At 62.8% G+C, this 57,671-nt stretch carries 46 protein-coding genes, 3 tRNA genes and 1 pseudogene (1 of these 50 running past the window's edge); 27 read left to right on the top strand and 23 right to left on the bottom strand.

Annotation, left to right across the window (positions count from 1 at the left end; all coding sequences use genetic code 11):
• Nucleotides 1-1,118, bottom strand: the 5' portion of a protein-coding gene (locus KGJ62_09575) for a glycoside hydrolase family 127 protein (GenBank protein ID MDE2126825.1). 769 nt of this gene lie to the left of the window's left edge; only the first 1,118 of its 1,887 coding nucleotides appear in the window; the start codon lies at nt 1,116-1,118; its stop codon lies off the left edge, out of view.
• Between the two features lie 31 nt (nt 1,119-1,149).
• The gene (gene pdxT / locus KGJ62_09570; GenBank protein ID MDE2126824.1) at nt 1,150-1,773 is read right to left on the bottom strand and encodes a pyridoxal 5'-phosphate synthase glutaminase subunit PdxT; all 624 of its coding nucleotides are present in this window, start codon (nt 1,771-1,773) and stop codon (nt 1,150-1,152) included.
• A gap of 145 nt (nt 1,774-1,918) precedes the next feature.
• Here pdxT and KGJ62_09565 point away from each other — a divergent pair, with 145 nt between their 5' ends.
• The 7 genes and pseudogenes from KGJ62_09565 (at nt 1,919) to KGJ62_09535 (ending at nt 12,420) form a co-directional block, all read left to right on the top strand.
• Entirely contained in the window at nt 1,919-3,145 is a 1,227-nt protein-coding gene (locus KGJ62_09565; protein ID MDE2126823.1) for a hypothetical protein, read from the top strand.
• A 107-nt stretch (nt 3,146-3,252) separates the two neighbouring features.
• The gene (locus KGJ62_09560) at nt 3,253-3,591 is read left to right on the top strand and encodes a hypothetical protein (GenBank protein ID MDE2126822.1); all 339 of its coding nucleotides are present in this window, start codon (nt 3,253-3,255) and stop codon (nt 3,589-3,591) included.
• Nucleotides 3,592-3,837: 246 nt separating this feature from the next.
• On the top strand, nt 3,838-5,460 hold the full coding sequence (gene lpdA, locus KGJ62_09555; protein MDE2126821.1) for a dihydrolipoyl dehydrogenase: 1,623 nt from the start codon (nt 3,838-3,840) through the stop codon (nt 5,458-5,460).
• 13 nt (nt 5,461-5,473) lie between these two features.
• Nucleotides 5,474-6,523, top strand: coding sequence for a BMP family ABC transporter substrate-binding protein (locus KGJ62_09550; protein MDE2126820.1), 1,050 nt, complete (start codon nt 5,474-5,476; stop codon nt 6,521-6,523).
• 23 nt (nt 6,524-6,546) lie between these two features.
• Nucleotides 6,547-8,796: a hypothetical protein gene (locus KGJ62_09545; protein ID MDE2126819.1), complete on the top strand. Its 2,250-nt coding sequence runs from the start codon at nt 6,547-6,549 to the stop codon at nt 8,794-8,796.
• Between the two features lie 3 nt (nt 8,797-8,799).
• A complete protein-coding gene (locus KGJ62_09540) occupies nt 8,800-10,464 on the top strand; it encodes a CRTAC1 family protein (GenBank protein MDE2126818.1) in 1,665 nt (554 codons plus the stop codon).
• Nucleotides 10,465-10,560: 96 nt separating this feature from the next.
• Nucleotides 10,561-12,420, top strand: a pseudogene (locus tag KGJ62_09535) (NAD+ synthase).
• Nucleotides 12,421-12,626: 206 nt separating this feature from the next.
• On the opposite strand, the gene KGJ62_09530 reads toward KGJ62_09535, so the two are convergent.
• A complete protein-coding gene (locus KGJ62_09530) occupies nt 12,627-13,106 on the bottom strand; it encodes a GtrA family protein (protein ID MDE2126817.1) in 480 nt (159 codons plus the stop codon).
• A 494-nt stretch (nt 13,107-13,600) separates the two neighbouring features.
• On the opposite strand from KGJ62_09530, the gene KGJ62_09525 reads away from it, so the two are divergent.
• From KGJ62_09525 to KGJ62_09495, 7 genes are all read left to right on the top strand, one after another.
• A complete protein-coding gene (locus tag KGJ62_09525; GenBank protein ID MDE2126816.1) occupies nt 13,601-14,458 on the top strand; it encodes a hypothetical protein in 858 nt (285 codons plus the stop codon).
• Nucleotides 14,459-14,485: 27 nt separating this feature from the next.
• Complete coding sequence (locus tag KGJ62_09520; protein MDE2126815.1) at nt 14,486-15,334, top strand: hypothetical protein; 849 nt, start codon at nt 14,486-14,488, stop codon at nt 15,332-15,334.
• Nucleotides 15,335-15,945: 611 nt separating this feature from the next.
• A tRNA-Gly gene (locus KGJ62_09515) sits at nt 15,946-16,019 on the top strand.
• Nucleotides 16,020-16,027: 8 nt separating this feature from the next.
• A tRNA-Arg gene (locus tag KGJ62_09510) sits at nt 16,028-16,100 on the top strand.
• A gap of 13 nt (nt 16,101-16,113) precedes the next feature.
• Nucleotides 16,114-16,190, top strand: a tRNA-His gene (locus tag KGJ62_09505).
• Between the two features lie 173 nt (nt 16,191-16,363).
• The gene (locus KGJ62_09500; protein MDE2126814.1) at nt 16,364-17,425 is read left to right on the top strand and encodes a beta-lactamase family protein; all 1,062 of its coding nucleotides are present in this window, start codon (nt 16,364-16,366) and stop codon (nt 17,423-17,425) included.
• A gap of 4 nt (nt 17,426-17,429) precedes the next feature.
• A complete protein-coding gene (locus KGJ62_09495; GenBank protein MDE2126813.1) occupies nt 17,430-19,940 on the top strand; it encodes a M48 family metalloprotease in 2,511 nt (836 codons plus the stop codon).
• A 13-nt stretch (nt 19,941-19,953) separates the two neighbouring features.
• On the opposite strand, the gene KGJ62_09490 is transcribed toward KGJ62_09495, so the two are convergent.
• The 3 genes from KGJ62_09490 to nrdR are packed head-to-tail and all read right to left on the bottom strand — an operon-like array spanning nt 19,954 to nt 23,771.
• Complete coding sequence (locus KGJ62_09490) at nt 19,954-20,370, bottom strand: lamin tail domain-containing protein (GenBank protein MDE2126812.1); 417 nt, start codon at nt 20,368-20,370, stop codon at nt 19,954-19,956.
• Between the two features lie 50 nt (nt 20,371-20,420).
• Nucleotides 20,421-23,261 carry a vitamin B12-dependent ribonucleotide reductase gene (locus tag KGJ62_09485; protein ID MDE2126811.1) on the bottom strand — a complete coding sequence of 947 codons (2,841 nt, stop codon included), beginning with the start codon at nt 23,259-23,261 and terminating at the stop codon, nt 20,421-20,423.
• Nucleotides 23,262-23,294: 33 nt separating this feature from the next.
• Nucleotides 23,295-23,771, bottom strand: a complete 477-nt coding sequence (gene nrdR / locus KGJ62_09480) for a transcriptional regulator NrdR (protein MDE2126810.1) — start codon at nt 23,769-23,771, stop codon at nt 23,295-23,297.
• A gap of 308 nt (nt 23,772-24,079) precedes the next feature.
• Between nrdR and KGJ62_09475 the strand changes: the two genes are divergently transcribed.
• Together KGJ62_09475 and KGJ62_09470 are read left to right on the top strand one after the other, a co-directional pair.
• Complete coding sequence (locus KGJ62_09475; protein MDE2126809.1) at nt 24,080-24,880, top strand: hypothetical protein; 801 nt, start codon at nt 24,080-24,082, stop codon at nt 24,878-24,880.
• A gap of 4 nt (nt 24,881-24,884) precedes the next feature.
• Complete coding sequence (locus KGJ62_09470) at nt 24,885-26,243, top strand: NAD(P)/FAD-dependent oxidoreductase (GenBank protein MDE2126808.1); 1,359 nt, start codon at nt 24,885-24,887, stop codon at nt 26,241-26,243.
• Nucleotides 26,244-26,263: 20 nt separating this feature from the next.
• Here KGJ62_09470 and KGJ62_09465 read toward each other — a convergent pair whose 3' ends face one another.
• The 7 genes from KGJ62_09465 to KGJ62_09435 all read right to left on the bottom strand — a co-directional run bounded on the left by KGJ62_09465 (nt 26,264) and on the right by KGJ62_09435 (nt 32,954).
• Nucleotides 26,264-27,409, bottom strand: a complete 1,146-nt coding sequence (locus KGJ62_09465; GenBank protein MDE2126807.1) for a cellulase family glycosylhydrolase — start codon at nt 27,407-27,409, stop codon at nt 26,264-26,266.
• 138 nt (nt 27,410-27,547) lie between these two features.
• On the bottom strand, nt 27,548-30,289 hold the full coding sequence (gene ccsA, locus KGJ62_09460; GenBank protein MDE2126806.1) for a cytochrome c biogenesis protein CcsA: 2,742 nt from the start codon (nt 30,287-30,289) through the stop codon (nt 27,548-27,550).
• Complete coding sequence (locus tag KGJ62_09455) at nt 30,289-30,741, bottom strand: cytochrome c maturation protein CcmE (protein MDE2126805.1); 453 nt, start codon at nt 30,739-30,741, stop codon at nt 30,289-30,291. The genes ccsA (KGJ62_09460) and KGJ62_09455 overlap by 1 nt, the downstream gene beginning before the upstream one ends.
• A complete protein-coding gene (locus KGJ62_09450; protein MDE2126804.1) occupies nt 30,741-30,878 on the bottom strand; it encodes a CcmD family protein in 138 nt (45 codons plus the stop codon). The genes KGJ62_09455 and KGJ62_09450 overlap by 1 nt, the downstream gene beginning before the upstream one ends.
• Nucleotides 30,875-31,582, bottom strand: a complete 708-nt coding sequence (gene ccsA, locus KGJ62_09445) for a cytochrome c biogenesis protein CcsA (GenBank protein MDE2126803.1) — start codon at nt 31,580-31,582, stop codon at nt 30,875-30,877. Before ccsA (KGJ62_09445) ends, KGJ62_09450 begins: the two co-directional genes overlap by 4 nt.
• Complete coding sequence (locus tag KGJ62_09440) at nt 31,579-32,328, bottom strand: hypothetical protein (GenBank protein MDE2126802.1); 750 nt, start codon at nt 32,326-32,328, stop codon at nt 31,579-31,581. The genes ccsA (KGJ62_09445) and KGJ62_09440 overlap by 4 nt, the downstream gene beginning before the upstream one ends.
• Nucleotides 32,328-32,954: an ABC transporter ATP-binding protein gene (locus KGJ62_09435; GenBank protein ID MDE2126801.1), complete on the bottom strand. Its 627-nt coding sequence runs from the start codon at nt 32,952-32,954 to the stop codon at nt 32,328-32,330. The genes KGJ62_09440 and KGJ62_09435 overlap by 1 nt, the downstream gene beginning before the upstream one ends.
• Nucleotides 32,955-33,335: 381 nt before the next feature.
• Here KGJ62_09435 and nusA point away from each other — a divergent pair, with 381 nt between their 5' ends.
• From nusA to KGJ62_09380, 11 genes are all read left to right on the top strand, one after another.
• Complete coding sequence (gene nusA, locus KGJ62_09430; protein MDE2126800.1) at nt 33,336-34,499, top strand: transcription termination/antitermination protein NusA; 1,164 nt, start codon at nt 33,336-33,338, stop codon at nt 34,497-34,499.
• A gap of 265 nt (nt 34,500-34,764) precedes the next feature.
• Nucleotides 34,765-35,055 (top strand): YlxR family protein, encoded by a 291-nt coding sequence (locus KGJ62_09425; GenBank protein MDE2126799.1) that lies wholly within the window; start codon nt 34,765-34,767, stop codon nt 35,053-35,055.
• Nucleotides 35,052-36,998, top strand: coding sequence for a translation initiation factor IF-2 (gene infB, locus KGJ62_09420; GenBank protein ID MDE2126798.1), 1,947 nt, complete (start codon nt 35,052-35,054; stop codon nt 36,996-36,998). Before KGJ62_09425 ends, infB begins: the two co-directional genes overlap by 4 nt.
• 54 nt (nt 36,999-37,052) lie before the next feature.
• Nucleotides 37,053-37,295 carry a DUF503 domain-containing protein gene (locus KGJ62_09415; protein ID MDE2126797.1) on the top strand — a complete coding sequence of 81 codons (243 nt, stop codon included), beginning with the start codon at nt 37,053-37,055 and terminating at the stop codon, nt 37,293-37,295.
• 55 nt (nt 37,296-37,350) lie between these two features.
• On the top strand, nt 37,351-37,737 hold the full coding sequence (gene rbfA / locus KGJ62_09410; protein ID MDE2126796.1) for a 30S ribosome-binding factor RbfA: 387 nt from the start codon (nt 37,351-37,353) through the stop codon (nt 37,735-37,737).
• On the top strand, nt 37,737-38,732 hold the full coding sequence (locus KGJ62_09405) for a DHH family phosphoesterase (GenBank protein MDE2126795.1): 996 nt from the start codon (nt 37,737-37,739) through the stop codon (nt 38,730-38,732). Before rbfA ends, KGJ62_09405 begins: the two co-directional genes overlap by 1 nt.
• Nucleotides 38,729-39,706: a tRNA pseudouridine(55) synthase TruB gene (truB, locus tag KGJ62_09400; GenBank protein ID MDE2126794.1), complete on the top strand. Its 978-nt coding sequence runs from the start codon at nt 38,729-38,731 to the stop codon at nt 39,704-39,706. The genes KGJ62_09405 and truB overlap by 4 nt, the downstream gene beginning before the upstream one ends.
• Nucleotides 39,703-40,680, top strand: coding sequence for a bifunctional riboflavin kinase/FAD synthetase (locus tag KGJ62_09395; GenBank protein ID MDE2126793.1), 978 nt, complete (start codon nt 39,703-39,705; stop codon nt 40,678-40,680). Before truB ends, KGJ62_09395 begins: the two co-directional genes overlap by 4 nt.
• Entirely contained in the window at nt 40,677-41,327 is a 651-nt protein-coding gene (locus KGJ62_09390; GenBank protein MDE2126792.1) for an MBL fold metallo-hydrolase, read from the top strand. The genes KGJ62_09395 and KGJ62_09390 overlap by 4 nt, the downstream gene beginning before the upstream one ends.
• 255 nt (nt 41,328-41,582) lie before the next feature.
• The gene (gene glgP / locus KGJ62_09385) at nt 41,583-44,093 is read left to right on the top strand and encodes an alpha-glucan family phosphorylase (protein ID MDE2126791.1); all 2,511 of its coding nucleotides are present in this window, start codon (nt 41,583-41,585) and stop codon (nt 44,091-44,093) included.
• Between the two features lie 34 nt (nt 44,094-44,127).
• The gene (locus KGJ62_09380; GenBank protein MDE2126790.1) at nt 44,128-45,054 is read left to right on the top strand and encodes a slipin family protein; all 927 of its coding nucleotides are present in this window, start codon (nt 44,128-44,130) and stop codon (nt 45,052-45,054) included.
• Here the strand turns inward: KGJ62_09380 and KGJ62_09375 are convergent.
• From KGJ62_09375 to KGJ62_09330, 10 genes are all read right to left on the bottom strand, one after another.
• Nucleotides 45,046-46,599 (bottom strand): DUF4445 domain-containing protein, encoded by a 1,554-nt coding sequence (locus tag KGJ62_09375; protein MDE2126789.1) that lies wholly within the window; start codon nt 46,597-46,599, stop codon nt 45,046-45,048. The two genes, KGJ62_09380 and KGJ62_09375, sit on opposite strands and share 9 nt — an antisense overlap.
• Before the next feature lie 12 nt (nt 46,600-46,611).
• Nucleotides 46,612-47,634 carry a uroporphyrinogen decarboxylase family protein gene (locus tag KGJ62_09370; GenBank protein ID MDE2126788.1) on the bottom strand — a complete coding sequence of 341 codons (1,023 nt, stop codon included), beginning with the start codon at nt 47,632-47,634 and terminating at the stop codon, nt 46,612-46,614.
• A 45-nt stretch (nt 47,635-47,679) separates the two neighbouring features.
• Entirely contained in the window at nt 47,680-48,768 is a 1,089-nt protein-coding gene (locus KGJ62_09365) for a hypothetical protein (protein ID MDE2126787.1), read from the bottom strand.
• A gap of 6 nt (nt 48,769-48,774) precedes the next feature.
• Entirely contained in the window at nt 48,775-49,638 is an 864-nt protein-coding gene (locus KGJ62_09360) for a DUF1638 domain-containing protein (protein ID MDE2126786.1), read from the bottom strand.
• On the bottom strand, nt 49,616-50,785 hold the full coding sequence (locus tag KGJ62_09355; protein ID MDE2126785.1) for a hypothetical protein: 1,170 nt from the start codon (nt 50,783-50,785) through the stop codon (nt 49,616-49,618). The genes KGJ62_09360 and KGJ62_09355 overlap by 23 nt, the downstream gene beginning before the upstream one ends.
• Nucleotides 50,786-50,805: 20 nt before the next feature.
• Complete coding sequence (locus KGJ62_09350; protein MDE2126784.1) at nt 50,806-51,693, bottom strand: homocysteine S-methyltransferase family protein; 888 nt, start codon at nt 51,691-51,693, stop codon at nt 50,806-50,808.
• A 292-nt stretch (nt 51,694-51,985) separates the two neighbouring features.
• Nucleotides 51,986-52,621 carry a corrinoid protein gene (locus tag KGJ62_09345; protein ID MDE2126783.1) on the bottom strand — a complete coding sequence of 212 codons (636 nt, stop codon included), beginning with the start codon at nt 52,619-52,621 and terminating at the stop codon, nt 51,986-51,988.
• A 226-nt stretch (nt 52,622-52,847) separates the two neighbouring features.
• Entirely contained in the window at nt 52,848-55,196 is a 2,349-nt protein-coding gene (locus KGJ62_09340) for a hypothetical protein (protein ID MDE2126782.1), read from the bottom strand.
• A gap of 752 nt (nt 55,197-55,948) precedes the next feature.
• Complete coding sequence (locus tag KGJ62_09335; GenBank protein ID MDE2126781.1) at nt 55,949-56,590, bottom strand: hypothetical protein; 642 nt, start codon at nt 56,588-56,590, stop codon at nt 55,949-55,951.
• Nucleotides 56,591-56,989: 399 nt separating this feature from the next.
• A partial coding sequence (locus KGJ62_09330; protein MDE2126780.1) for a tetratricopeptide repeat protein occupies nt 56,990-57,671 on the bottom strand: 682 nt, incomplete at its 5' end.

Genomic DNA, 57,671 nt, shown 5'->3' with positions numbered 1-57,671 from the left:
GACAGCGGATTCTCGTAGAAGTAGGTGTCGCCTGTCAGTGATATGCCGGGAAGCACGGCGTTGAAGAGCGTCTCCTCCATGAGGTCGGCGAATCGCGACTCTCCGGTGAGGTGCAGCATCCTGAAGTTCCACTGAACGCTGGCGATCGCCGCGCACGTCTCCGCATAGGCACGGTCGTTGGGCAGCTCCCAGTCGGCGCCGAAGGCTTCGCCTTCATACCGCGCGCCGGCGCCGCCCGTGATGTACATGCGTCTTTCGGTGAAGTTTTGCCACAGGCGCTCCAGCGCCGCGCGATACTCCTCACGCCCATTCTCCAGCGCAACGTCGGCTCCGCCACTGCACAGGTACAGCTGCCGAACAGCATGTCCGGCTACATCCTGGGCCTCGGCGAAGCGCACGTGATCCTGCAGATACGACCGGTTGTCGAAGACCCTGGGTTCCGCGCCTCGCGCTTCGATGAAGCGCTCCGCCAACGCCAGGTAGCGAGTTTCTCCCGTTTCGCGGGCCAGCTCAACCAGGGCCATCTCCGCCTCAGGGTGCCCGCACGCGCCGACTCTTCCGTTGGGGCCGAACTCCCTGTCCAACAGATCGGCGTACCTGCGCGCCACGTTAAGCAGTGACGGCTCGCCCGTCGCCCTGTGGTGGGCAACCGCGGCCTGAAACAGGTGGCCAGCACAGTAGATTTCGTGCATGTCGCGCAAATTGGTGAAGCGCTCACCGGCCTTCTCTCCGGAGTAGTAGCTGTTCAGGTAGCCGTCCGGCTGCTGGGCGGCCTCAATCACATCGGCTGCCTCCGCCACCAAACACTCCAGCGATGTGTCGCGTTGCGAAATGAGGCTCCAACAAGCTCCCTCCAGCCATTTGAACACGTCGGAATCGTTGAAGTAGATGCCCTTGAACCTGCCCTCGCCCGTAGCGGCGAACCGCAGATTGTCGAGCCGGCCGGTCTCCACAAGGCTGCGGTACTGATCCGGCAGCGTCTTTTCGCGGTTCCGCTGCATCCAGGGCAGCCAGAATCCGTCGTTGATATCCACACGCGCAAGCGGCGCAGGGCGCAGGCGGGCATGTTTGCTTGCGCCCAGTTCAATCACAGCGGTGTTGTGCGGGTCATAACTCATCGAAATGCTCCTCCCGGCAGCTTACGTCCCATCAGACCGTTTGGCCCGCAGCGTGGCGCGCCATTGCGACGAACTCCTCGTGCACCCGTATGACGCTCGTCAACTCCGGGTGGAACGCGGTTGCCAGCATCCTGCCGGCACGCACCCCCACAACTCGGCCCCGGTACGTGGAGGTTACCTCCACCCCCTCGCCGGTTCGTGTCACCCACGGCGCGCGGATGAAGACACCGTGGACATGGCTCGGTTCACCGGCTGCGTTCGTCCAGGGCAGTTCCGCTTCGAAGCTCTCCAACTGCCGCCCAAACGCGTTGCGCGCCACATCGATATCCAGCAGATTCAGCGTCGGCTGCTCCGGCGCGCCCTCAATGGCGCGCGCCATCAGGATCATTCCGGCGCAGGTTCCATACAACGGCATGCCGCGCTGTGCCCGTTCCGTAATCGCGCAGTCAAGGCCGATGCGGTTCATCAGCATGCCGAGCGTCGTGCTCTCGCCACCGGGAATTACCAGCGCGGCCACCTGGTTCAACTCTCCGGGAGTCCGCACCTCCGCGGCGCTCACACCGGGCAACCGGTGCAGCATTGCGATATGCAGCGTATAATCTCCCTGGAGCGCAAGCACCCCCACGCGCAGCGAGCTGGCTTCGTGCTGGGACATAAGGCCATTATACAGCAAGCCGCCGTGGGCGAACGCCGTTGACATGAGCGCGATTGGGTCCTATAATTCAAAGGTAAGCCGCTGTGCGCCGCCCCCGCAACCGGATTGGCGTGAGGTACGTAACGGATAGAGTGAGGGGAACGTCATGACACAGAGAATAACAGCCTGGATTCTGGTCGGGTTCGTGCTCTCCGCTGCAGTTGCTGTACAGCCCGCGTCGGCCCAGCGAGGACCCGGACGTGATCGACAGCGCACCGGTCTCGGCATCCGCGAGCGCATTGTGCCTCGCGCCGGCGGTTCCTTTGGCGCGCGCCCACTGTTGCCGCCATACTCTGCCCCCTCCGGCGGATGGAACCAGGGCTTCTGGAACGGCAGCGGAATGGTGGGTGGCGCGTTTCCGTTGGATCCATTCAATCCGGTCCACAACCTTACCGATCTGAACAGCCCCACGCTGCCAATCTACAAACTCAACCGGCCCGGAGATGGTCTTTTCGGTGGCACCATGCCCGGCAGCCTTCCACCGCCGCCACTGGCGCCAAACTCCATCCTTCCCGGTGCCGTGGGACCACTGCCGTTCATGCCGGGCAATGCGTTCCCAGGCGGCTATCGCAGCGCTAACGATAGGCCAGGCTCCTACCTTTATATCAACGGGGTACGCGGGCGGTCTGGATTCCACACCTATGCGGGCTGGGGAAATATCTACTTCTCGAACGGCGCCGGGTACTACCCGTACTACTGCAACAGCTACCTGCAGGGCGTCACTGTGCTGTCGCCGTACTACTACTCGGCCGATTTCCCGCCGTACCTTTCCGGTCAATATGTTCTTGCCGAACCGCCTCCGTACGGTTACATTCCCGTGCCGGATTACTCCGCAAATGGCTCGTGGCAGGGTTATCAGCAGCCGGATGTGAACAGCTACTACCTGAACCGGCCACAGCAGGCGGAACCGCAGCAGGCAGCGCCCGAGGAGGCATTCATCCGCAGCGTGGCTGCGGATATTGAGAAGGCGTGGGAAAGCGGCGACATTCAATATTTGGCGAAGTATGTGCGGAACGACGGCAAGATTGCGGTCTATCTGCGCGGCCAGTACCAGTACTCGCTCCCCGCAAGCGACTACCTCGATATGACGCGCGACGCGCTGCGCTCCACCACCACGGTCAGCTTTACGTTCAATGGATACCAGCGAGATCAGAATGGGGTGTGGACGCTCACGGGCTCACATGTCTACCGCGATCATGCGGGCACGGAGCACACCGTGCGGGTTACGTACGTACTGCAGCGAATTGGTCAGGGATACTACGTAACGCAGGTCGGCTCGGCGCCCGACACCATTCCGGTCGATCCGGCCTCTTCCTCGCCGTCAGGCGGCTGATCGAATCGCTGGAGGCGACGTTGCGCCGAACGGCTGCAATCACGGTACGTAACTTGACGTACTGAACGGGTGCGTGGTACCCTGCGTTTTGGCAGGGGGTAAGTCCGATGTTTGCAGAGACCGATCGCGACGCGATGGTTGAAACTATAGAGGCGGCGCTCGCCGGAGCGTTGGCGGCCGTACGGGCGCTGAAGCGCTCCGGTGGCCCGGTTACGAGCGCGCGCCGGATGTCTCAGGTGGAAATCGCCACCCGGATTCTGGAGGCTGCCGGCGGCCCTTTGCATATCAACAGAATCGTGGAAGAAGCGCGAGCGAGCTACCACCGTGAGCTCGATCGCGACTCACTGAGTTCAGCGCTGGCCAAGCAGATCAAACCTGACGGTAGCATTTGCCGTCCCGAACCGAACACCTTCGCTGTCACCATACCGAAATCGCGCGAGGAGTGAGCGCCGGGGCGCCACATACCGCTTGAGCAACACGCTCCGTAACGGTTCTGCCACCGGCCCCGCCCACTAACTGCTGCGGCGTTTCGCCGAGCAAACGGCCACCACCCGCTCCGCCATTCGCGAGCCCGCGCCCCGGTTTGACCCACGCCGGAGCGCTATGCTATAATCCGATCGCGCTCGGCAGCTTGATATCTCACGACCGCTGCCGGGCTTTTTTTTCGTTATCCCATTGGTTTGGAGGCCCGCTTGAGCAGTAAGGCGCGCAAGCTCCGTACCGGCGGCAAAACCCCGACGTTGAGCCCGGTCGCGACCCTCGCCGTCGCCGACCCGCCAACCGGCGCCTCCACTTCAATGAACGCGGAACAGCAGGCCGTGGTCGAACGGCTGCTCGGAACCACTCCACAGGAGCATGAACTCATGGCTGCCAGCGGCGATTATGATGCCGATATTGTCGTCATCGGGTCCGGCCCGGCCGGATACGTCTGCGCGATCCGGGCGGCGCAACTCGGCGCCCGTACCGTTTGCATAGAGCGCGAAGCGGCAGAGTGGGGCGGCACCTGCCTCAACTGGGGATGTATACCAACCAAGGCCATGATCGCCAGCGTTGAGCGTCTCCATCATGTGAAAACGGCCGGCCCAATGGGCGTGACCATTTCTGGCGAGATCGGCTTCGATTTTGCCGCGATGATGGCGCGCAAGGCCAAGATCGTGACCACTTTGCGCGGCGGCGTGCAGTCACTTCTGAAAAGTAACCATGTCCGCTGCATCGTCGGTACCGCGGAGATGAAGGACGCGCACACGGTGGTAACGGCGCTTTCCGCTGGCGGCTCGGAAACGGTCCGGACGCGCTGTACGATTATTGCGACCGGCTCGGTGCCGGTGATGCCGCCCGTCCCGGGCCTGGAGCGCAAACCGTCCGACGCGCGCGGCGTGAGCAGCAACGGCATCTGGACCAGCGACGAGGCCGTTTGCGCCACGGAACCGCCAACCAGGTTCGTCGTCATCGGCGGTGGCGCGGTTGGCCTGGAGTTTGCCTATACCTTCCGCAACCTCGGTTCTGAGGTCAACCTCATCGAGATGGCGCCTGAGATCCTGCCCCTGGCGGATGCGGAGATCGCGTCGGGGCTGCGAAAGTCGCTGGAACGCCAGGGCATCAAGTTTCATCTCGGCAGCCAGGTCAGCCGCGTGGAGCACAAGCGGACCGGCCGTATTGTTCACGTCACCACACCAACCGGAGAGGTGACGCTGGAAGCCGACGCGGTGCTGGTTGGCGCAGGCCGGCGCGCCTGGCACGACGGTCTGGGACTTTCCGAGCTTGGAGTGGTGACCGACCGCCGAGGCATTGTGGTGGACGAGTACCTGCAGACCAACGTGCCCGGCATCTATGCTATCGGTGATGTTGTCGGCAAGCAGCTGCTGGCGCACCTGGGTTCCCATATGGGAATCGTCGCAGCAGAGAATGCAATGGGCCATCCGGTGAAAATGGATTATCGCGCCGTACCGGCGCCCATCTACACCGTTCCGGAGGTTGCAACCGTTGGCCTTTCCGAGGAGCAGGCGCGCGCCGAGGGGTACGACGTGATGACTGGCCGCTTCGCCTTTCGACCGCTCGGCCGCGCCATGGCGCTGGGCGAGCAGGAGGGCCTGGTAAAGGTGGTTTCCGAGCGCAAGTATGGAGAACTGCTGGGTGTGCATATCTTTGGGCCCTATGCCACCGAACTGATTCATGAGGGCGTTATGGCGATCAAACTGGAATCGACCATCGATGAGCTGATGACCAACATCCACGCCCATCCAACCCTCTCCGAAGCGATCGGCGAGGCCGCGCTCGATGTGAAGGGCGAGGCCATTCACAAGCCGCGCAAGTAGGTCCGGCGCCGAGATGCGTACCGAATCCATTACGAGAAGGCGGGTGCTGGTGGAAGCGGCGGGCCTCGCGCTTTTGGCAGCCGGCTGCGCTCCGCGCCGTACGCGCGCTGCAGGCTACAGCGCGGCCCTCGTGCTGGATACCGGCGGGGTTGACGACCGGTCGTTCAACGCCGCCGCCTGGGCAGGAATGCAGCGGGCGATGAAGGAGCTTCATGTTCACGGCGCCTACATCGAGTCAAAATCTCCTGCCGACTACCAGGTGAACCTCACCGAGTACGCCAACATGGGCGTCAACCTGGTATTCGCCATAGGCTATAAAATGGCCGATGCCTTGAAGCCGGTGGCCGTGCAGTTTCCGCATGTCGATTTTGCGATTGTCGATACCGACGCGCCGGATCTTCCCAACTGCGCTGGATTGAAGTTCCGGGAAGAGGAGGGCACGTTCTTGGTCGGTTACCTTGCCGCCTCCGTCACCAAAACCAAAAAAATCGGGTTTGTCGGTGGCGAGGATATACCCCTCATCGAGAAGTTCGAAGCGGGATACCGAGCCGGGGCCAAAACCGCGGACCCGGCCGTTGCCGTTATCTCGGCCTACACCGGCGACTGGAACGATTTGAACAAGGGAAAGAGCCAGGCGATGCAGGAGTTCGGCAATGGCGCCGACATCATCTTCCAGGCGGCGGGCAAGGCCGGCCTCGGCGTGATTGAGGCTGCGCGCGAGCGGGGACCGGGTTTCTACGCCATCGGCGTGGATCAGGATCAAGACGATATCGCGCCGGGGCGCGTTCTCACCAGCATGATCAAACATACCGACACCGCCGTCTACGACATGGTGGAGGAGGGCCTGCGCGGCAAGTTTCGGCCCGGCCCGCACATCTACGGACTGAAGGAAGACGGCGTAGGTCTCAGCCCCATGAAGTACACACGTCAGGATGTACCGCCGAGTGTGCGACACCACCTGACCACGCTTGTAGATATGATCCTCGAAGGCAAAATCAACATTCCGGTAACGCTGGCGGCCGTGCCGTCGTTTGTGCCTCCTCATCTTCCAGCCGGCGGCTGAAGCGTACCTTCCGCGGCTGCACCATGCTACTCGCCCTGCTCACCGTCGTAGCGAAGCCACCGTTGGCGGCTCCAGCCATCCCACGAATAACGGATCGTCCGTTTCGACAGGAGTACTCACGCTTCTATCCGCTGCCGACCAGCGCGCAAAACGATGTGCGATCGGTGGTGATCGACCGGCATAATCGCGTTTGGGTCGCAACCGGTGCGGGCGTGTTCTACCTGACAGATGGCGCCTGGCAGAGCCCTCCAGGTGCGGCCGCGCTGGGCGCGTGCTTCGCCGTGGAACGCGCACCGGGTGGCGGCGTATTCGCCGGCTCGTACAAGGGCCTCTACAGGGTAACGCTTCGTGACACGCGGCCGGCCGGCATCAGCGGTGTGCCGATCTCCGCGCTGGGATCCATGCACTCCGGCCCCGACGAGCGAATCTTCGCAGCGGGCCCCGACGGGATCTGGATGTCGACCGGGCGCACCTGGCTTAGGTTTCCGCAGCGATATCCTACCGGCGCCACTGCCATTCAGCCCGAGCCCGACGGAAAGCTGTGGCTGGGAACCATCAGCGGCCTCTACCTGCACAACTGGCGCCACCCGGATCGTGCGGGCATCCGGTTTTCGCATCCCAATCTGCTGGGCAGCAGCAACATCCTTTCAATTGCGCTCCACAATGGCCTCCTCTATGTGGGAACAACCGGCGGAATCGACGTGTACCGCAGCGGCCGGCGCGTTGATAGCTGGAGCATCCGGAATGGAATGCCGAACCGCAGCATACGGTCGATCTGTTTCGGTGTTGCTGGTCGGCTGTGGGCAGCTTCGTCGCTGGGCGTGCTCCACCACGGCGCACACCGGTGGGCTGTGCGGCACAGCCTGCGGTGGGTGCCGAGCGACGACGCGCGGTCGGTAGCGGCTGCATCCGACGGCTCAATCTGGGTCGGCACAGCCGAGGGCGTGGGGGTGATCCGCCGGCAGTGGATGACCCTCTACGACAAGGCCCGGCTGTACGAACGGATACTGCGGGCACGGCATATCCGCCCGCCCGGCCTCGTTGGCCCGTCGCCGCTGGCAAAGCCCGGCGATCTTGCCACATTTCATGTTGAGGACGACGATAACGACGGCCAGCACACCGGCATGTACTGCGCGGCAGAATCGTTCCGGTACGCGGTTACGCACAATCCTGCCGCACGGAGTAACGCCCGTGAGGCGTTCCTGGCGCTGGAGCAGTTGCAGCGGATAACCGGCACGAAGTGGTTCATCGCGCGCAGCATGGTGCCGAGCAGTCGCCAGCCGGAGAACGACCGGAACCACACCGAGACCACGGAGCAGGTGACCATCGATCGCATCGGCGAACCTCGAGCCAAATACGTTCCGAACCACTGGATGTTGAGCGCCGATGGAGCGTGGTGGTGGAAGCGCGACACCAGCAGTGATGAGGTGGACGGCCACATGTTTGGCTATGCCTCGTTCTATCAGCTGGCCGCCACTCCTGCGGATCGTCGTCGAGTACGCGCGGAGGTTGACCGCCTGGTTGGCGGCATCCTGGACCACGGATACGACCTGGTGGATGTAGACGGCAAGCCGACGCGGTGGGGCGTTTGGGATCCGGCGCACCTCAACGACGACCCGAACTGGTACGAAGAGCGTCCGGGCAACTCGGTGGAGATGCTTGCCTATCTGGCTGCGGCGAAGATGATGACCGGCGAGCCCAGGTACCGGACCGCAGCCAACAGCCTGCTCGAACGCTATGGGTACGCCCGGAACACACTGCTTACCAATTACGATACGCCCGCAGAGGCCACCCATATTGAGGATGAGCTGTTGTCGCTCGTCTACCCATTACTACTCGGTAACACGCACAACCCCGCGCTGCTCGCAAACTATCGTAAAAGCATGGTTACCTGGCACAAATCATGCGTCTCGGTAGGCGTGCCACTGTACGATTTTGTTTACAATCGCTGGTCCGGCAGCCGTGTTCCGCTGACGGGCGCCTCCGCCGTACTCCGGGATTGGCCGCTAAGCTGGGTGGAGTGGACGGTAGACAATCGGCGCCGCGACGACCTTACCGAAGACAGGCGCGGCGGCGTGGATGAAGGCGCTACCAGCCAGGTGCTGCCGCGCAGCGAAATCGCGATCACCATGTGGGACGGCGACCCCACTCAGGCGATTGGCGGCAAGAATGGCTTGCGCGAGGAAGCGCCAACCGGTTGGCTCCTTGCATACTGGATGGGCCGCTACTATGGATTCATCACGGCGCCTGCCGCGGGCGCGACCCGTGGGTAAAGCGTGAAGGCTTCACATACCGATCGTCGCATCACCCGCCGCAGTATACTGGCCGCCGGCGCGGCCGCGGTGGCCGGGTGCGCTCGCACTAAAGCCCGCAATACCGGGAGCGCCGCGGCCACGGACGCGGTTTTCCACGACGTTACCGCAAGGGCAGGCATCGACTATCGCTGGCAGGTTACCGGGCCACGGCCGTTGACCATTCTCGAGACCATCGGCAATGGCTGTGCGTTTCTCGACTTTGATGGAGATGGGCTGCTCGATATTCTGCTCGTTGGTCCGGAGCCGGCACTCTACCGCAATCTTGGAGGCGGGCGGTTTGCCGACGTCTCCCACGAGACGGGTATCGCCGCGCTCCGCGGCCGGTTCCTGGGCTGCGCAGTTGGCGATTACGATAACGACGGCTACCCGGACATCTACCTGACCGGATATCGCGATGGCGTACTGCTCCATAACGAGGGCGGAAAGCGCTTCGCCGACGTCAGCCGCGCCGCCGGGATTCCACCGCAGCCATGGGGATCCAGCGCAATCTTTGTCGACGTTACCGGTAACGGCAGCCTGGACCTCTACGTCGGCAACTACTGCAGGTTTGGTCCGAATACGATGCCGCAATTATGCCGCCAGCAGGGTTCCATGACGGCGTGTGGTCCGCGGTACTACCAACCCGAAAAGGGCAGGCTCTACATCAACCGTGGCGGCGGTCGGTTCGCCGATGCCACGGCCGCTTGGGGGGCGATGGCGGTGAGCGGCAAGGCGCTGGGAATTGCGGCGGCAGATTATAGCGGCGCCGGCCGTCAGAGCCTTGCAATCGCCAACGATGAAATGCCAGGCGACCTGCTGAGGAACATCGGCGGTGCGTTTCGGAATGACGGCGCGGCTTCCGGCACCGCTTACGATACGCTGGGTCAGGTTCATGCCGGTATGGGAATCGACTGGGGCGATTACGATAACGATGGTCGGCTGGACCTTCTCGTCACCACGTTTCAGCATGAACCCAAGAACCTGTACCACAACGATGGCGACGGCGTGTTTACCGATCGTTCGGCGCCGCTCGGCATCGCCGCCGCGACGGCGCCCTGGGTATCGTTTGGCTGCAAACTGTTTGATTACGATAACGACGGTTGGCTGGATATGGTTATCTGCAGCGGCCATATCTCCGACAATATCGCAGAAATTGATCCATCTACCACCTACCGGCAGAGGTCGCAACTGTTCCATAACGAGGGCGGTACAGCCTTTCGCGAGGTCAGGGACCAATCCGGCGATGGTCTAGAGCGGCCGATTGTTGGCCGCGGACTGGCGGTTGGTGACTACGACAACGACGGTCGTCTCGATTTGCTGATTGTAGACAGCGAGGGTGCGCCCCTGCTGCTTCATAACGATCTGCCCACCGCGGGAAACTGGCTGCTGCTTCACCTGGAGGGCAGGCGCAGCAACCGTGATGGGCAGGGAGCTCTGGTAACCTTTACAACCAAATCCGGCCGATTTCTTCGCAATGCCACCACCGGCGGTTCGTACATGTCGGCATCCGATCCACGCGTCCATTGCGGTTTGGGTCGCGAAACAACCGCCGATATCGCCATTATCTGGCCGAGTGGCGTCCGCCAGAAGCTGGCTGGAGTAAAGGCCAACCAGATTCTGCGCGTGCAGGAAGCGGCAGAATCGTGAGCACCCTGCCGGTTGGCGCGCCTACCAGCGCCGGCGTGCCCACCTGCTGTGATGGGCCTGAGGATGCCTGTGCTGCCAAGGTAAACTAAGCTCTACATGGTTTCTGTAACGGCAAACGTGGCTGCGGCCCAGATCAAGCCGCGAAAGGGCGACTATGTCGCCAACCTGGCGCGGATCGGCGAACTGTTTACGCAGTTGGAGGGCGACGCACCGCCGCCCGACGTGCTGGTTCTTCCGGAAACTGCGTTGACCGGTTACTTTCTGGAGGGCGGTGTGCGCGACGTGGCGCGGACGGCCGCAGAGGTTTTTCGCGATCTCCAGAGTGCCTACCAGAGCAGCGTGGTGCGGCCGGATGCAATGCTGGATGTGGTGATCGGCTTCTATGAAGTCGACGCGGGCATCTACTACAACAGCGCGATCTCAGCGACTCTCGCTGCCGACCCAACATCTGCACGCGTCAACCATCTTCACCGCAAGTTCTTCCTGCCTACGTACGGTGTGTTCGACGAGAAGCGATTTGTGGCGCGCGGGCATCAACTCGACGCGTTTTCAACGCGATTTGGCCCGGCGGCCGTGCTTATTTGTGAGGATGTTTGGCATTCGGTCACCCCGGCAGTCATTGCGTTGAAGGGCGCCGAAGCGCTCTACGTCATAAGCGCCTCACCGGCGCGTGACTTTTCCGGCGACGGCATCGGAAGCGTTTCGCGCTGGACCAACACGATCCTTCCCGGCATCGCCATGGAGCACGGAATCTGGGTAGTCCATTGCGGCCTCGTTGGCTTCGAAGGCGGCAAAGGGTTCGGTGGCAGTTCGCAGATCATCGATCCGTGGGGCAAGACCGTGGTTGTCGGGCCGCTGGATGAGGAGTGCATCATCCGTGCGTCGATCAACTTCGATGACGTCGCCATCGCCCGCGCTGCCTCACCTCTGCTGCCGGATCTGCGCGAGGCCATCGGCGACCTGACCGCCGAATTGACGGCCGCCGCACGATGCGGCCTGCCTGAAAGCGGTTAGGGGCTGATGATCCGTTCCGCCACAACTGCCGGTTCATCCCTGGAACGCCTGCATCCGATAGGCCCAGAACTGCCCATCTACCGTGCAGTTCCATTCGATCCCACTTCGGATGCTCCGTTGCAATTGAACGCCCCGTTAGTAACCCGCTGGCTCACCGCCTTTCTCTCCGATGAGATCGTGAGGCGGCGGGGCATGACCACCGCCGTCGTTGGCCTCTCCGGCGGTGTCGACTCCGCTCTCGTCACCTTCTTGCTGGCGATGGCGCTCGGCCCGCGGAACGTCACCGCGATCCGAATGCCGTACCGGTCGAGCTCGGCAGAAAGCCTGGAACATGCCGCCCTGGTGGCGGCCGCCACCGGTGTCAACTTGATGACGCTGGAGATCACGGACGCAGTGGACGGATATCTGGCGCACTGCCCGGATGCTGACGCGCGCCGGCGGGGAAACGTAATGGCGCGCATGCGGATGATTGTGCTCTTTGATCAGAGCCAGAGGTTGGGCACACTTCCTGTTGGAACCGGCAACAAGACGGAGCGGTTGTTTGGCTACTTCACCTGGCATGCCGACGACTCGCCGCCGGTGAACCCAATCGGTGATCTGTTCAAAACGCAGGTCTGGCAGCTGGCCCGGCACGTGGGCGTACCGCCGGAGATTGTAAACAAGCCGGCCACGGCCGACCTGGTTGCCGGCCAAACGGATGAAGGCGACTTTGGCATCTCGTACCCGCGAGCGGACCGGGTACTCACGTTTCTGGTCCGCGGATACACGGCAGAACGGCTGGTTGAGATGGGCTTCGCGGAGGCGGATGTCGCGCTGGTGAAACGGCGGCTCGACTCCACGCACTGGAAACGCCACCTGCCAACAACGGCAATGCTCTCTTCAACTGCCATCAACGAGTACTACCTGCGGCCCGTGGATTATCAAGCCGTAACGGGCAAGTAGGCGCGGTGACCGCTCCGCCAGCGTAATACGCGGGCCTCACTGCCGCCATTCTGGGTACGCGGCGGTGCTGCAGCAACCTGTACCTCTGCCCGATGAGATCAATGCGGTCTGTGGCGCCTGTGGGCGGAGGATCCGTCGCTGCCGGTTACTGTCAGCCGGCCGATGAGGCGCAAGCTCTCCGACCAGCTGTTGCGCGATCTACGTTTCTACCGGAATGTCCACTTGCGGCTGCCGGCGAAGTTCCAAACCGAAACAACGATGACGGCTACCGCCTTGGCAGTGAGCAGAGGCACACGCGGAGGGTTGCCGTTTTGATGCCAGCTGCCGGTGAGCACCGCGACGCCCGCCTTGATCAGGGCCAGGTTGAGCGCCAGTCCGACGGCGTTGACCGCCACGAACCTCAGGTACTGACGGTGCCGCGGCGCGCTGCCGATCCCGTTGAATGTCCAGACGCTGTTCCATATAAAGCCGTTGGTAACCGCCAGGCTGAAGCTAATGACCTGGGCAATAACCCAGTAAAGCCCTACCCACTGCGCCAGCAGGTAGAAAACGCCAAAATCGATGACGGTGCTGAAGGCGCCGACGACGCAGAATTTCAGAAACTGGTGCACCATGCTGCGCCGGTGGCCCGCGGAGCGCCGCCTGTGCACGGTCACATCGGATTCTGAGGTCTTGGTTTCAATCATACGTGCAGCAACGATCGGCGGCGCTCAACCGGGAAGTATACCTGTGCCGCGCGATAGGCCTGCCGCCCGCAATCGTCGGCGGCCGCGCTCGATCCCTGTAATGCGATCCGCGTCCTCTTCGAGAGCGGCGTGGGGCTTCGCAACCCGCTGCCATGGAAGAAAGAGTGACGCTTACGGAGTCGAAGCGCAGCCCTCTCATCTTCTATTAGCCAACCCGGTAAGTCTGCGTTCGGATGATGAACGGCGGCTGGAAGTCTCCGTCCGGATCGTAATTGCCGCAGCTGGCGGTTCCGGTTCCGGGTTGTCAGCCGCATTGACGATTACCACCGCCCTGGCGGGTATACCGTCTACAACCTTATCGTCGATGGCGTCCACGACTATTTCGGCGGGCAAGTCGGCGGTGGGGTTGAGGTTCGTTATGCGACCTTCTACCGGCTGCCGCCGTATGTGCCGTGAGGGCTGGCGCCGCCTTCAACTGCTGTGAGGAGGGAATCTTGACCGTTTACTCGTCCGACCGCGAGAAGTCTTGTTGCCCGAGCAATCCTCCCGCCGGGACATACGACCGCGAACTGCTGACCGGCAGCGTCATATCCCGCCACGAATTCTTCATCGCGGTTTCAACGACATTTGGGATTCCGCGTGAAATACTCACTGGCGCTCTTGCGAGTGACACGGAGTTGGACGCCTGGCGCGAATTCGCGTTCTGGTTCGCCGCGTGGGCGGGCGTCGAGAACATTGCCCACGCACAGTGTCGTTGGCGTGGATGTTGGCGCCTGATCACGAATTCGCCGAGGACTGCGGCCTACGCCATCGCGTCGCTTGGTCTGGCGGAGACATGGTTCGACGTGGCCGCACAGTCGGCCAAAGGCGATCCGATGCCGGTTAAAGCGACGCGCCGGACCGAGCGGGATTCCACCGGCTGCCCGGCTGATTCTCTGCTTAAGAGGTTGAATGAGCCGAGTCATTTGCGCCTGGTCTGCTGCGAAACGGTCGTGTACGACGAGCTCCGCACCGCGATGGGAGGCACCGCACGCTGGCTGGAGCTTGACGGCGCTTCCATTGAGACGACAGCTGCCTTCAAGGTGGCCTCGATGCGCGCCTGGCCATCTGGATACGCCGCGGCCGAAACCGATGAGCGTCTTGCCCGGGAGGTCTGGACCGGGGTATGGGACGCATGGACAGAAACCGTGTGGGACCACAGCGATATGCCGCTCGTACTCGGCTGGCGGAGTCCGGAGACCCTTGCCGCCAGGAACCCGGCAGCTTTCATCCACGCCATCGCTTTGCTGCAGGCAGCCCTTTCATCGGACCGGCGCTTTCAGTCGACCGCCGTTCTGGGCGGCGACTGGTAGCAGGCTCTGCGGCTCAATTTCAACGCTATGGCAATCACCCTTCTGGCGCCGCACGCCGCCCTCCCGAAGCCCGTACCGCCCTTCCGGCTCCGGATCGACACGATGGGCGTCGTCACCCGCACCGAATTCTTGAGTTCGGTACGCGTCGGCTGGGACACTTCGGCCCTCCCGATGCCGAGGCTGCCGGCCGGGCTATCCGACCAGGAAGAGTGGCAGGCCGCCGCCGCCGCGACCGCCGCCCGCGCCGGCAGTTCCGTCCGCGGATTCGTTGAGATCGCGTGGTATGGCCTGGCCCGGACCATCAACCACAGCCCGCGGGTCGCCACGGACGCCGTCGCTGTGCTTGAGATGCTTTGGAAACCCGTTCTCATCGTCGATGATGGTGAGCCCCAGTCGTGTGCCGTCGAAGCCCGGGACGCTAGCAGCGGTCAGGATGTTGAGGCCTCCTCGCGCTGGCCGGAGGTTCTGCTGAAACCGTCCGCATTTCTGCGCGTCGCGTACTATCACAGTGGCGCGTACGCGGGCCTCCGGAAGCGCGCGGAGGCATCGCACATCCAGTGGATGGAGCTCGACGGCGGCGCCGCGGCCGCGAGCTGCGACTTCGCCGGGGCGGCGCTTGCAGCATGGACGTCGAACTTTCGATCGCATACAAACTCTCCGGCCGGCGAGGGCGTCAGCTGGGAACTATTTCGGGACGTCCTCGTGGAGGCGCTGCGCGCGAAGGGCAGTCAACCCGTGGCGTTGGTATGGCGCAGTCCGGAGGTTCTGGCTGCCGGCGACTGGCGGACCTTTACCGAGGCTGTTTCCGCGCTTCAGGCGGCGCTCCATCACGCTGCACCGTCGACGGCGGCGGCCCTGTTGGTCGGTGACTTTTAGCCCGGAAACACTTCGGCGCTCGGCACTTCCATCGTCACCCGCGCCGGGCCAAAGCTGGTCGTCAGCCGCATTGACGTTTTGCACCGGCCCGGCGGGTATACCGTCTACAACCTTATCGTCGAGGGCGTCCACGACTATTTCGTCGGGCAAGTCGGCGGCGGTGTTGAGGTTCATAACGGGCAGCGGGGGCAGCGGGCGAAGTGCAAACGGAACCCCATAAGGCGTAAGGCGGCGGGTTTTGGCGCCCCGGTTCCTGGCGGCAGCCGGTAACCGGTTCCGCGCCGCATTTCAGCGCTTTGACAATGGCGCTTCTCGCACCACCGCACCGCAGAGTCGCTGCATTCACGGGATGCGGACCTATGTCATGCCGTCATCATTGCCCGTGCATGCTGCTGTATGCCCGCCGCATGGAGCGATCCGACCACCGCCCAAAAGCGCTGCGCGATCTCCACGGTAGAGCCAAACTGCCGCATGTTGTAGGCAGAACCTCGGCATTGCGATGACTCCTCCCGAAAGCCTGCAAACCGTCCCGGCCGTTGGTCGGGTTCCGCTGTGAGGCAGTTCGCTGGCTTGACGCGCGAGCCACACCCGTGATACACTAGCCGTTGCGCGCGGGAGTAGCTTAATGGTAAAGCTCCTGCCTTCCAAGCAGGTGACGCGGGTCCGATTCCCGTCTCCCGCTCCAGCAGGCCGGCCTCCGTAGCTCAGTGGATAGAGCATCCGCCTTCTAAGCGGATGGCCGCAAGTTCGATCCTTGCCGGGGGCGCGCGTGTGTTATGGCGACTGTAGCTCAGCTGGTTAGAGTGTCGGGTTGTGGCCCCGAAGGTCGCCGGTTCAAGTCCGGTCAGTCGCCCCATTCTGTTGCGGCGCAACAGCACCATCGATCCGACGGTGCGGATGTCTGTTGTTGGCTGCTATAGCGTTATGCCATACCGTGTTGCATTGTTTGCAGCGGTTTGCACCGCTCTTGCCATAAGTTCGTGCGCGCATTCACGCCGTTGGCAAGCGACAGCGGAAGTCGCGCCTGGCGTGAAAAATCTCGACGCCATCCTCGAGCCAATCTGCCGTCAGAATGACCTACCCGCGCTTGCCGGCGCCATCGTCACGTCACACGGCCTGATTGCCGAGGGCGCCGTAGGCGTTCGCGCGTATGGCGGCGCCGCGGCCGTGACCATCAACGACCAGTTCCATCTCGGCTCGGACACCAAGGCCATGACGGCCACACTCATCGGCATCCTTGTGGACCGCGGCAAGCTGAGGTGGAACGAAACCCTTGCCGAGGCGCTTCCGCAACTGGCGACGGTGATGCAGCCGGCCTACCGCCGCGTGACACTCGACGAATTGATGGCGCATCGGGCTGGTTTTTCAGCGGAGACGTCGCTTGTGGGTAAAAACCTGATGCAGCTGCACAGGTTGGGCGGCACGGGCCAGGATCAACTGGATACCTACGTCCGCCTGCTGCTGCAGGAGCCGCCGGTAAACGTGCCGGGTACCGCCTATCTCTACTCAAACCGCAGCTTTGCCGTTGCCGGCTGCATCGCTGCGTATTGGGCCCACATACCTTACGAGCAGTTGATGCGTCAGTGGTTGTTCAAGCCGCTGGGCATGACGACGGCCGGCTTCGGCGCGATGGGCACACCGGGCCGAGTGGATGAGCCACTGCAGCACATCATCCGGAACGGTAAGCACATTCCGGTGCCGCCCGGTCCATACGCCGACAACCCGGTTTGTATTGCGCCGGCTGGCCTCGTTCACTGCTCCATCGGGGATTGGGCCAAGTTCATCCAGCTGGAGTTACGCGGAGCGGAGGGTAAAAACGGAATCATCAGCTCCGCCTCGGTCCGGCACCTTCAGACGCCGGTGGAGGGCGGTAACTACAGCGGCGGTTGGTTGACAGCTTTCCGGCCCTGGGGTGCAGGAGCCGTGTTGACGCATGCCGGCAGTAACACGATGAATTTCGCCGTAGTCTGGATCGCTCCAAAGAAGGACTTTGCTGTGCTCGCGGCCACGAACCAGGGTGGCGACGCCGCCGCCACTGCGTGCGATCAAACGTCCGCTGCGTTGATCGGTATGACGGAAGGAGCGCATTAGCAGCTTGAAGCGCCTCGCCACTTGCGCTGCCGCAATGGCGGTCGTCTGGCTGGCTGTTGGCGTGCCGTGCCGCGCACAGGTTCGCCGTGGCGCCTTCCTGCGTGTTGGCCTGGACCGGAGCGGCGATATCACCGGCACCCTATACCTACCGCGACAACCGGAGCATCCACGCCAGGTATTGGCAGACTTGAGCGCTGCGGTCGGTGTTCCACTGGCCGGTATCGTTACCTGGCAAAACGAATACTGGGTACTGCAGGGTCGCTGTGTCGACGGCGCGCATCGAAGCGGTCTCGTGAGGCGATGCTTTATCCATCCACGGGCGCTTCTGACGGCCCTCCATGCCACGTCGGCGACCTCGCTGCAGCTCAGCGTGATCTACCGGGGCACGCCGCACATCCGGTTCAGCCTGCCGCCGGATCATGCCGCGCCGCCGCTAGAGGGGTATGCCCGGCTGGTTTGGGCCACCATTCCCGCCGGCGCCCTGCCGGCGGTGATCACCGTGGCTTACGGTTACAACGCAGTCCAGGCGCTCACCGTACTGGCTCCCTATCTGGTCATCCTGCTGCTGATAGCAATAGCCCCCATGGCAGCATTGATTCTCGCGCGCCGGCGCAACACGCCGGAGGCGGCATTCTCTGCTCTTCTGGCTGAAACGTTCGCGGTGTCGGTATTCTCGTTTGTCTGGCTGGCGCTCTGGCTGGCCGGCGGCGGAGGTCCGCTGATCCAATTCGGCACAGAATCGGGCGTTGATCGCGTCGGCATCGGGGCTATCGGATGGTGCATGATCGTGCCCCTCGTGCTGATCTTCACATGGCGAGCGTGGTGCGTCTATCCTCTGGCAAGGCCGCAGTTCCAGCCCAGTTGCTCGCGCCTGCGATTCACTCTGTATACCTTCCTGCGCACAGGGGTATGGTTCACCACGCTGCTGTGCGGCGTGCAAGCAACCCTCGGGCTCTTCGGCGAGTCGCCAACCGTCTTCATTCGATGGCTGGCTGCTGCTGCTCTTGCCAGCCTGTTTGGTGGAATAAGCTTGCACCGGATGCGCCCGGCGGTGGTGTACGATCTGGCTGAAACCGAACTGGGCGCCAGGATCGGCGAACTGGCCGCCGCCGCCGGTACTCCGTTGCGCCGCGCCGTGCTCCTGTGGTCCACGATTTCCCGGATGGCAAACGCCACAGCATCGGAGCGCGGGGTCGTTTCTATCACCGCGCCGCTGCTGACGGCGCTCGATCGTGCACAGGTCGACGCCGTCGTCCAGCATGAACTCGGGCACACGCGGTTCCGCGACGGCAGGTCGCTCAGGGTGTCGATGGCGGTCGCAGCGGCCGTTGTACTTGGCACAGCCGTGCTGGTGAGGAGCTCACTTTCTGCGCTGCCGGTCCTGATGTTGGCGCCGCTGATAGCGATCACCGTCGCATGCCTTCTGCTGCAGCGGGCATTTGCCCGGCAGCTTGAGTACCGCGCCGACAGATCGGCTGCGCTTGATGCGGACGGCGCCCGCGACCTGATCGCGGCGCTGGTGGTGATACATCGATTCAATAGTCTCCCGCTCGAATGGAGCCGGGCAAGTGCACTGCTCACCACGCATCCAACCACAATGGCGCGAATTCGGACGATGGCGGCGCGCAGCGGGATACCCGCGAGCGATGTGGAGGCCCTGGTTGCCGGTGCGGAATCCGGTGGTGACCACTACAGCGGACCTCCGACTACGGCGCCGAATACTTCGCGGGCGAAATTCGCCTGCTCAGACGCTCAAGCATCTGCAGGAATCGTCAGCGCACTGATGGCCGCGCTGCCTGCGGCGCTTCTCGCTCGCTTCGCCGTTGCGTCACCGCCGGGCTACGGGATCGTTGTGGCCGCCTGTGCCGCCACGGTCGCAGTGCTTCTCGTCGCGGAGCTTCGTGTGAGTGCCGCTTGTTACCACGGCCTGCTGCGGTGGTACTGGCGGCGCTGCGGCGCTCAAGCGGTGCTCCTGTGCAGGTCCACTGCCCGCGCTGAGAGCGCGCCCGTCGACATCGGGCGGGCGACCGTGGTCCACGGGGACCTGGCCTTTGCGGGCGTGGATTACGCCTTCACCCTGAAGGGCGAGCAAGTGGACTCGGTGGTGTCGATGGCTGGCTCGTGGTATGGCTGGCCGATAGACGTGTTGGCGGTGGTGTGGCGCGTGCCGGGCGCCGATTCCAACTGCAAGCTTCTCCTCTGCCGCAGTCGCGATGCCGCAGCGAAGACCAGCTCGGCCACATCGTTGGCGGAGTGGTTAGAAGCGGGTGCGACAGCGCCGGACGCATCGACTGCTGAGCCCCCGCGATGGAGCCGCGACCTGACGCGGCCCGGCAATTCATCCCTGCTGCTGCCGGTGGTGGGCTTCACGGCGCTGTTTGGCTTGCTGATGCACACGCCGGTACAGGCCGTCGATCGGATGAGCGCTGTGTCGGCGATTTCGGCATCCGGCGCCGGTGTTCTGATTGCCACGGTGCTGCGCCGGGTGTGGGCCCGGCGTAAAGCGGCCGGCTAAACGAACGCAGCTATCAGGGCGCGACTGCCTGTGTCTGCCCGGCTCCATCCGTCGCGGGCGCCAACGCACCGTCGGTTGGCAGCGGGACTCGGCGCGTTGCCGCAACACGCAGAACGTGCACATGCGTGGCCGCGCGCCACACGCACTCCTTACGCTGCCAGAATGCGCACCAGGCACGCTTGTTATCTACTGTCGGCGCCCATCCATCCTCCCCCTCACCGGTAAAGAGGACAACATTCACATACGGTTTGACAAGCGTCTCACGCGGAAAGACATAGAGCTGATTCTCGCGGTTCTCAGCGCCGGTGAAGAGGCCTTCACTACTCACCATCCACTCGCGTAAATCGATGGTGTTCAAGCCCTCATTCCGCAGAACGAGATACTCGCCTTTTGGCGTCGGCGCCGGGTGTACTTCCACGATCTTCAGCATCGAGACCACCCTCTCTTCAATCCTTGCAGCGCATGGCTGCGCTTATGCGTTTATGAGCAGCCGTATACCGTTCCGCATACCTCGCATTTGAAGCAGGCGCCACTCCGCACCATCAGGTTCCCGCACGTGGGGCAGATTGGGGCATCAGCCTGATTCTGATAGGTCCGGTTTCCATGTGGATGACCGGCCGGCGACGGCGAACCGCCAGCCGAGGCGGCGACCGCGCTGAGCGAGTCCGGCGTCATCGAGAGCTCCGCTTCCACCGGCACAGCCTTGAGATACTTGGCGCCCAGCCAGCGGAAGATGTAGTCCATGATCGAGCGCGCGAACCTTACGTCCGGATTGCTGGTGATGCCGCTTGGTTCGAACCGCGAATAGGCGAACTTGTTGACCAGGGTTTCCAGTGGGACGCCATACTGGAGGGCCAGCGAAATAGCAGTGGCGAACGAATCCATCAGACCTGAGATCGTGGATCCCTCTTTGCTCATCCTCAAGAAAATCTCACCTGGCGTGCCATCATCGTACATACCAACCGTAAGGTAGCCCTCATGGCCGCCGACGCTGAACTTGTGGGTGATGCTGGCGCGCTCATCCGGCAGTTTGTGGCGGAAGACCTGCGGCGCGGGCGGTACCGCAGACGCCGGGTCTTGAGCCGCGCCATCCCGACTCGTCGCGAGTGGCTGCGTCCGCTTTGAGCCATCGCGGTAGATTGCGATGGCCTTCAGGCCGAGCTTCCATCCCTCCATGTAGGTGGATTCGATCTGTTCGGCGGTAGCTTCCGTCGGCATGTTGACGGTTTTGGAGATGGCGCCGCTGATGAACGGCTGAGCGGCCGCCATCATGCGCAAATGGCCCATGTAGTGGATCGACCGCTCGCCGCTGCTCGGCTTGAAGGCGCAATCGAACACCGGCAGATGGTCGGCATTCAGGCCGGGCGCGCCTTCTATCGTATCGTGCTCGTCGATCCATTGCAGAATTACGCCGGCATCCTCCGGCGAGTAGCCCAGGTTCGTCAGCGCTTCGGGCACCGTCTGATTGACGATCTTCATCATTCCGCCGCCAACCAGCGACTTATACTTCACGATTGCAATGTCGGGTTCGATACCGGTGGTATCGCAATCCATGAGGAAGCCGATAGTGCCGGTTGGCGCCAGCACGGTTGCCTGTGCGTTCCGGTAGCCGTACTCTTCGCCCGAGGCGATCGCCCGGTTCCAGCTGTCACGCGCGGCCTTCAACAGGGCAACCGGCGCGTCCGCGGTGGAGATCGCTTCGACGGCGGCGCGGTGCATCCGCATCACGTTCAGGAAGCTCTCGCGGTTTGCGGCGAAGCCGGCGAATGGCCCGCCATGGTCGCGTGCGATGACGCTCGATTGGTAGTACGCCTCTCCGGTCATGATCGCGGTAATCGCGGCGGCGTACGCTCGGCCGGCGTCGCTGTCGTATGGCACGCCGCGTGCCATCAGCAGCGCGCCAAGATTGGCGTAGCCCAGGCCCAGCGGTCGGAACTTGTGGCTGTTTGCCTCAATTCTTGGTGTCGGATAGCTGGCGTTTTCGACGATGATCTCCTGCGCCGTAATCACCACACGGCAGGCATGCTGAAACGCCGCAACGTCAAACTCGCCGTCGTCCGTGCGGTAGCGCATCAGGTTCAGGGATGCGAGGTTGCAGGCGCTGTCGTTGAGGAACATGTACTCGGAGCAGGGATTCGAGGCGTGGATGCGATCGGTGGCTTTGCAGGTGTGCCAGCGGTTGATGGTGGTGTCGTACTGCATACCGGGATCACCACAGATCCACGCAGCTTCTCCGATCATCCGCATCAGCTCACGAGATTTGAATGACGGACCGGGCGTGCCGTTGAGCACCTGCCTGGTGTGCCAGCTGCCGTCGTCCCCAACGCTCTTCATGAACTCATCGGTAACGCGGACGGAGTGATTGGCATTCTGGAACTGCACGCTGTCGTAGGCGCCGCCGGGCACGTTGAATGCTCCGCTGTATCCTGCGTCGATGAGCGCCCACGCCTTGCGCTCCTCCTGAGCCTTGCTGCGGACAAACTCACCGATGTCCGGGTGATCTACGTTCAATATCACCATTTTGGCGGCGCGCCGGGTTTTGCCGCCGCTCTTGATGGCGCCGGCAAACTGATCAAATCCGCGCATGAACGAAACCGGCCCGGAGGCCGTGCCGCCACCCTCCAGGTGCTCTTGGGATCCGCGGATTGGCGAGAAGTTGGTGCCGGTGCCGCTGCCATACTTGAACAGCATGCCTTCCGTTTTGGCCAGCGTCAGAATGGAATCCATCGTGTCATCCACGCTGTTGATGAAGCAGGCGCTGCACTGCGGGCGAGGTAGACCCGGCAGGCCGACGTTGAACCAGACAGGCGAGTTGAATGCCGCCTTCTGATGCAGCAGCAGATGGGTGAGCTCGTCACGAAATGCAGATGCCGATTCTGGCGATGCAAAGTAGCCCTGCTCGCGCCCCCAGCGCGAAACGGTATCGGCGACACGAGAGAGCAACTGGCGCACGCTGTATTCGCGCTCCGGCGTGCCGAGCTGACCGCGGAAGTACTTCGATACCACCACGTTGGTTGCGAGCTGCGACCATGATGTTGGTATCTCGCAGCCGGTCTGCTCAAACACCTTCTCGCCGCGCTCGTTGGAGATCACGGCATCGCGCAGCTCCCACTCCACGGTGTTGTACACATCCTCGCCGGCGCGGGTATACCGCCGCTCGAACGTAACGCCCGGGGCAGTCCGGCTGCGAACGGCAGCCGTCGTCGTAACGGCCGGCCGCGGGCCTGCGGTTGACGGCGCATGGCCATTCACCTCGGGCTGCGTTTCATTCGCCTGCTCGTCGGTATCAAACGTTGATGGATGGCGGGTATCGTCCTGCATTCTCTCGTTTCCTTCCCGTGGCCCGATCGGCGTTCAGCACCGGGCGCTGCGCTCGCGGCGCTCTCGCAGTTTATCGGCGATGTCTCGAAACTCAGCCGCATCTTCAAATTGTAGATAGACCGATGCGAAACGCACGTAGGCTACGTGGTCCACCTTGCGCAATCGTTCCATCACCAGCGTCCCGATCTCCTGGGAGCCCGCTTCGCGCTCCATCCGGTTAGTCAGGACGCGCTGTACATCTTCGGCCATCTCCTCAAGGGCTTCGATGCCGATCGGCCGCCCGGTAGCGGCGAGCTTCATTCCGCGCACGATCTTGTTCCGGTCAAACGGCTCCCGTCGCCCGTCCGACTTCACTACGTACAGCTCCAGCTCGGCAACCTCTTCCACAGTGGTAAAGCGCCGCCCGCACCCGTGGCACAGACGTCGCCGTTTGATCGCGGCGCCGTCCAGTGCGGAACGAGTTTCCAAGACCTGGTCGCGGTTGGAATCGCCGCAGTAAGGGCACTTCATCGGATTACGCGAGCGGTTGTGTATCGCTTTGCCAGGTGGCGGCCGAGGCGGAACCTGCCGCTGCCTGAGGGGATACACGAACTAGATGTGGAACCAGTAACAGCATAACAGCCCTACAACTAGTTGTCAAGCATTTCGACGCTATTTTTCGCAACTGCGCCAAAATCGCTCGCTCGCTCTATCACTGCACCGTAAAAGCAGCTCGAACGGCTGCGGCGACGGGGTCGTCTCGCACGCTTAACCGTTCCGGTACACGGCACAGTCGCTGCCGATTTCCTCCGCGCCGCTCGGGCGGGCTATAATCGTCCATGCCACGAATCCAGCTCCCGTTCGCTGCGCCACCCGCCCCCGCGACGCAGCACACTTACCGGTCATCGGCTTTTGGGCACGATCGCGACTACTCTATCGTGATGCCGCCCGAATCCGAGGCTCCTGCGGCCGGATATCCACTGTACCTGCTGTTGGGTGGATTCAGTGATACACATGTCACATGGTTCCAGAACACCTATGCCGTTCGGTGCGCATCCGAGTGGAAAATGGCCATCGTCTGCCCCAACGGGGAGAAGGGCTGGTATACGAATGGCGTGGGTGGTAGCGGGCCATACGAGGATGACCTGATCGGCGATCTGCTGCCGGCGATTTCAGCGCGTCATCCAGTCTCCACGCACCCGAGCTGCCGGGCCGTCGGCGGGCTCTCCATGGGCGGGTACGGCGCGGCCAAATTGGCGCTGAGGTATCCCGAGCTCTTCTCTGTTGGTGTTGTACACAGCGCAGCCCTCGAGGTGACCTCCTCGCCGCAGCAGCACCCGGTGTTCGGCGATCCGGTGCGCGATGCGGCTTTCCGCAAAGCGGAAGATGCCTTTTACCTGGCTGAGCAGGCTGCCACGCGGCTCCCTACCGATCGTCGCGAACTTTGGATCGACTGCGGAAAGCACGATCATCTGATTGAAGGCAACCGCCGGTTTGTAGGCCACTTAAACCTGCTCGGCTATCCACATACCTGGGTCGAACTACCCGGCGAGCACACGTGGCCCTACTGGAACCGGCGAATCCGCCAGATACTCCCGGCTGTTGCTCGCAGAATCCACGCCGAACCGGCCGGCGTTTAGCCCAGTGGAGAAATACGACCTCTTTGTAATTGGTGGTGGATCGGCCGGCTTGAAAACCGCTCGAACGGTAGCCCGCGCCGGCTGGCGTGTCGCCGTGGCTGAGGAGCGCGAACTAGGCGGTGAGTGCTACTGGGCGGGTTGTGTACCCACCAAGGCGATGGTGCGCGCGGCCGAGGTGTGGCGCCTGGTGCAGCACGCCGGCGAATTCGGCGTAAACGTGGCCGAAGCACGGGCCGATTTCGGCGCGGCCATGCGGTACAAGGACCGCGCGGTGGCCGAGTCGGGTGGGGCGCCACCCCGTGATGGCGGCTTGCCTGTGCTGGGCGCGACGTTGTATCGCGAGCATGCCAGATTCGAGTCGCCGCACATTGTCCGGGTCGGCCGCGATGTGGTTTCTGCCGAGCATATTCTGTTGGCGCCCGGCACCGTTCCCGCCGTCCCGGCGATACCGGGCTTAGCGGAGCAGGGTTACATCACAAACCGCGAGGCCGTCGCGCTCAAAACGCTTCCGTCGCGCATTGCAGTCGTGGGTGGTGGGCCAATCGGACTGGAGTTGGGCCAGGTTTTTCATCGATTTGGCGCGCAGGTAACGGTACTGGAGGCTGCCGGCCGGCTCCTTTCCGCGGAGGACGCGGAGATATCGGAGCTGGTGGAGCAGTACCTGACGAACGAGGGGATGCGCGTGATTACGGGAGCGCGTGCGTCTGCTGTGCGACCGGCGGATGGAGCGCGCGCCGTGGAGATACAAACGTCATCCGGGGTCGACGAGGTGCGCTGTGACGCCGTTCTGGTTGCCACAGGTCGGCGCGTGGATGGAGATGCGCTCTGCCTGGCGGCGGCCGGCCTCGGCCTGGAGCACGGGTTCGTGCCGGTGGATGAACAGTTGCGAACAGCCCAGCCGCACATTCTGGCGCCGGGAGATGTGCATGGCGGAGCACTATTCACACACGTGGCCAGCTATGAAGGTGCTGTGGCGGCTGAGACGCTGTTGGGCAAGCCAGCCGCGCCCGACCTCAGCGTGGTGCCCAGATGCACCTTCGTCGATCCTGAAGTCGCAAGCGTTGGTCTCACCGAGGCGCAAGCCGCCGCGAATGGTGAAGTCCGGGTGCTGAGATTTCCATTTGCCACCCTCGACCGCGCCATTCTGTACGGCGACACCCGCGGCCTTGTCAAGTTGATTGTAGAGCAGCGCACCAGCCGGATACTAGGCGGCCATATCGTGGGTCCGCATGCCTCCAGCCTGATTGCGGAAATCTGCGTCTGCATGAAGGCAGGGCTGCCGGTGACCGCCATCAGCAGCGTGATGCACGCGTTTCCGACGTTTCCGGAAGCCGTGGAGGCTGCTGCACTTCAGGCGCCGTAACCGGCTCCACGCACACCGCTCTACGGGCTTCGGGCGCCCGTGCCGGCCGTCGGCGAGTACTCGCCTGCCGGATAGTTACCGGCAAGTGCGTCCTTGACCATCACACCGAACACGGGCGTGGGCGTGTAGTTCCAATCCGACACCAGCGTCGGGCCGGCACTTGGATGCATATCCCAGGCTATCCAGTTCCAATCGTGCTGATGCAGAATCTGCATCACCTGTGTTAGCCATGCAGCGCCGCTGTTGAGCGATCCGGGCCGGCCGCCGGCGCCGAATTCACTCACGATCACCGGCGCCTTCGCCGTTGCCGCCACCATGCGCGCCAGCCACTGCTGCATGGTTTCACCCTTGATGGGGTAGTCGTGGTTGCTGTAGATGATGCCGTATCCAGTGCGATCCACCAGGGCATGGCCGTTTTGCAGGTCATCCATGTCGTACGCCCAGTTCAATCCACCAGCCACGACCACGTTTTTGGCGCCGGCCGCCCGTACAGTATCCAGCAACTGCTGCATACCGGCTGCCTTGTAGGTCAGAGCAGGGCGGCTACCGCCTCCACCGAAGCCCACACGCGGCTGCTCCGTCACCTGGCCGCCGTTTTGCCATACGTCCCAGCTGACATCGTGCGGTTCGTTGTACAGATCAAACAGCACCGCCGGGTTGTTTTTGTAGATTGGAGCGAGACTCTTCCAGAACAGAATGCTGTGTTGGTCGGGCATCTTATGCTGGCCAATGTTCTTGCCCCACTCATCGGCGTCGTTCCAGTGAAGGTCCAGCAGGATGTAGCAGCCCTGGCTTTCACACTCCTGTACGGCACTGCCCACAAGCGCCCTGTAAGCTGCCGGACCATTTTTCTGTTCAGGCGCCCGGCCAAACCAGCGGTCTTCGGAGAGCGGCAGCCGGATGATATTGGCGTGCCAAACCGTGATTGCCGTATTGATGGTAGTGAGGATGTGGCCCTGGCCATCGCTGGTCCATTCCATGGAAGCGCAATTCACCCCGTGCAGGTGCGCCACTCTGTTGTTGCTGTCCCGTAGTTGAGTACCGGCTACATGCAGCTGCAGTGGCGGGACGGCGGGCTTGGAACGGGTGGAGCTGGCGCCAATCGCACTGCTTGCGAGCGCACAGCTCAGCGTACCTGCCAGCGCCAGAAGCTTTGTGCCGTTCATACTGTTACTCCCACGGCGTTGAAACCTGATCTCGCTGATCCGGGGATCGAGACTTCGATCAATTCAACGTTCAATGTAACGGATCCTCTAACTGATCTCGGACTTGCGCGGGAATGGATCGAGACGACTGGCGGACAGCTATTTACGTGACTTGCGAGACCCACCTGAGCGGCCGCGCCGAGCTGTGCGCGTTGCGATCGGCAGCGCCGTCGCGGACTCCGGACCCGCAACGGCCAGACCGCTAGCGTACCGACGCGCTTCAAGCGCCCGGTTGGCCATCGCCAGCAGAGCGCCGCCGACTGTGATCAGTACCCCCAACCAGACCAGGCTTATCCAGGGCTTGTAGGTAACTTCCAGCGGCACCACCCACCGTCCGGCATAACCCGGCAGGCTGAGGCGCAGCGAGGCGGTTTTCGTGATGGGGTCCAGCCGGTCCAGGTAGATAGCCGACGGCGTTCCGTCGGCACTTGGGATGTCGGGAATCGAATCGTCCACGTTCAGCATCGATCCGAGGTCCATCCGGATTGCCGGCGTGGTTTGCACAATCTTGTGGTCCGGCGTGAGGATGATCACGCGCGCTCCCATGATCTTGCCCGGTGTACCGAACGACTTGTAATACCCAACCATATAGTCGCCCAACTGCCGCCGTTCGCCCACCTTCATCGTGATGCCGGGCTGGTTCGGGTTGATGCCATCGCTGGGCCACTCAAACTCCGGATCGCTGGCGAAGCCGACGTAAAGGTCGTGCGACAGGTACTTACGGATCGATGGCCAGCGCATCCGGTCCAGGTTCTGTTCGTTGGCTCGATCCAGATTGTACACGAACCACTTCGGATCAATCGTGAAGGTATCCGGTCCGCCGGGAATGGATCCCGGCGGTGTAACCTGCATCACCACCCGGTTGTTCTCATCGTAATCGGGGTTGACGGGTCGGCCCTCAATGGGCTTGCCGGTCATTCTTACAAACTCAAAATGGTAGCCAAACGCGGTTTGTGGCGCCTGCCCCTGCTCCAATACAAAGCGGTCGGTACGCTCGAAACTGTTGGCCACGATTATGCCCAGCATCAGAACACCGATGCCTACATGCGCAATCCATCCACCGGCGGAAAGGGGCTTCGCCCTGAACGCCTTATACGCTAACATCGCGTTGGATAGGGCGGCAAAAAAGCCGAGTGATCCCAGCAGAACCACTGCCGCTGTCTCCACGCGGGGGCTAAACCAGGCGCGCAGCGTCTCTCTACTGGCTACGGGGTCTGCCGCCAGGGCGGCCAGACTGGCCCGTTCGGCGCCAAGCACCCAGATCAGGAGCCCGAAACCAAACAGCACCATGATCATCCACGGCGCCATCAGCTTGCGTGCAAACTTTTCAAAGTTGGTCTGTTTCCACGCCAGCCACGGCACAAAACCCATAATGAGGGCGGCCAGGCTGGCCATCGGCAGCATGAACCGGTTGTAGAAAACAGGCTTCGAAGCCTCCGGCGGTTGGTGCATCCAACTGAGGAACAGCGGCCGCGTGGTGGCCAGCGTGATGACGAAGCACGCCACAACCATCATCGTGATTGCGATGACACTGGCGGCGTCGCGCGAGAGGAGCTTGATCGGGTCGAGCTTTCCACCGGCGGCAGGTACCGGGCGGTCGGCAGATGCCGAGCGCTTCACAAGCAGCCCGAACAGAACCAGCGTTCCCGCGATTCCCGGCGCCGCGAAAGCCAGTAGCGATACCTGCGGCCAGTGGAACAGAGCACGCAGGCCAACACCGCCGACGAACAGCGCAGCCGAGCCGGTATAAGCGGCAAGGCGCCACCGAACAAGGCCGTACAGTCTTCCAAACCAGAGGGTAAAACCAAGCGAACCGTACAGCAGCACCATCGCCGCCATCAGCCATAGCGCGCTCTTGCCGATATCATCGAACGCGTGAACCGAGAGCATCTGTCCATCGGCGGCTTTTCCGGCGAGAGCGCCGGATCGCGTGAGGAATGTTCCGACGAGGAACAGCCAGAAGGCGGTGATACCCAGCAGAAGGTTAGTGAACCGCATGCGGTGGCGATTGCGCTGCGCCACCAGACCGTGCACCATGGCGGTTACCGCCAGCCATGGAAAGAACGAGGCGTTTTCTACCGGGTCCCAGGCCCAGAAGCCGTGCCAGCCTTGCGTTTCATATGCCCAATAGCCGCCCATAAACAGGCCCAGACCCAGCACGGCGCAGGAGAGCAGCGCGAACGGCATCACGCGAGGCACCCAGTCGTCGTAATCGCTCCACAGCAGTGCAGCGATGGCGAAGGAGAATGGCACGAGCAGCGAGGAAAAGGCGAAGAAAATGGTCGGTGGATGAATCGTCATCCAGTAGTTGACCAGCGAAGGCACCAGGCCCTGACCATCGAGCGGTGGATAGTGCCAGCCCGGATGCGCCGCCAGCAGCGCCTTTGAGGGGATGGGGATCATGCCGAACGGCGTCTGCTTGATCAGGATCGCGCACAGGAACCCCATTACGGTTACGTAGATGGGCATCACACGCGATTCCCACTTGCCGGCGCGCGCAATCAGGAAAACCCCGATGATACTGGTCCAGGATCCCCACAACAGGAAGCTGCCTTCCTGACCGGACCAGGTGGCCGCGAGCCGGTACCAGCCGTGGAGGTCGTTTCCGGTGTGCGAGAATACGTAGATGTATTCGTACTGCCGGTGGTAGATCAGGTCGGCGAGCGTGCCGAATGTTGCCAGAATGCATGCCGCAGTAAGGCCAAAAAACCCACGCGCCACCCAACGGAGAGCCGGAAGATTTGGCCAGCGGAGCGTGGCCAGATATGCAAGTGCGGCAATCGGCGCCGCAAAAACGCCTACAACTAGCAGGTGAACCCCGAGCGCGCCCAGATGCTGCATCAGGTGGAGCCGCCGGGCTTGCTCTGATGGTACGGGTTTTTGTTATCGCTATACTTGCTGGGGCATTTGATCGTCATCGTGTCGGATTGTAGCGACACCGTGCCGTTCGGCGCGCGAACTACATAGCCCTCCACGGCCGTTTCCGGAGCCGTATCGAATGACTCGGGCTTGGCCCCGTGGTAGACCACTTCAATCTGCTGGTTATGCTCATCCTGCAGGCGAAAGCGGAGAACGTTTGCGACCGTATCGTAAACTACGGTGTTGTGCAGAATCTTGCCCCGAACCTGGCAACTGGATCCCAGCCGTTCGGCCTGCTGAATATCTACATACGGCGTCATGGCGCTGGCAAAAGCCCAGAAGGTCAAACCAAGCGCCGCGGTGATCAACAGAGCGGCAATCACAATACCAATTCGACGCGGCCCCAGTGCTCGGGGATGCAACGAGTTGCCCATCAGTCATCTTCCTCACTTCCCGCCCCGCGCTCAAGGCGCGCAACGGCCCGATCCAAAACAATAACGTAGATGAATATACCCGCCCAGATGATGAGCGGTACCCCCATAACCAGCAGTCGAACGGTTCCGGAATTCATTGCTCCCTCCGCAATAGTACGGTTTGAATGCGGCATCGCAGCTGCAGGAGCCAGACATACAGCATGATGAACGCGGCGAACGATGGATAGAGGACCTCTTTGTAGCTCGCGCTGGTATTGTCGGGATTGAACAGAACGTTGGTTGGATGCAGGCTCTGAAGGCTTGGAATGCGCGGCACAATCCAGATGAGGAATGTGGCGGGCACCAGCGCCACCAGGGTGTAGACGGCACAGAAACGCCCGCGCTGATCCGGGCGATCCGCCAGGCTTAACCGCAGGGCGATGTAGGCGCCGTACAGGAGCAGCATCACCACGATCGACGTTTCACGCGGATCCCAATTCCAGAACCGTCCCCATTGTATTCCGGCGAAGATGCTCCCCGTGATGGTTGCCAGAATGCAGAAGATGAGTCCCAACTCCATCGAGGCGCCGGCCTTCATGTCGGAAGCTTGCGCATTGCGCCCGGCCAGATGGAGAATGCCGTAAACCGCGGCAACGGCATAGGCCACGTACGATAGAACAGCAACAGGCACGTGAAAGAAAACGATACGGGCAGGATTCCCGCCGAATCCAAAGTTGACGGCGCCGTGCGCTACATAGAATGAGCCGTAGATGACCCAGGCCATCAGCAGGCCAACGAGGAGCTTCCACCAGAGTCCCGGGATTGGAGCGTGGCGCTGTATGTCGCTTTCTCGATTCGTCACAGGGCGTCCTCCCAAACATATCGAAATACCAGCGCCGAAACTGCGACCAGAAGCACTACATAGCTTACCAGTCCCCCGATAGCCCTCACTGCCTGAATCAGTGGTAGATCGGCATAGATGGCGGCAGCGCAGTTCTGCAGCAGCATCAAAAACACTACCGCAAGCGGCAAGCCAAGCGCGCTGAAGAGCCCGGTGGCTCCCCGGGCGCGCGCCGCCAGTGCGCCGACAATCGTCGCGGAGGCCGCGAGCCCGGCACATCCCGTTCCAGCGGCAAGCGTGAACCGTATGGGGTCGCCAACTCCAAGGCCGCATACAAGACAGTAGGAGGGTATTACGAGCAGTGCGGCGCCGGCCATGATCGCCGCGTTTACCGCGAGCTTGCCGGCATAAACGGCCTCTGCGGTGCAGGCCATGCGCAGGGGTGTAGCGGTCCCGGCATCCTCCTCCGATACAAAGGAGTGACCCAGCCCAACGAACGCGGCGAAGCACAGCAGGACCCACATCAGGCCAAATCGGCTCTCGGGCGACCATGCGCTGCGTGCAGCGCTGCCGTCAGCCGACGAAAGGTACACGCTCTGCAGGGGAGCGGTTGCCAGGGCGATGAGGAACAGGGCTGAGAGGCAGAAAACCCCCATCGCGCTGAGCGCCACGCGCGAGCGAAGCTCCGACCTCACGTCTTTGCGAAAGACGGCCCATGCCGAAGCCGCCCATGTCGGCTGTCGCCATTCACGCGCGGCTCCGTGCATCAGACCGCCTGCGTCAGCGCTATGGCTCGATCCGCCCATTCCACCTCCGAATGCTCGTTGGTAGCCAGCAGGGTGATGCCGCCTCCCACGCGGGAGCGATGTGCTTCGATCATCGTCCGCACCATCTCTGAGCCTGCGGTGTCGAGATTGGCGCCAGGCTCGTCCAAAAGCAACACGGCCGGATCTACCGCCAATGCACATGCGTACTTCAGGCGCTGGCGCATTCCGCTGGAGTAAGTCGCCACCATATCGCGGCCACGTCCACGCAGTCCCGTTCGGAGGAGCAGCTCACGAATCTCGTCACGATTGAGTGGGCGGCCACGCAAATCGGCAAACAGGCGGATGTTTTCCGTGCCGGTCAGATCACGGTAGAGGCTGTAATCCGGCGCAACGTATCCTAAATGGCGCCGCCGCTGAATTGCCGGCACGTCGGCCGCATGAATGGTAAACCGGCATGCGCCGCTTGTGGGAGGCAGAAGTCCGGCAATAATGCGGAGTAGCGTGCTTTTGCCGGAACCGTTAGCGCCGGTGAACGCAATCACCTCGCCGGGTAGCGCCGAAAGCGATACCGAACGGAACACCTCACGCTTGCCGAACCTGCGGCCAACGCCGTCAAGCCGGATCATCGGCCCGGATTCTGCCGTTTGTTGGTTTGCGTTCTGCAAATTTGCAAGAGCCCGGCACGAGCGCCCAGCGCTCGGCCAGGCGCAGGGTGAGGGCGCGTTTGCCCCGAGTCCGGCCAACTCGCAGTATACCTTCGCAGTGCCGGCGTGGCTCACCACCGCGACGTTTCGGTACGCCGGCCGTGCGTGGTGCACGGCAGGTGGCGCGCCAGGCGCCGCTTCCCAGGCGGTCCACCGAATTGTCTTTTGGTCCGAGGCTGTGCTATACTCTCGTCAAGTTCTATCACGGTTGGCCGTGGAGAGCGGGTCGCCGCCCGCTCTTTTTCTATCTTAGGTGGTCGGCGGCGTTTGGCGACGCACATAAAGAGGGTGGGGCAGCGGATGATGAACGGCGAATTTATAGAGGCACTGCAGCAAATCGCTAAAGAGAAGGAGATGCCGCTCGACACCCTGATTGAGACCGTTGAGATAGCGCTGGCGACCGCATTTAAAAAGAACAGTTCAGCACCCGGCGAAATCAAGGTTCATATCGATCAGACCCGCCGGACGGAACCACCCTTCGACGTCTATTGCGAGAAGCTCGTCGTCGAGGAAGTTACCGATGACACCGTGGAGATCACGCTAGCCGAGGCACGCAAAACCCAGCCGGGGATTGAAGTGGGGGCCACGATCCGATTCAGCGTGGATCCCGGCAACATGGGTCGCATCGCTGCCCAAACCGTGAAGCAGGTGGTTGTCCAAAAGATCCGTGAAACCGAGCGCAAAAAGAGCTTCGATGAATTCGAGCGCCGTGTTGGCGAGATCATCACCGTTACCGTGCAGCGCCGTGAAGGGCGCAACATTGTTGTAAACTTCGACCGCCTGGAGGCGCTTCTCCCACAGCCGGAGCAGGTGGAGAGCGAGCCGTATCGCTTTAACGATCGGATCAAGGTGTACGTAGTTGAGGCGCGCGATTCGCAGAAGGGCCCGCAAGGCATCGTATCGCGTACGCATCCCAGCCTCATCCGCCGGCTGTTTGAATTGGAAGTGCCGGAGATCGCAGATGGCATCGTGGCGATCAAGAGCGTTGCCCGTGAGCCCGGCGCGCGCTCCAAGATCGCCGTGGGCAGCAACGATGACAAGGTCGACCCGGTCGGAGCCTGTGTGGGCCATCGTGGCACGCGCGTTCAGGCGGTAGTAAACGAGCTGTACGACGAGAAGGTCGACATCGTTCGGTGGAGCGCCGATGCCGGCTCCTTCATCGCGGAAGCACTATCCCCCGCCAAGGCCGTTAAGGTGACCGTGGATGAAGACCAGCACAGCGCATTCGTCGTGGTGCCCGATAGTCAGCTTTCGCTGGCAATCGGTCGCGCCGGACAGAACGTTCGGCTCGCGGCGCGGCTGACGGGCTGGCGTATCGACATTCGGAGCGAGCAGCAGGTGGCCCGCGCTGCTTTAATGGCGGCGACCCGCGCAGAACCGGTCGGTAGCGATGAAGAAGGCCTGGACGTGAACTCGACCAAGTTGGGCGAGGAGCCCCTCGCAGCCGGCATCGTGCCTGCAGAGTGAAGGGAAATAGGACAAAGATGGGAGAGAACTGCGGATGAACGCGCGTGAGTAGCCTCGCCGAAAGGCGGAGCCGCGCGGGCGCCTGCCACGGAGTGCGGCGATGAAGTAGACCACAATGCCGGGCTGATCAGCCCGTCGTTTCCTCCTCATCGGCCGGCTCCGAAGCAGCCCCGCTTCGGTTTAGAACCGCCAATCGGCTCGGCCACGGCCCGCTGCAACCCGGCGCCACCCGCCACCAGCCCGACTTCGGCGCAACTGCATTCCCATGAAGACCCGGCACACACCGATACGCACGTGCGCAGCATGCCGCGCCACGCAGCCCAAACCCCGACTCCTGCGCGTGGTGCTGCATACCGACGGTATCATTGTGTTTGACGCAACAAAGAAGCAGAACGGCCGCGGAGCGTGGATATGTCCGGACACACGGTGTATCAGCCTCGCACAGAAGCAGCGGCGGTTCGAAAAGGCGCTGAAAACGCAGAAGCTGGCGCCGGAGTTGTTCGAAGCTCTGCTGCGGGCCGCTGCAAGTACGATCGACGAGGGAGAGACCGCATGACGGTGATGGCAGGAACTCGACTGACAGACCTGGCGCGCGAACTTAAAATGACGCATGCCGAGCTGCTTCTGCAGCTGCACGATTTGGGCGTGCAGGCGCAGGGGCTCACAGCCATGCTGGACCTGGAGACAGCCAATACCGTTCGCGCCTTGCTCGGCAAAGCCGTAGTGGTGAAAAAGACCGTTGAGGTGAGCCACGATCCTGCTTTACCCGAACTCGCAATCGCACTCGGGCTGTCGCCCGCAGACGCACAAGCGCGCTTTATCGCCATGGGCGAACTGGTGAGCATCAATCAGAAACTCACCGATTCAACGGCAGAGCGCCTGGCAGCCGAATGTGGCGCTGCTATCAAGTTCAAGGTTCCCCCGAAGTCAAGGCAGATGGCTCGACGGCATGGCGCTGGCGCCGAGGCGCAGACGCGGCCACCCGTGGTTACCGTGATGGGCCACGTGGACCACGGCAAGACCACGCTGCTCGATACGATCCGAAAGGCCAACGTTGCGGGTGGCGAATTTGGAGGCATCACGCAGCACATTGGCGCCTACCAGGTAGAAGTGGAACACGACGGCGAGAAGCGCAAGATTACATTTATCGATACTCCAGGTCATAAGGCGTTTACCGCCATGCGCGCCCGTGGCGCTTCGGTGACCGATATCGTGGTGCTGGTGGTTGCTGCGGACGATGGCTTGATGCCCCAGACGGACGAAGCCATCAATCACGCTCAGGCAGCCGGAGTACCGATCATTGTTGCCGTTAACAAGTCCGACCTGCCGGATGCCAACCCCGATCGCGTGAAGACTCAACTGACCGAGCGGAACGTGGTTGTGGAGGATTATGGTGGCACCACACCGGCCGTTCTTGTTTCTGCCAAAACCGGCGCCGGCGTGCCGGAGTTGCTGGAGTACATCCTGCTGGTTGCGGAAGTGCAGGAACTGAAAGCGGAATATGGTGGCGATGCCACAGGAACCATTATAGAGTCGCGGGTAGAAACGGGTCGTGGCGCGGTAGCTACAGTTTTGGTTCAAGGCGGTACATTGAAGCAGAGCGATGCAGTCGTGGCCGGCTCGTCGTGGGGCAAAGTGCGCGCCATGACGAATGAACGGTTCGAACGCCTCGACCGTGCCACGCCCTCAACTCCCGTGGAGATCATCGGCCTTAACGCTGCGCCCCAGGCCGGTGATACCCTTGAGGTGGTGAAGAACGAGCGGGAGGCGCGAACTACCGCGGAACGCCGGAGCAACCAACAGCGCGAAGAGCGGCTTACCCCGGCGCAGCACGGCTCGCTGACCGATCTCTTTAAGCGCGCCGATGAGGCCGGTAACAGTGACCTCAATGTGATCGTGAAGGCCGATGTTCACGGGAGCCTGGAAGCCGTACTGGCCCAACTCAACGAGATGGAGCAGGTGGAAGGCGAGGAGGTAATCCGCGCCGTCGTCAAGCACAGCGGTGTGGGTGGAATTACCGAAGCGGACGCGATTCTCGCCGAAGCAACCGGCGCCATAATCATCGGTTTCAACAGCATGCCGGACGCCGCCTCACGCAAGCTGGCGCAGCGTAACCGAACCGAAATCCGCACGTACACGCTCATTTACGAACTGGTCGAGGACCTCGACCGGCTGTTGAAGGGCCGGCTGGAGCCGATTACCCAGGAGTTCGAGCTTGGCAAGGCTCTGGTACGCAAGGTGTTCCATACGCCTCGTGGCGTCTACATCGCCGGAAGTTATGTCTCGGAAGGCAAAATCGTCCGGGGCGCCGAGGCGCGCATTCTGCGGGCCGGTGAGCTTGTGCATGCCGGTAGGATCGACAGCCTGCGGCACATCAAGGAGGATGTCCGGGATATCGCCCAGGGCTTCGAATGTGGAATCACCGTGGTCGATTGGAACGACGTGCAGGAGGGCGATGTGGTGGAGTGCTTCGAGGTCCGCGTGGTGGAACGCGACTAGCAACCGGTGCCACGCGCGGTCGTAGGCCTGCTGACTGTGGAGTGCCGTATTCCGATGGCGCACTCGCTCAAGGATAAGCGCAGCGTTATTAGCGGCCTGATCCGGCGCCTCCGGCAGCGGTTCAACGTTTCGGTGAGCGAGGTCGCTCACAACGACGCGTGGCAGCAGGCGGAAATTGCCGTAGCGTGCGTCAGCAACAGTGGTCGCGTCGTCGAGTCGACCCTTCAAAAGATCGTGGAGTGTTTTGACGCCGTGCCGGAGCTCGCGGTGGTCCGTGTGGATCGTGAGATCGACTGATATGCGCACCACCCCCGGCGAAAGAGCGGGCTGCACGGAAAGGCTGTAAACCGCGGTGACACTGCGTCAGGAACGGATTCAAAACGCGCTCATTCGCGACCTCAGCGAAATGATTCATCGGGATCTACGGGATCCTCGTCTCGTGTTTGTCACCATCACGGGCGCGGAAATCTCCCGAGACCTGCGTCACGCCAGAGTTGCCGTTACCGTGATGGGCGATGATGCCGCAAGGGCGGCGGCGCTTCATGCGCTTAACGCCGTAGCCGGACGGCTGGCCGGAGCCTTCACGCGTCACAGCCACCTCCGGGTCGCGCCGGAAATCCGGTTTCAGCTCGATGCAGGCATGGAGCATGCGGAGCGGATGCGCCGGATTCTGGAACAGGTTGCTGCCGAGCTGCCGCCGCTTGAGGACGAATCTGCCCCCGGTGAGGGCGCCGTCTGATGGCGTCCGCCCTTCAGCGTGCGGTGGCGGCCATTCTGGCATCGCGATCGGTGGTGCTTGCAACCCATACCAACCCCGATGGTGACGCCATCGGCTCCATACTCGGCCTCGCGCATGCGCTCACCGGCCTTGGCATCATCGCACTGCCCCTCTCATCGGACGGAGTGCCCGATATCTATAGCTGGATGCCTGGGGCATCAACGGTGCAATCGCGCACGCTCCAGCGCCATTTTGACGTCGCGCTCGTTTGCGATGCGGGCAAGCTGGAACGCATCGGTGGGCCGGTCATGCCGGCCGTACGGTCGGCCAAAACCACTATTGATATCGATCACCATGTGGCCGACGGTGTATTCGGCGATATCCGGCTCGTCGATGCGAAATCGGCCTCCACCGCCGAGGTGGCGTGGCGCCTGATCGTTGCCCTGGAGCGCGCCAGCGGCAGGCTTCTTCGCAGCAGGGCCATCGCTGAATGCCTGATGACCGGCATTATCACCGATACCGGCGGTTTCAGGTATCCGGCGGTCGAGCCGCGCACCTTTCGACTGGCTGCGATCCTGCAGTCGCTGGGCGCCCACCCGGCGCCGATTTGCGAGCGTGTGTTTGAGGATCGAACTCCGGGCAGCCTGAAGCTGTTGGGCAGAGCGCTGTCGGATATCCAATCCACGCCGGATGGTTCCGTTGTCTGGGCTGCCGTCCGCCGGTCCGATTTTACCGACCTGAACGCCTCCGATGCCGACACGGAAGGGATTGTCACGGTCGTGCGCTCAACGCGTGGCGCCACGATCGGCATACTGTTTCGTGAGCTGTCGGGAGGCTCGATCCGGGTGAGCCTGCGCGCGAGGGAAGGCGCGGATGTAAACGCCGTCGCGAAGGCTTTTGGCGGCGGCGGTCACCACCTTGCAGCCGGATGTACACTGGACGCTCCACTGGAAGCGGCGGTCGCCGCGGTGGTGGAAGAGGCACATCGCCAACTACGTGGGCTGCAGACCGGATGAGTGCACCGGAACTCGGCGTCGTTGTTGCACCGCGATGCGGTGGTGCGTCATCAGCCGCGGCAGACCATCCCAGCAGCTCACCGGCGGGTTTCCTGGTCGTGGATAAACCCGGCGGCATCACCAGCCACGACGTGGTTGCCACGTTACGCCGAGCATTGCATCTTCGACGGATCGGTCACACGGGCACGCTGGACCCGATGGCGACGGGCGTGCTGGTACTCTGCGTTGGTTCTGCCACAAGACTGGCGCGGTATGTCTCCAGCGGGCGTAAACAGTATCGTGCTGAGTTCACGTTCGGCATCGAGACGGACACGCAGGATAACACCGGTGTGGCTCTACGCCGGTGCAGCGCCGCCGCGCTGCGGCGCGAGGACCTGGAACGGCAGCTACCGGCGTTCCGTGGCGCCATCCTCCAGATCCCGCCCATGGTCTCGGCCAGGCGGCATAACGGCGTACGGTTGTATGAGCTTGCCCGGGCCGGCGACGAAGTAGATCGCGCGCCGGTATCCGTGCAGATATCCGAGCTGCTTCTGGAGGCATTCACGCCGGGGGAGAATGCAACGGCCGAGCTGATTGTCACCTGCTCGTCCGGCGTCTACATCCGCACGCTGGCGCACGATATCGGGCAGGCGATGGGTTGCGGGGCTGTGATGAGTGGGCTTCGCCGCACATGGGTCGGGTCCGCAGACGGCCCGTTCACGCTGTCCACATCGACCTTGCTGCCGGATTTGGAGCGGCCGGGCGCGGCCGAATCCGCTCTGCTGCCCTTGGCGACCGTGGCAAGCATGATGCCGATTGAGATGGTAGACGAGGAGGCGGAGGGCCGGCTGATGGTGGGCCGAGCCGTGCCCGCTTCGGACGCGGGAACCGACGAGGAAGCGGTTGCCGCACTGAGTGGATCCGGCCGCCTGGTCGCGGTTTGTCGACGTCGTGCCGGCCATCTTCTACCGGAAACGGTTATGCCGGCAGTATGAGGGTCCTGCGTTCGCTGGAGGAGATACCGGCCGGCTGGTCACCCAGCACCGTTGCCGTGGGCACGTTCGATGGCATCCACATCGGCCATCGCGCCATCCTGAAAGCGGCCATTGCCGATGCCCGCAGCCATGGCCGGCAGTCCGTGGCATTCACATTTGACCGGCATCCCGCTGAACTGTTGGCACCGGAACGGGCGCCGCGGCGGATTACGACGCCGGATCAGCAGCGTGACCTTATCGCGGACTGCGGTATCGATTGGCTGGTGGTGGCGCCATTTGATGCCAGGTTCGCCGCACAACCGCCGCAGCAGTTTATCGACGACGTGCTTGTCAACCGGCTGAGGGCCGGAAGCGTGGTGGTCGGTTCGGGCTTCCGCTTTGGGCGAGATCGGGCCGGCGATACCGCTTTGCTCTGCTCCGCGGCCAACGCCCGCCGATTTGTGCTCCACGCATTGGAGCCTGTGATGGAGATGAACGAACCGGCGAGCAGTTCACGTATCCGCAATCTGCTGATGCGCGGCGCCATCGGGGATGCCGAGGCCGTTCTAAACCACGCCTGGGTGCTCTCGGGCACCGTGACTCGTGGCGCGCAGCTCGGCCGTACCCTGGGCTACCCAACCGCCAACCTGCTGCCCGCTGCGCGCCAGATAACCCCGGCAGACGGTATCTATGCAGCCGCTGCGAGACTGGAGAGCGGCGAAGTCGTGGCCGCAGCCGCAAGTTTGGGAGCTCGGCCGTCGGTGCCCGGCGCGGGACGAGCGCTGGAGTTCCATCTGCTTGACTTTGACGGCGACTTGTACGGCTCCCGTCTGGATATCCGGTTTGTCCGCTGCATTCGAGCCGCGAAGAAGTTTGATTCGCTGGAAGCGCTCAAGGGGCAAATCGGAGACGACGCAGCGGTATGCCGGGAGCTGCTGGATGGTGATCTGCCGGAGGTCGACGTGCTGGCAAGGCCGCAGGGGAAAAAGCAATGACGTTCCAAATCCACTCGTGGCGGCTCGATCCGCTGGATAACAACACCTATCTCATCGTCGACCGCCGGTCGCGGCATGGCGTGTTGGTGGACCCATCGTTTCATAGTGAGGAGCTGCTGCCCCAGATACGCGCGCACTGTGATGAGATAGAATTGCTTCTGCTGACGCACAGCCACTTCGACCACGTTGCGGGTCTCGCATTCTACAAGCGCGAAACACAGGCAGCCGTGGCGCTGCATGCCGATGCCGTCGAGCTTCTGGAGTTGGCGGCCACCACCGCCCAGATGTTTGAGATGGAGGTCGAGGATTGCCCGCCACCGGACCGGTTTATCATCGATAGCGAGGTGATCCAGGTTGGCGACACGAAAATGACGGCGCTGCTGACTCCCGGGCATGCACCGGGCCACCTCAGCTTCGCACTGGATGGCGTTGTATTGAGTGGCGACGCTCTTTTTGCCGGGAGCATTGGCCGAACGGACTTTCCCGGCTGCAACCTGGAGCAGCTGCTGCACTCGATCCGCACGCGCCTGTACACACTGCCGGGAGAGACGCGCGTGCTGCCCGGCCATCGGGAAGAGACGACGATCGCTGTTGAAATGGCCGGCAATCCCTTTTGCCCAGCCTTGAAGTCCCATGATCGCAGCTGACAGTCCGGCGGGATGAATTCTGGAGTGATGCGCGGCTATCGCCGGCCTATTCAAGTGGCGCCGGGCGACCTGCGCGGCTGCTGATCGATGCCCAATTGACGGCGCAGCGAACCGATGTCGCAGCGCACTCGATTCACTGCGGTCGCTTCTCCTGCGATGTATCGTTTGCGCATCGCCGGGCGTATTGAAAAACGGAACGCCATTCTGGCACATTGGGGTGGCCAACCATCGTGGTGTTTTGGAGGTCATGCAGCTATGGCAGCGCGTGAAAGCACCGAGAACAGCGCATGGATGGCGCTGCGCGACCTGGCGCTTGATATGCGTTGGTCGTGGAATCACGCTTCCGACCGTGTGTGGTGCCGGCTGGACCCGGAGCTTTGGGAGTTCACACGGAATCCATGGGCGGTATTGCAGACGGTATCACCGCGGCGCTGCGACGAACTCTGGCAGGACGTGGATTTCCGCAGCGAAGTTGACGGGCTGTTGCGGCAGCGCCGGGCGGCGATGGCGACGCCGGTATGGTTCCAGCAGCAGCACCCCGAAGCGGAGTTGACCGCCGCTGCCTACTTCAGCATGGAGTACATGCTTAGCGAAGCGCTTCCGCTGTATTGCGGCGGCCTGGGCAACGTCGCCGGAGACCACCTGAAGGCGGCGAGTGACCTTGGAGTGCCGCTGGTGGCAGTCGGGCTCCTCTACCAGCAAGGCTACTTCCGCCAGGTGATCGGTCCAGATGGCGGGCAGGATGCCGTCTGGCCCTACCTGGAACCCGGGCAGCTGCCCGTCACGCCGGTTCGAAACCAGGACGGCGAGTGGATACGCATCCAGTTGGAAATGCCGGGTCGCCCGTTGACCCTTCGGACGTGGGAGGTGCAGGTCGGCCGCGTTCGGCTCTTTCTGCTGGACAGCAATGATCCGGCGAACTATCCTGCCCAACGAGATATAACATCGCAACTCTATGGCGGAGGGTCCGAGTTGCGACTGCAGCAGGAGCTCGCTCTGGGTATCGGCGGCTGGCGACTGCTGCGCGAAATCGGGATTGCACCGGAGGTGTGCCACCTGAATGAGGGACATGCCGCCTTTGCGGTTCTGGAACGGACGCGCGGTCTGATGGCGGATAGCAACCAGCCATTTCACGTGGCATTCACCGCGGCACGTCCTGGTAACCTGTTTACAACGCACACGGCGCTCGACGCCGCGTTCGATCGGTTTGCTCCGGAGATGGTGTGCCGATACCTCGGTGACTACGCGAACAAGTGGTTGGGAATCGATGCCGAGCAACTCCTGGCGCTGGGGCGGAGCGGTGGGAGCGATGGCTCGGAGTACTTCAATATGGCGTGGCTCGCGCTGCGCGGGTGTGGCGCCGTGAACGGCGTCAGCCGGCTCCACGGTGAGGCGAGCCGAGCGATTTTTCAGCCACTGTTTCCCAGATGGCCGAGGGCGGAGGTACCCGTGGGGCACGTCACGAATGGTGTGCACATGGCGAGTTGGGACTCTGCGGAAGCCGACGCGCTCTGGACCGAGGCGTGTACCAAAGAACGGTGGCGCGGCGATCCTTCCTCCTTGCCGCACGACATCGGTCAGGTGTCGGATGAGAGGCTCTGGCGGTACCGAACGGATGCAAGTACTGCTCTGGTCGCCAATGTGCGTGAACGCGTGGCACGCGACCGTGCGGCGTCGGGCGCCGGGGCGGACGAAGTGGACGCCGCCCGCAGACTTTTCAACGCCGATGTGCTGACGCTTGGCTTTGCGAGGAGGTTCGCCGAGTACAAGCGGCCGAATATGCTGCTGCACGACAGGGAGCGGCTTCGCCGCTTGCTCTGCGATCCGCAGCGTCCCGCTCAGCTGTTGATCGCAGGGAAGGCGCATCCGCAGGATTATGAGGGCCAGGCCATGATCCAGGACTGGGTCGGCTTCCTGCGCCAGGCGGGGGTGCGCGATCATGCCGCCTTCCTGGCCGACTACGACATGCTGCTGACGGAGCAGTTGGTTCAGGGCGTAGACGTTTGGATCAATACGCCACGCCGTCCCTGGGAAGCTTGCGGCACCAGCGGAATGAAGACGCTTGTAAATGGCGGAATCAACGTTTCGGAACTCGACGGCTGGTGGGCGGAAGCGTATGATCCATCGGTGGGCTGGGCGTTGGGCGATGGAGCCGAGCATGGAGGCGATGCGGAGTGGGACGCGCTGGAGGCGGAGGAACTCTACAGCCTCCTGGAGCGAGAGGTGATCCCGGAATTCTACGATCGTGACGCGTCGGGCATACCACGCCGCTGGGTGCAGCGGATGAGAGCGAGTATGGCCAGCCTCACGCCGAGGTTTGCCGCGAGTCGCAGCGTGCGCGAGTATACCGAGAGCTACTATATTCCGGCCGCTGCTGCCTTTAAAGAACGTACGGCCGACGGATGCCGCGCCGCGCACGGCATCGCCTCATGGCAGCGGCGCACGCTGCATGACTGGCAGAGCCTCAAGTTCAGCCACCTCGACCAACGTACTTACGACGGCCGGCATCACTTTGAGCTCACCGTCGATTTCGGCAGACTGCGCGCGGATGAGATCCGATTGGAGTTGTATGCCGATGCCGTACCCGGAGGCCGGCCGGAGCGCATACCCATGACTCCCGGTTCACAGCCCTCCGGCACTCTCGCCGTATACTGCGCCGATGTCGCTGCCGAGAGGCCGTCCGCCGACTACACCGTGCGGGCGCTTCCGGTTTGCGATGGCGCCGCAATACCCCTTGAGAATCCATGCATACTATGGGAGCATTGAGCCAACTGTGTTATGAGGGGTGGAGGGCAAACCGATGAAACAGAGCAACACTCTGCCGGCGGCGCTTTTTGTTATCATTCTGATCGTGGGCCTGCCGCTTGCCAACAGTCTGGGGTTCACGGGAGCGGGCTCGCCTGTCGTGGCTTTGACGGTGGTTGCGGCAGCGCTGATCAGTGTCTCCGTCAAGGTTGCCAACCAGTGGGCGCGCGCCGTGGTATTACGCCTGGGCAAGTTTCAGGCGCTGCGCGGCCCGGGCATCTTCTTCATACTGCCTGTGTTGGATCAGATCGCATACTGGATCGATATCCGCGTCATCACGATGTCTTTTACCGCCGAAAAAACGCTGACGAAGGACACGGTTCCGGTGGATGTCAATGCGGTCCTTTTCTGGAAGGTCGTGGATCCCAAGCGCGCCGCGCTGGATGTCGCCGACTACCAGACCGCTATCCGATGGGCCTGCCAGACGGCTCTCCGCGACGTGATCGGTAAGACGATGCTGGCCGAGATGCTCGAGGGGCGCGAAACCATCAGCGCTCACCTTCAGACCATCATCGATGCGCGCACGGAGCCATGGGGCATCCAGGTGATTGCCGTCGAGGTGAAGGACGTGCTGATACCGCCTGCGCTGGAAAGCGCCATGTCGATGCAAGCCCAGGCGGAGAGGGAGCGCCAGGCGCGCGTGATACTCGGCGATTCGGAGCGGCAGGTTGCCGAGAACTTCGGCGAAGCATCCAAGACCTACGCCCAGAACCCCATTGCCTTCCACCTGCGCGCTATGAACATGCTGTATGAGGGTCTGAAACAGAACGCGACCATTGTGATAGTGCCGAGCTCGGCAGTCGATTCCATGCAGCTCGGCGGTCTCGCAGGCATGGCCGCCCTGTCACTCGGCGTTGGCGCACAGAGCGCCGGCGCCGCTGCAACTGCCGAAGAAGGAACTCCCGGGCCGGAATCAGCCTGAATGGCCCGCGGCAGCTCCAACCGCGATCGGTTCTGGGCAGCTTTGCGTCGGGAAGCCCATCTGATCCACGAAGGTCTCTTGAAAGTCGACAGCGGCGTGCAGCGGCACATGCTCCGCCAGGCGGCAGATATCCGGATAGCTCGCATCAGAATCGCTGCCGCTGCACAGCGCAACTTTGGCGCCCAACAGCGCCGTGTTGCCGACCGGCTCGATGACATCCAGTGGGAAGTTCAGCAGACCGATCCGCCGTGCGCTGGCGCGATCAACGTAGTTGCCAAATGCCCCGGCAAGGAAGACGTGCTCGATTTGCGCTGTTTCGGCGCCGAACATTCGCAGCAGGATGCGCAGTCCGGCGGCTATTGCACCTTTGGCCATCTGCAGTTGGCGGATATCCGCCTGCGTCAGTGACACCGGGCCGGCCAGTGCGATGTCACGCCCGCCATCCAGCCGGCCCGATGGGTTGATCACGCCGATATCCAGGCCGGCTGCCGCCGCGTCCACGAGACCACTGCCGCACAGGCCTCGCGGTTCACCGTCGCCAAGGACTTCACAGGTCATCACGCCACCGTCCACACCGACCTTCCAGATCGCCCCTGACGCCGCGCGCATTCCCATGGCGATGCGCGCCCCTTCAAACGCCGGACCCGCTGCGGTTGACGTGCACAGGATTCTGTCGCGATTTCCCACCAGGATCTCGCCGTTCGTGCCGAGGTCAATCAGCACCGAGGGCTCCCGCCTGGTATGAAGCTGCGTGGCGAGTATCCCGGCGAGCAGGTCACTGCCTACAAAACCGCCGAGGCACGGAAGAAACTGCACCACGGCGCACTCAGCCAGACACCAGTCCAGGGCGGCTGCGCAGATAGTCTGAAGGCCGGCGTGCTGCGCCTCGAAAGGAACCATGGAGAGCGGCTCTACCGATATGCCGCAAAACAGGTGATGCATCACCGTATTGCCCACCAGCGTGATGCGGCGCAGCCGCCCGAGTTCAACTCCGGCTGCCTGGCAAAGCTGGCGTACCAGTCCGCCCAACTGGCCACGAATCGCCGACTCGAGCAGGAGCTGGCCACCATCCGACATGGCAAATTGAATTCGGCTCATTATGTCGGCGCCGTAACGAGCTTGCTGGTTCAACGCCGTACGTACGGCGAGCACCCGCCCGGTTTCCAGGTCGAGCAGCTGCGCCACCAGTGTGGTGGTGCCGAGGTCAATTGCGATGCCGGCGCCTTCCTGCGCGGTAAACCGGAAGGCGGTATCGTCGGTCAGTACCGCGGCGTCCCACTGCCGCAGCTCTACCTCCATATCGGTTTCGACCCGGCACTGGCATGCCAGGCGCCACCCGTCGGCCAGTTCCTGTGGCGTCAGCCGGTCAAGCTCCACACCATTCGGTGTGCCACTGCCGCTGCGGATGCGAACGCGGCATCCACGGCAGCGGCCCTGGCCGCCGCACGGAAACTCAACGCCATGTTCAAACAGGATGTCTCGCAGCGGCTGACCTTGCGCGGCATTCAAGCGTGTGGCCGTTGGGCTTAACGTGATCTGGGGCATTGGCTTGCTTCGTCAGTTCGGGTTGGCCGGTTGATGCATGCCGGCGTAATGCCGCATCGCGGCGAGGTTCTCGGGGGGAGTATCCCGCGGAACCTCACAGCCGGCGCAAACGATGTAGCGGTCGCCGGCAGCCGCATGGCATTTGCCCACCGCGGCCTCTACCTCGTTCGGCGTTCCGTTCTGCACCAGCCGCACCGGGTCCAGGTTGCCGGCAAGCACCTGGTCAGGTCCAAGTTGACTGCGCGCCTCCTCCATCGGCACCGGGTAGTCGATGTCGACAATATCGCAGCCCAGCGCGGCGATCCGGCCCAGGATCGGCCGGGTGTTGCCGCAGATGTGCAGCCGGACGCGAGCGCCGAGGCTGCGCACTCCATCCACCATCCGCTTTTCGTACGGCCACACAAACTCTTCGTATCGCTGCGGACCTATCAGGGATGCCGCAGCATCGCCGATACCGATGCACTCCGCGCCGGCTTGCACCTGCGCGGCGGCGAATGAGAGCTCCATCTGCACCGCGAATTCGAACAGGTCGGCTACAAACGGAGGGTCGTCGTAGAAGTCCAGCATGAGTTGGCTCAATCCGCGCAGCGCCGCACCCTCGGCGCATGGTCCCTCAATCCAGCCCTCGATGAGCTTGGCGCCGGCGACGCGCTCGCGATAGAGGCTCAACGCACTCAATCGGTTCATCATCCGGCCGGCGTAGGGGCTCGGAACGTTCAGACGCGCCAGGCTGCCCTTGTCGGCAAGCAGCGGATGCGCGGCATCGATGCATGCCGGTGAGTCGTCCGGCGACACGGTCTTTGCACCGCAGTCCGCAGCTTCGCAAACCGGGTCGCTCATCGTGTTGACGTGGTCCAGTCCAAACGCTTCGGCCACCTGGATTTGCCCTGCTACCAGGTGACGATAGTTGGTGGCATAGTCGCGGTAAGAAACGCCAAGCCGCCTGGCTGCAAACTGCATGGTGATCGCCATAAAAGGCAGGTGGTCCACCGGCCGACCGTCCAGGTGTGCCAGCACACGCTCACGGCTGTTCACGCCCGCCCAGCCGTCCCGCTCGCAGAGTGCCGCACTGCTGGGATGCTAGTGGTAGGCGCCGTATGCATCGATCAACTCCATCAGGTATTGATACGTCTCCCACGTGACGCCGGGAGGTATCGAATGGTCACTGTGGTAGATGTATCCTCCGTTCTTCATAGCGGCTGGTACCTTGCCGGCAACCTCCGCCTCAATCTGAGACCGATCGTTGGTAATCAAAACCATGATGTCGATGTTGCCCATGAACGCGGCCCGATCCCCGTACTCCTTCTTCAACGCCCGCACATCCACGTTTGCTTTGGCTTCCAGCGGCTGCAGACAATCGACGCCGGCTTCGAGGAAAGAAGGAATGAGCTGCCTCAGGTCGCCATCGGTGTGGTAGATGACAGGCAGCCCGCGTGATTTGAACCAGCCGGCGAGGCGGGCGTGCGAGGGCATTACCAGCGATCGATACATACGGGGCGAGCAGAACGGCGCATGGTTGTAGGCGATATCACCGAAGATCCAGGCGCCATCGAATCGTATGCCGCATCGCTCCAGGTAGTCAAGGGCTTCGGTGGCCAGGCGTGTGTGCGTCTCAAAAAGATCAACAACCCAGTCCGGCTCGTCCGCCATCGCCATGCATAGCACTTCATGGCCGACGATGTCCTTGGCAATCTCAAAGCACTCAACGCCCTGCCAGCAGAACCAGCGCCCCTCCGCATGTGCCCGGTGCATCGTGGCCAGCGCGCCGTAGGCATCCACCCGCATCTCAACCGGTATCGCAAGCAGATCCCGTTTGAGTGCCGTCCACGAATCTGCCGAGGTCACGGTAAAGCCGATGTGCTCCGGAGTGCCGCTCTTGTGGCGCCAGTATCGCAGGATAGCGCCGTTTCCATCCTCACGGATCGACCAGTCCGGCGTTTCATCCACGATTCGCACATATCCCGGTCGCGCATCGTGGTGCACCCAACCGGCGCCGCGGATATCGTAGTCAAAGAGTGTCGCAAGGTCGGTGCCAACGTCCAGGCCCTGCGAGTGCCAGAGCGGTATGGTCTCGGGCCAGAACGACTCGGCGCGCGGAATGCGATCGGGCACTTGATGCGAAAGCGCCAGATTGACGCGTTCCCGTGATGTCAGACTGTTGTGTTTCATGCCGTGTCAACCTTTCGGTGCGCCACTTGCGGATGGCTCGGGTGGCCCTCCGCCGTCTGTATGGCGGCTTTCGGGAGCGGGTTCGGCAGCCACGATACTCTCGTCATACCGCGCGGCGATCGTGGATCCCGGCTGAACCACCAGAAACTCCTCCGGGCGCCAGTCGCCGCTCACAAGCCTCTGTATCATGCCAATATCGCCACGGACCTTCTCAAACTGCCATCCACGCGCACGGGCTTCGTCTCGCGAATGCTGCTCGCAGGCCGCGTTCGGCTCAACTCCCATCTCGATGAAGGTGATCTGGCCGTACTGTTCGGAACCGGCGCTGAGCGTTTGGTGAAGGTAACGACCGTTGTCTTCGCCATAGCGCGCAATCAGATCAGCCAACGCCGCCCCGCGAGCCTGGCTGCGCTGCAGAGAGAGTTGCGCCGTCGAGTCAAGATCGCTACTGTGCTCTATCCAGCCTGTCGTTTTGAAGTAGACGCCGGGATGCGCATGAAAGTAGTCGAGATACCGTCGGGAACTGCCCAGAAAGAGGGTGATGCAGTCATGCGCGCGAGGAAGCACCAGCGGTATGCCGTTGGCGACAATGCCCGCGAGTCCGTTGCTGCACAGTCCAAATCCGAGAAGGATCGCGTCAAACTGCCGGTCGTCGACGGCGTCCACCGCGGCCTGGATCTTCGGACGCATGCCGCGGGCGCCGATGTCATGCAGCCCCATCGGCAGGAACGTGACCTCGATATGGTGTGGTGACTGCGTGATGACGTGCTCTGCCTCTCGGCAGAAGACTTCGCAGGATATCAGCTTGAGGTTCATGGCGCCGTGACGGGCGGGATGCAGATCGCGACTACTGGCCAAGGTGCCACGCATACCGGACTGCATCCGCTGGGTGAGCGCTGGCGGTGGGGTGGTTCATCGGGCGAAGGTTCGGCATGCATCTGCCCCAGCAGCGGCGCGCCTCTGCGAGGTAGAACATATAGTTGGCAAACGGCACATCGGGCGGCACACGGTGGTCGGGTGTCGGTATAAAGCCTCCCTCTTCCACCAGCGGGGTCAGTCGCTCGACCTCGCGTGAGATGCCATCCTGCGGACCGGCCAGCAGGCGCTTGCTGACGCCGCCAATCATCAGGAGATCCCTGCCGTACTCCTTGCGGTAGGCCACAACGTCGGCGCCCCACGTGCCGACCTCCACGGGAAACATGGTGTTGACGCCGGCATCCAACCACAGCGGCACGAGCTGTCGAATATCTCCGTCGCAATCAATTATCACAACATCCACCCCAAACCGCCGGAGCAGCGCGGTGATCCGGGCGTACTGTGGCACGAGCACCTGCTTGAAGACGCGCGGCGACAGCAGCGGGCCCGCGCGGTAGCACATGTCCTCCCACATCAGGGCGTATTCAAACTGAATGCCGGATTCGAGAGCCGGCGTAATCGTGGTGATAACGCAATCTGCGATCGCTTCCACGATTTCCGCGAATAGGACGGCATCATCGTAGACCAGCAGGCTTACCGCCTCAAGGCCCATCCAGTTCCGGATCCACCCGTATAGTGAGCCGGCGTTGATGCCCAGCGGATAGTCACGTTCCGGACTCTTGTACCGGGCTGCCAGCGCCTCCCATTTGTAGGGATAGCGCGCCGGATCGAAGCCATCCAACCGCCATAGGAATTCGCGCTTCCATGAGCCGCGCCCCTTGAGTACGTGGTCCAGGTGCCTCGGGATCGAGCCCAGGAATTTGCCTTGCTCCTTGGTGACGCCCTCATTGTCGCGAACAATCTCGGTGTCGCCCTGGTCTTCCACCACGCGGTGGTCAAAGCCCGGAGAGAGGTGGACATTGATCGGCGCGACAATCCACTGCGGATCCATGCCGAAGAAATCATCCGGATCAACGCCTTTCGGCAAGCCCTCCTGCTGCCAAACCGTGGTCGTCTCATCCCAAAAACCAAAGTCCATGATGGGCGAGCGGTCTCGCGGTTGGTAGTGCATCGTTGCGTTAAACCGTTCACGCGCATTCATCGCTCACCTCCGATCAAAGGCTAAGTGTCGTCACTCGCTGTCCCGCGCTCGGCAAGCGCATCATGCAGCGCGGCGATGAACGCCGGTGCGGTGCCGCAGCAGCCACCGATAAAGCCGGCGCCGGCATCCACCAGGCGGCAGCAATGGGCGGCGAAATCATCCGGAGAAGTCCTGTAAACCGCTCTGCCATTCTCCAGAACCGGCAGACCGGCGTTCGGTTTGATCCACAGCGGCAGCCGCGTTGCCGCACGCAAGCGGGTGGTTACCGCGATAAGTTGTTCGGCGCCGTCCCCGCAGTTTGCGCCGATTGCATCGGCGCCTGCAGCCTCGAGCTCGGCAGCCGCTTCTTCCGGCGTAACGCCCATGGGCGTTCGATCTCCGGCCCGGCCTGCGCCGTACGTCATGCTCACCACAACAGGAAGGCCCGTTTCGTTGGCGGCTGCAACGGCGAGGCGCGCCTCTGCCAGTTCGCTCATCGTTTCAATCACCAGCGCATCTGCGCCGCCGTCCGCCAGGTTGCGAGCCTGCTGGACGAACGAGGCCTTGATGACTTCGGGAGGCTCTTCTTCCATCGCCAGCACCAGCCCGGTTGGGCCGATCGATGCGAACACATGAGCCCTACCGTTCGCCGCCTGACGCGAGAGCGCGGCCCCGGTAAACGCGATCTCAGCAGCACGATCCTGCAGGCCATGACGGCGGAGCGCGATCGAGTTCGCGCCGAACGTGTTCGTGAGTATGACGCGGCTGCCGGCATCCACATACGCCTGCGCAACGGCGAAAACGGCATCCGGCTTTGACACGTTCCAGGCTTCGGGAGACGCGCCGATTGGCAGACCGCGCGCCTGCATCTGCGTGCCCCACGCACCATCGGTCAGTACCGGCACGGCGGCCATCAACTCATCCCACATTGCGTTCACATCCGTTGCCCGCGATGGAAACCTGCAGCGCCGAACGTGTGTGGCCCAATCGGGGGGTCGGCGCCAATCGCCTGCTCCAGGACACTATCCGGCGGGTGGTCGGTGAGCGGGACGACGCCGGTGATGCAAAAGCCCGGCCCCCGCGCGCGCCGCCATAGCGGCTGCGAGCCGAAGTGCATCTGTTGGCGCGGCATGGAGCGTGCCGGCCGGGCAGCGCGCTGGTCTCCGAAGCTCTTCGGTGGCGCAACCCGTGAGCCGGTTCTCTGCAGCCGACGTGACATCATCAGGCTGCGAGGAGCCCACGAGCGACCCGAACGGCGCCGCTCGCGTTGTCGCTGAAAGCGTCGGCTCCGATCTCATCGGCAAAGCGCTGCGTTACGGGAGCGCCGCCAACCATGACGCGCACGCCTGGGCGCATGCCATGCTTGTCGAGCGTTTCGATCACCGACTTCATGCCCGACATCGTGGTGGTAAGCAGCGCGGAAATAGCAACCAGTTCGGCGCCGTTATCGCGCACAGCTGTGGCGAACTGCTCCGGCGATACATCCACACCGAGGTCGATAACCTCAAAGCCGCCGCCTTCCAGCATGGCTCCAACCAGGTTCTTGCCGATATCATGGAGATCGCCGCGTACGGTGCCGATTACAACTTTGCCGGCACGCTTGCCGCCACTCTCCGCCAGCAGAGGCCGGAGGATTTCAAGGCCGCCCTTCATGGCCCGTGCCGCGATCAACAGTTCCGGCACGAAGTATTCGTTTGCCTCAAACCTTCGCCCAACCTCGTCCATCGCGGGGATCAGGCACTCATCCAGCAAATACTGAGGCTTCATACCCGCTGCCAGGGCGTCCTGGACACCGGACTTGGCGGCCGGCGCGTTGCCCTCCAGTACGGCATCGAACAGCTGCTGCAGATCAGGCACCATCGGTTTGCCCTCCTTCCGGATATCGCCTTGTGCATTTCCTCGCCTCCAAGCGTGGTACGCACAGAAACCGGTCCTGCCGATACTAGTGTATTAGTGTACCCGGAAATCCAGAATTCAAACAACAGGTATTGCGCGTGGCGTCGCGGTGCCGGGCGGATGCGACCGGCCAAACGGACCTGTCTCACATATTTGTGCTGATTCCAATGGCGTCCGAGGCCTCCACCTACGGCGGCAGCTGCGGGGCGTTCGTGTGAAAGGCCGGGGCGCGGAGCGGCGCCTGCCCGGCTCCGGGAGGCGGATAGGGAATCAGGTAGCGCTGCGGCTCCGACTGAACGCGTCGGCCCTGCGTGTCACGTGCAACGTACACAATCTGCAGTTCGCGTTTGGATCGAGCGCTATCCGCTGCAGGTACCTGGTATTCTCCGGTTAGCGCAAGGTTCGCACCGTCGTCCGGATAGCCCAGCCACTGTCGATCGACCAGACTGACGCGCGACTGCTTTCCGCGCCAGTCTGTAACCTGTGCCCACGCGTGATCGAGGTCCTTCCGAGGATTGATTACGGCGCCCAGCAGAAGACGACCGCCGTGCGCGGGCAGCACGCCGTCCGGCTGCCGGGGCTCCAGCGCGAGTGGCGATGGTTGAACTTCGAGCTGCGAGCCACTGCGGGTTTCATACAGGTTGGCTGCGGGAACGATCGCTTCCGGAACGTTGTCGCTGCTCCACCGGAGGGTGAAGGCGCCCACGCCTTGAGCGTTAAAGTACTCAATCCGGATCGGCGTCAGTTTGCCGCCAACCAGATCCGCCGACGTTTGGAAGTCGTACGGCGGCTGGGCAATCCAATGGTTGAGAATGAGCATGCCGCCAACGAATAGCCGGACGCAGTCATCGACGTGTACCGAGAAAACATAGTGCCCGGTGTACGGCGGCATCAGATATCCCTGCCACAGAACACTGTAGTTCTCCGAACCCAGGCCGGGCGCCGGACTGCCGGACCAGAAGAAATCGAGTGGTCCGTCCACGCGCTGCAGGACAGGGTCTGTGCCATTCCTGCTGTTGAAGTAGGTTGCAGAAAGGCCCGCCCCCTGGGCGTCAGCCGGCTTCGGAGCCACGCGAAAAGAGGTTGTGCTGGAACTTGTTACTTTTCCCGTCAGGTCCTCTGCCCAGAATTGCACACCGTAGTACTCGTCTTCATTGGAGCGGTTTGCCGGAACGGCATAGGGGCCCACCCACAGCGTCTCCTCCGGCTCCGGGGTGTGCCGGTGCTGGTTCACAACGGTTACGCCACCGCCCGGGTCGGTTACCTCGGCCCATGCGCGCTTTATCTGGTTTTGTGTGGTGACTATGGAGCAGAGACGGATTGCCGCGCCCTCCGCGCCGACCGTGCACGATTGTGGAGTTCTGAGTGCGATTGCGGGATCCGGCTCACTCGCCGGCACGGAGATAGGTTCGGGATCGCTGCCGGGCGGCGCCGCCTCGAGCCGGGCAACCTTCACGGTAGGCGGATCGAGCTTTGGAGCAATGGTAAAGCCGAGCTCGTCTCCGTCGACGGATCGGTGGCCAGCGTTCACCGCGTACACGTGCCAAGTGTAAGAGCCGGGTGTCAGGGCGTGTTCCGGCAGTTGGTACGAGATGGCGCCAAGAGTCTTGAGGTCCTCGTAAACCAGGCCGGCGCCGCTTGTGGCGTCTGGCCGCGTAAACGGCGCAGCCGGCACAGCGCGCGAATAGACGGACCGATCCGGCGCCCCAGATTTGTAGATTTCCAGCGCAAAGCTCGTTGCCGGCACGCGCGCCCAAACTAGCTTCGGTGGCTTATCCCATACGGTGTTGTTGAACGGACCGAGGAGCTGCACAGGCAGGGGACTTGCGCGCCGGAGCGTTGTTCCCGATGCAAACACTGCTTCGCTGTATCCCCAATACAGCGTGCCATCCGTGTATCGGCGGCCAAGTAGCTGGCCCCACCAATCACCAACCGGTTGGCTGCCGGCATCGCGCCACCACGTGCCGCCCGGATACCAGATAGCGCGCCCGGTGGCATGTTCGCCTTCGATCCGGTAGGCGTTCAGGCCAAATACATAGCCGTCCAGGCAGTGTATCCACTCATGTACCAGAACGCCGACCACGCGCAGCATGTTGGCGCGACTGGGCGTCGTTGCCCACAGCGGAGTCCACAACGTCCCGCCCCCGACCGAACCACCCCCAAGACCACCAATGTCTTCCGGCAAATTGTTGGTACCGTCACCGCTGTTGAACACGATGGCCCGCATGTCAAACTGCCGGGGTGTATTGTAAGCTGCGGTTTCCGGGTCAACTTCGCTCGCAGCCGGCAAGTATCGTGCCGGGCCACCGCTGAAGTGTGACAGCGTCCGGTCTACAACGACGGTGGCGACACCGACACGGCATCGCCCGAGCGATTCCCTGGCTACTGTCTGCTCGAAGTCGACGATGTACGACTTCACGGCCTGGATCCACGCTTCGGAGTACGATGAGACCACACGATGCAGGCGGCCATTGGGTCCCACTACGGTTGCATTGACGTTGGGGTAGATGGTACAGAGGACTCGCCAGGTGGTCACGGGCGCTTGCGGCGCTTTGGCCGCGCTCGCCGGCGCAGCTTGACGCGCCGTGCATCTAGCGGAGAAAGGCATGGCAAGCGCGAGGGCCAGTGCGGTGACGCTTAAGGCTCGGCACGTTCGGGTCATTGGCGCTGCAGTCAGTCGCGTACCGTTCTCAACGGCCACTCACTTGAATTCCGATTCCGCGCGCTTCCGGATCCTTCGCTAACCGTCTCTGCGCCACCTCCTGCAACTCCGCGCATGGGAATCACGCTCGGACGCTCTAACGGAGCCGCCGCCGAATTGGCCCACGCTGCCGCGGTCAGGCCCGTCCGGCTCCGTCTCAGGCCACCAGTCGGCCCCAACGGCGCCATTCCGTCATGAGTATGGCGCCGTGTGGCGGGGGCCGGTTCTAGGGCGTGATGACAACCGTCCCAGGCTCGGTCACGGTAAGACGGTGAGTGACGCGTGTCTCGTGACCCGCAGGTACGTCGCGGACAGCCAACAGACCTGTGCCTGTTGGGGGACGGAAGTGTAGATCGGAAAGCTGGCGGTACTCCGGCCCTGTGGGACCACCACAAAGCGAGGAGCAAACGCCAGTCCCGGCTGCGAGCACGCGATCTGCACGGTTGCGCCGCCCGCCGGCGCGGCATCCTGTCTGGCAGCGCCGTGGCGGCAAGCCATCCGACGAGCCGGGTGAGCGAGGAACATCTCACCGGTCCCATCTGGGCGCGCGAGACCGTTCCTCCCCCGGAACTGCGCGGCCGACCATTCTACGGTGTTAACTCCACGTAGAAAACCGGACTCGTCACCGTCTGCCCGGTCTGCGTGAGCACCACGTTGATATTGCCGGCCAGTCGGACGGACTGGGCCCATCGGTTGTGGATTGTCACGTCGCGCCCGACCGCCCCATCCAGCATCCCGGCCGGGAGTACCGTTGTGTTCGTGTCTATGAAAGCGATATTGTCATTCCTCTCCTGCTCCGTATCCAACGGCGCGCCATCCAGCGACAGGGTCAGCACCACGGTGGCCTTGGCGTCGGCCGGATTGGCGTTGCTGACCGGGCAGGCGACGCGAAACGTTTCATCGGACGCGACTGTAGCCGGCGCGATAGGTGCGCCTACGGTCACTAGTGAGGTGTCGATCGGTCCGGGCTTGGTCACCTGGTCCGGAAACGGGCCAATTACGGTCTGTCCAGCCTGTGGGGCGTTGGCGGCCTGGGAAGGTGGCGCCGCCGCAGGCGCCGGCGGCGGAGCGGGCGATGGCGCCGGTGACGACGGACCTGGATTTGCGACAATTGGCACTGTGCCTTGTGAATCGCCGCCGTTCGGACCCGGCTGCGCACAGCCGGCGAAGGCGATCGCGGATATGACTGCAGCCGCAGCCAGCACATTGTGCCGCGTTGATCTTAACAAGGGCGGCTGCATGCGGCGGGTAGGAGCGCATGAAGCGGTTCGATCGTCCACGCTTGTCGGCCGGGCGTATACTATCGCGCCAATACCGATCATGACCAACCCAATCCAGCGGGCTGATCCGAGCGCATTGAGCACGATGCAAAGTGCGCCTACAACTATAAGTCCGAATCCAATGCCCTGGCCTGTCATAGTTTCCGGCCTCGCTTCCAGGTTGTTTGACTGCCGTCGCGCGACACGTTCGACTGCGCAGCAGTTGGTGGTTTGGTCTCCGCAGCGAAACCCGCCGCAGTAATAACTTCAATCGGCGCCACCATATCACAAGCTTTTCGAGTTACCCGCCGATCGCAGCATCGCTGCTTACCCCGAATACATGCCGCGTCCCGGCGGCGCCGGATCGGCTCACGCCTTTGGCCGGCGCTGGTTGGGTGCTGACGCACCCGCTGCGTCTCCCAGGCAGCGCAAAGCGTCCTGCGCATGCCGCCGGTGTTCATCGCTCAGTTGATCGGACGCAAGCGCGCGCCTGTATGCGGCAGCGGCAGCATCTGAACGACCCAGCCCTTCGAGCGCTCGGGCGCGAATATACTCGGCCCTCCCAGCGCAGATTGGCATCCACGCCGCGGCATCCGTCAGCGCGCGGGTCAGCCATTTCTCCAAGAGGTCCCGCTGCGCCGGCAGGAATCTCTCCGCCACCTCCAGCGTGCGACCGGGGTGCCGCGGCTGCGTGGTCAGCTGCCAGCAGCGGTCGTACGCTGCGTCGCCCTCATCGAAGCGCCCGGCGGTGCAAAGTGTGGCTCCATACGACCGCCAGGTAACCGGAAGGGCAGGCTGCAGCTGCGTGGCTCGCGCGGAAAGCTCGCAGCCCCAATCGGGCGCGTCCAGGTAGGTCGCGAGGTCGTGGCCGGCACTGGACCAGGTCTCCCATTGATCCGGAAACGTCTTCAGCAGCCGCTCCACGGCCGCGCGGGCCTCCGCGGTTTCACCCGTTCTCGCCAGCATTTCGCACAGCGCCCTCTGTGCCAGCGGGTCATCCGGCGCCAGTTCGGCCGCCCGCCGGATCGCCGTGACGGCGCTCGCCTTAGAC

Source organism: Armatimonadota bacterium (genome assembly GCA_028871815.1).
Taxonomy (GTDB): domain Bacteria; phylum Armatimonadota; class Chthonomonadetes; order Chthonomonadales; family Chthonomonadaceae; genus REEB205.
This window is presented reverse-complemented; position numbering and strand designations above follow the sequence as displayed.

Coding starts and splice junctions, on each gene's coding strand:
- pdxT (MDE2126824.1), bottom strand. CDS start 1,773: ATGTCCCAGCACGAAGCCAGCTCGCTGCGCGTGGGGGTGCTTGCGCTC.
- KGJ62_09565 (MDE2126823.1), top strand. CDS start 1,919: ATGACACAGAGAATAACAGCCTGGATTCTGGTCGGGTTCGTGCTCTCC.
- KGJ62_09560 (MDE2126822.1), top strand. CDS start 3,253: ATGTTTGCAGAGACCGATCGCGACGCGATGGTTGAAACTATAGAGGCG.
- KGJ62_09550 (MDE2126820.1), top strand. CDS start 5,474: ATGCGTACCGAATCCATTACGAGAAGGCGGGTGCTGGTGGAAGCGGCG.
- KGJ62_09545 (MDE2126819.1), top strand. CDS start 6,547: ATGCTACTCGCCCTGCTCACCGTCGTAGCGAAGCCACCGTTGGCGGCT.
- KGJ62_09530 (MDE2126817.1), bottom strand. CDS start 13,106: ATGATTGAAACCAAGACCTCAGAATCCGATGTGACCGTGCACAGGCGG.
- KGJ62_09520 (MDE2126815.1), top strand. CDS start 14,486: ATGGCAATCACCCTTCTGGCGCCGCACGCCGCCCTCCCGAAGCCCGTA.
- KGJ62_09490 (MDE2126812.1), bottom strand. CDS start 20,370: ATGCTGAAGATCGTGGAAGTACACCCGGCGCCGACGCCAAAAGGCGAG.
- KGJ62_09485 (MDE2126811.1), bottom strand. CDS start 23,261: ATGCAGGACGATACCCGCCATCCATCAACGTTTGATACCGACGAGCAG.
- nrdR (MDE2126810.1), bottom strand. CDS start 23,771: ATGAAGTGCCCTTACTGCGGCGATTCCAACCGCGACCAGGTCTTGGAA.
- KGJ62_09475 (MDE2126809.1), top strand. CDS start 24,080: ATGCCACGAATCCAGCTCCCGTTCGCTGCGCCACCCGCCCCCGCGACG.
- KGJ62_09465 (MDE2126807.1), bottom strand. CDS start 27,409: ATGAACGGCACAAAGCTTCTGGCGCTGGCAGGTACGCTGAGCTGTGCG.
- ccsA (MDE2126806.1), bottom strand. CDS start 30,289: ATGCAGCATCTGGGCGCGCTCGGGGTTCACCTGCTAGTTGTAGGCGTT.
- KGJ62_09455 (MDE2126805.1), bottom strand. CDS start 30,741: ATGGGCAACTCGTTGCATCCCCGAGCACTGGGGCCGCGTCGAATTGGT.
- KGJ62_09450 (MDE2126804.1), bottom strand. CDS start 30,878: ATGAATTCCGGAACCGTTCGACTGCTGGTTATGGGGGTACCGCTCATC.
- KGJ62_09440 (MDE2126802.1), bottom strand. CDS start 32,328: ATGCACGGAGCCGCGCGTGAATGGCGACAGCCGACATGGGCGGCTTCG.
- KGJ62_09435 (MDE2126801.1), bottom strand. CDS start 32,954: ATGATCCGGCTTGACGGCGTTGGCCGCAGGTTCGGCAAGCGTGAGGTG.
- nusA (MDE2126800.1), top strand. CDS start 33,336: ATGAACGGCGAATTTATAGAGGCACTGCAGCAAATCGCTAAAGAGAAG.
- KGJ62_09425 (MDE2126799.1), top strand. CDS start 34,765: ATGAAGACCCGGCACACACCGATACGCACGTGCGCAGCATGCCGCGCC.
- infB (MDE2126798.1), top strand. CDS start 35,052: ATGACGGTGATGGCAGGAACTCGACTGACAGACCTGGCGCGCGAACTT.
- KGJ62_09415 (MDE2126797.1), top strand. CDS start 37,053: ATGGCGCACTCGCTCAAGGATAAGCGCAGCGTTATTAGCGGCCTGATC.
- KGJ62_09405 (MDE2126795.1), top strand. CDS start 37,737: ATGGCGTCCGCCCTTCAGCGTGCGGTGGCGGCCATTCTGGCATCGCGA.
- truB (MDE2126794.1), top strand. CDS start 38,729: ATGAGTGCACCGGAACTCGGCGTCGTTGTTGCACCGCGATGCGGTGGT.
- KGJ62_09395 (MDE2126793.1), top strand. CDS start 39,703: ATGAGGGTCCTGCGTTCGCTGGAGGAGATACCGGCCGGCTGGTCACCC.
- KGJ62_09390 (MDE2126792.1), top strand. CDS start 40,677: ATGACGTTCCAAATCCACTCGTGGCGGCTCGATCCGCTGGATAACAAC.
- glgP (MDE2126791.1), top strand. CDS start 41,583: ATGGCAGCGCGTGAAAGCACCGAGAACAGCGCATGGATGGCGCTGCGC.
- KGJ62_09380 (MDE2126790.1), top strand. CDS start 44,128: ATGAAACAGAGCAACACTCTGCCGGCGGCGCTTTTTGTTATCATTCTG.
- KGJ62_09375 (MDE2126789.1), bottom strand. CDS start 46,599: ATGCCCCAGATCACGTTAAGCCCAACGGCCACACGCTTGAATGCCGCG.
- KGJ62_09365 (MDE2126787.1), bottom strand. CDS start 48,768: ATGAAACACAACAGTCTGACATCACGGGAACGCGTCAATCTGGCGCTT.
- KGJ62_09360 (MDE2126786.1), bottom strand. CDS start 49,638: ATGCGTGGCACCTTGGCCAGTAGTCGCGATCTGCATCCCGCCCGTCAC.
- KGJ62_09355 (MDE2126785.1), bottom strand. CDS start 50,785: ATGAATGCGCGTGAACGGTTTAACGCAACGATGCACTACCAACCGCGA.
- KGJ62_09350 (MDE2126784.1), bottom strand. CDS start 51,693: ATGTGGGATGAGTTGATGGCCGCCGTGCCGGTACTGACCGATGGTGCG.